This window comes from Vagococcus fluvialis, from assembly GCF_003337315.1.
GTDB classification, from domain to species: domain Bacteria; phylum Bacillota; class Bacilli; order Lactobacillales; family Vagococcaceae; genus Vagococcus; species Vagococcus fluvialis.
In genome coordinates, this window is record NZ_QPJV01000007.1 from 57,672 (window position 1) to 115,342 (window position 57,671).

A 57,671-nucleotide genomic window follows, 5' to 3' on the forward strand; every position below is an offset into this window, starting at 1 on the left:
ATCAGGAAGGTGTTATGCTGCCACTCAGTTTAACTGTCTATGAAAAATCTTTAACAACCGAAGAAACTAAAACAAGTGAATCTAAAGAGACAGAAGAAACAAATAGTACAAAAGAAAAAGAGAAAGAAACTGAAACAAGTACAAGCGATTCTTCACTAACTAAAAGAAATTCAGAGAATTTACCAAAAACTGGTGAAAAGAAAACTATTTTTGCTATAGTTGGCTTATTAACGCTTGCAAGTGGCTTTTTACTATTTAGAAAACGATTATAAAAATTAAATAAAATTTTAGTGAAACAAGAGTAATTTGATATTTGCTCTTGTTTTTTTTGTTGCTCTTTTTTCAATGATAATCATAGTGCTTAAGTCTGATTACATCATTTATAGAGAATGTTATTCTAAAGTAGTATAGTTAAGGAGGGCATTTAAAATGACTAAGTTAGTGTTGCTACATAGGTTAGGTCAAACTGGTGCAGATTGGTATGGTGTTACTAACAATTTAAAACAAAACTATATGATTATTGATTTTTTACTAATTTAGATACTGATTCAGAAGTCACACTAGAAAGTATTTATTTAGAAGTATCTAAAAAGCTTGATGAATTAACTGAGCCTTTTTATTTATGCGGCCTGTCCTTAGGTGGCTTATTGACATTAATGTATATAACTCGAAAAAGAAATGATAATCTTAAGGGAATTATAGTATCAGGTGCTATTTATAAATCAATTCCTAATTGGTTAAGTATTTTTCAGAGTTTTGTTTTTAAAATAATGCCAAAATCAAATTTTCAATCAATGGGATTAAGTAAAAAACAAGTTATAAATTTAATGAAATCAGTTGATATTAATTTAGAAACTGACTTAGCTAAAGTGGAACTACCTTCTTTAATTATTTGCGGTGAAAAAGATAGAATTAATATGAAATCATCAAAAGAAATAAACAAACTCATAAAAAATTCAAATTTACAAATAATTGATAACGCTGGTCATGAAATAAACAAAGAGCAACCTTTAAAGTTTGCTGAAGTACTTAATAATTTTATCAATTAAGGTAAAACAGTGTAAGGAGAGATGTTTATGAAAACAATTAATGACTACAAAAATAATTTTAAATCAACTGATTTAAAGGATCAGGTTAAGGAGTTTTTAATATATTATAAAAAAGAAGATATAATAATTCATTCTTTTGAAGTTGCCGAAGAAGCAAAAAAATTAGCTGAAAAGTTTAATGAGTCTTCTGAAAAAGCATTTATAGCAGGTTTATTACATGATATTAGTGTTGTGATACCAAATGAGGAAAGAGTAGAACTTCAAGAATATTTAAATGAAGAAGTATTAGAAGAAGAAAGAATACTACCTATGATTCTTCATCAAAAACAATCAGTTTTTATCGCAAAAGAGCTGTTTGGAATCAAGGATAAAGAAATTCTTTCGGCCATAGAGTGCCATACAACTCTAAGAAAAGATGCTAGCCATTTGGATAAAATTGTATTTATTGCGGATAAAGTTAAGTGGGATAGAGATGATAGTGCTCCTTACTTAGTTGAATTAAACAAAGCATTAAAAAGTTCACTTGATGATGGTTGTCGTGTTTATATCAATTGGGCTTTATCAGATATTATTGTTATGCATCCTTGGCTTAGTAGTGGAATGTCTGATTTAGGTATGATATGCAAGTAGTAATAATTTATATAGAAAGTAGGATCAAAAATGAGTAATTATACGTTAAGTGACTATGAAGCAGCTAAAAAATCTTTGAGTTCAACATTAAGAAAAATAGAAAAAGCAATTGTTTTACTGGAAGAAAAGCAAGCTGAAGGGAAAAATTTAAAAGCTCAAATAATTTTATCTAAGGAGAGAGTAAAAGCTCTTAGCATATCACTAGACTTAATTGAGAAAGAAATCATTAATTTAACTAAAATCTAAATGTTAAATTAACGCGAGTTATTGAAAACGTTCTCTTAAAATGGTATAGTGCTCATGTGAAATAAAAATAAAAGGAGTAGATTTATTAATGAAGAAAACAAAATGGATAATAAATCGGTTGTTGGTTTTAACTTTATTATCTGGAACAATTGGTTCGACACTTCCTGTTATCTCTTATGCAGAAGAAGTCCAGAATCAAGTTGTAGAAACTCAAGAAGTTCCTACAAAGGAAACAGACGAGCAACTGACTCATGTAACAGAGGTTGAATCTAAGGAAGTTGATACTCAAACGTCAACAGAAAATACTGATGATCAAATTATTACTCTTCCAAAAGAGATTCAATCAACAACTGAAACTAGTATTGATGAATCTAGTAAATCAGAAATAAAAAAAGAAGTTAAGGAAAGTAAAAAAATTCCAGTTCAAATTCTTGGGATTAACGATTTCCACGGTGCATTAAGTTCAACTGGTACAGCAAGCATAGAATCTCGCTTTAGTAAGGTAGGTAAATCATTTTACCTAGCAAGTGAATTTAATGCTGCAAAGGCAAAATTTATGGCTGACAATCCAGATGGAGAAAGTATTCGTGTGCAAGCTGGGGACTTAGTTGGAGCAAGCCCTTCTAATTCATCTCTTTTACAAGATGAACCAACTATTAAAGCAATGAATCGAATGAATATCGAATATGGTATTTTAGGAAATCATGAATTTGATGAAGGATTAGATGAATTTGACCGTATTATTAAAGGTGGCGCTGCAGTTGGTGATTACTTTAATAGTATTACTCAAAACTATCCGAAAGAACCTTCAACTATGCAAATTCTTTCAGCTAATATTTTTGAAAAGGATGGTTCAATACCAAAAGGATATCAACCATACGCTGTTAAAGAAATAGGTAGCGGGGATGATAAAGTAAAAATTGGTTTTATTGGAGTTGTAACTGAGGAAATCCCTAACTTAGTTTTAAGAAAACATGTTGAAAATTACACATTTGAAGATCCTGCAACAGCCATCGTTAATAATGCAAAAATTTTACGTGAAAAAGAAGGCGTAAATGCTATTGTAGTTATTGGTCATACTGGAGCAACTCAAAATGGCAGCTCAATCTCAGGAGAAACTGCTGGAATTATTGATAAAATGAATCAAATAGATCCTGAAAATAGTGTAGATGCTTATTTTGCGGGACATAGTCATTCTTATGCAAATGCAGAGTACAATGGTGTCCGTGTAATTCAAAGTACTGCACAAGGGAAAGCATTTGCAGATGTCGTTGGTGAAATCGATGTTGAAACAAAAGATTTTGTTAATGCACCAAGTGGTGTTGTTAAACCAGTTTTAAACGATGTATCTACACCAGTTTCTTCTTTAGTACCAGACGCAAGTGTTAAAGCATTAGTTGATGAAGCAGATACTTTAGTTGAAACAGTAACTGAAGAAATTATCGGTAAATCAGCAACTAAAGAGACAATTTCAAGAGCTGTGAATAATGGAAATGATCAAGAATCGGCAGTTGGAAATTTAATTACTGATGGTCAATTACAAGCTGCGAGAAAAGAAAACTTTGATGGCGGCGTTCACTTTGCCATGACAAACAATGGGGGCATTCGTGCTGATTTAGAAGTTGATCAAAATGGAGATATTACATGGGGAGCAGCTCAAGCTGTACAACCTTTTGGTAATATTATGCAAGTGGTATCAATAAAAGGTTCTGATATTGTTGAAGCTTTGAATCAACAATTCAAAGAGTTTTACTTCTTGCAAATAGCTGGTATGAGATACACATATACTGGTGAAAAAATTGAAGAAAAAGACGAATCCGGAAAAGTTATTAAAACAACAGATACAAGAAAAGTTAAAGATGTATTTGAAGTAACTGCTGATGGAAAAGAAATTCCATTAGATTTAGAGAAAAATTATAATATTGTAATAAATGATTTTCTTTTTGGTGGTGGTGACGGATTTACAGCCTTTACTAAAGGTTCTTTATTAGGAGCACTTGACCCAGATACAGATATTTTTGTTAAGTATATTAAAGAATTGAATGTGGTTTCAGCTAAAGTTGAAGGTCGTAAAAAAGTAGCAACTGAAAGTAAAGACAAACAATTAACCATTATTGGTACAACTGATGTTCACGGAAATCTATGGGACTTTTCTTATGAAGATAACCAACAAAAGGATTTAGGCTTAGCTAAAGTAAGTGGCTATGTGAATGAAGTTCGTAGTGAAAAAGGTCAAGATAATGTTGTATTAATTGATAGTGGTGACATGATTCAAGGAACTATCATGACAGATGAACTGTATAATGTTAAAGCAGATTTACAAAAAGATGTTCATCCAATGATTGCCGGCATGAACTACATGAAATATGACTCAATGACTTTAGGGAACCATGAGTTTAACTTTACAACTGATTTAATTAAAAAAGTTGAAAAAGACGCCAAATTCCCAATTCTTTCAGCTAATACTTATGTGAAAGAAACTGGTAAAAACTTTGTAGGTAGCTACACTATGGTTAAAAAAGATGGCTTAAACGTTGCTATTTTAGGCCTAACAATTCCAGATATTCCTCATTGGGAAGGTGGAAAAGTAGATGCTTTAGAGTTTGTTGGTTTACAAAAAGAAGCTGAAAAGCAAGTTAAATTAATCAAAGCTAATGAGAAAGCAGATGTTATTATTGCAAGTATTCATGCTGGATTAAATAATAGTAAACCAGAAAGTGCAGCAAAAAATGTAGTTGAAAATGTTCCAGAAATAGATGCTTATCTAATTGGACATGATCATGCAACAATTGCTACTCACTTAAAAGATAAGAATGGTGTTGACAAGCCTATTGGAGCTTCAAGAGATACAGGGGTTCAAGCCTCACGTATTGATCTAAATCTTGAGCAAGATGACAAAGGTAAATGGAATGTAAAATCAAGTGATGTTATTAATAAAGATATGAAGGGGATTCCAACAGATAATGGATTAAGAGAAGCTACTAAAAAGTATCATGAGACAACATTAGAATTTATTAATGCTGAGATTGGCCAAGCTAGTGCTGACTTCTTACCTCCACAACGTATTAAAGGAATTCCAGAAGCTCAAATGCAACCAACAGCTTTAATCTCTTTAATTAACAATGTTCAATTAAAAGCAATGGATGCAGATATTTCTGCAGCAGCTTTATTCCAAGCAAGTAGTGATTTACCACAAGGTCCAATAACATATTCAAATATTTTTAATATTTATAAATATGCGAATACGTTAGTTGGTGTTGAAATTACAGGTACTAAATTAAAACAATATATGGAAAAACAAGCCGAGTATTATAACCAATATCAAGAAGGCGACTTAACTATTAGTTTTGGTGGGCCTAAAGAAGGGAATAATAAAATTCGTGCTTATGACTATGATATGTTCGTAGGTGTTGATTACAAGATTGATGTGTCAAAACCTGTTGGAGAAAGAATTGTTGATTTAACATATCAAGGAAAAGCTATTAAGGATGACCAAACATTTAAATTAGCAGTTAATAATCACCGCTTTAGTGGTTTAGTGTCATCAGGTATTGTGAAAGAGTCTGATATTTACAAAGAATCAGATCCTGTGACCCTTAGAAATATGATTGTGGACTATATTAGAGAGCGTGGAACGATTAACCCTGAAGATGAAATTCATAGAAACTGGGAAATAATCGGTGCACCAGATTTAAATCATTATGTGAAACCTTTAGTAGTTGAAAAAATTAATAACGGAGAAATTGTGATTGAATCTAGTCCAAATGGTAGAACACCAAATATCAATACAATTCGCATTAGTGATTTATTGAAACAAGGTATTTTAACTGAATCAGATTTAAATAAAAAATCTTTCTCTGTGTTACATACTAATGATATGCATGGTCGTATGGCGCCAGAGTATAATGCAGATAAATCAGTTCAAAATACAATTGGTATGGCAAAATTAAAAACATTTAAAGATACTGAAATGCCAACATTGATGCTTGATGCTGGAGATGCTGTTCAAGGATTACCATTATCAAACTTCTCTAAAGGAGAAGACATGGTTAAAGCAATGAATGCTGTTGGATATGACGCAATGGCAGTAGGTAACCATGAGTTTGATTTTAGTTATGAGCAAGCAATGAAGTATAAAGATCAATTGAACTTCCCGATTTTAGCAGCAAATATTTATAAAGATGGTAAGCGTTCATTCCAACCATATACTCATATTAAAAAACAAGGAATGAATTTCTTAGTTATTGGATTAACAACACCTGAAACGTATACAAAAACACACCCAAATAATATTAAAGGTGTAGATTTTGAAGATCCAATTCCTGAAGCGAAAAAAGCCATTAAAGAAGCTAAAGCAGAGTATAAAGATGTTAAATTTGATCAAATTATTTTTGTCACTCATTTAGGTATTGATGGTTCAACACCTGAAAAATGGAGAAGTACAGGAGTTGCTAAAGCCTTAAATGATGATGTAGAGCTTAAAGATGAAAACATTATGTTTGTTGACGGACACTCTCATACACCAATGCAAAATGGCCAAGAAGAAGGTCGTGTTAGAGTTGTTCAAGCTGGAGATCACATGAAATATGTAGGTAAAGTTGATGTGAAACAAGATGAAGCACCATCTGTATACGATGCTAAATTAATTCCAGCAAAAGATTTCTTACATGTAGCAGAAGACCCAGAAGTTAAAGCTATAGTTGATAATGCTATTAAAAACTTTGATGATGTGAATAAAGAAGTTTTACTAAAAGATAATCCTTATTTATTAAATGGTGTCAATGCTAATGTTAGAACGAGAGAAACAAACTTAGGAAACTTGTTAGCAGATGGTATTTATAACTACGCTCAAACAGGATTCTCTAAACCTGCTGACTTCTCAATTATTAACGGTGGTGGAATTAGAGAAAGTCTAAAAGTTGGAGATATTCAAAGAGGAGACGTTGTAACAGTTCTTCCATTTGGTAATATCATTTCTCAAGTTGAAATTAAAGGTTCTGACATTTATAAAATGTTTGAAGTATCCGTTCGTTCTGATGTTGTAAAAGAAAATGGCCAAGTTGTTTTAGATGAAAACGGTTTACCTAAATTGGGTAGAAATGGTGGTTTCTTACAAATTTCAGACTCAATTAGATTCTACTATGATTCTAATAAACAAGGTGTTGTTCTTAATAAAGAAGGAACAGGAGCCGAAGTTGAGGGAGAACGTGTCTTTAAAGTAGAAATTAAAAATAGTAAAACAGGTAAATTTGAAGCAGTTGATAAAGATAAAACATATTATGTAGCAACAAATGATTTCTTAGCAGCAGGTGGAGATGGCTACTATATGCTTGGTGGAAATCGTGAAGAAGGCCCTTCTTTAGATGCTGTCTTTTCAGATTTCTTGAAAAACGATGTGGTAGTTGATGCTAAAGAAACTAATAAAGATAGAATTCCATTATCTAACTATAGTGAAGAGTTCCCTAACAGTGGAAAAGGAAGTCGTATTATTTCTAAATTAGATAAAGCGGAACCAATCGAATTAAATTTAGTAGAATTAGATAAAGCAATCCTGTCAGCGGAGAAAGAAAAAGAAGCGACTTATACAGCGAAAAGCTGGAAACCGTTTGCTGAAAGTTTAACAGCAGCTAAAAAAGTTCAGAAAGATGCTAAAGTAGAAGGTACAACAGTAACACAGGCACAGGTAGATAAAGTAACAACAGACCTAACAAAAGCTCAAAAAGATTTAGTAGCAAAAGAAAAACCAGAAGCGTTAAACTTAGTAGAACTAGACAAAGCAATCCTGTCAGCGGACAAAGAAAAAGAAGCAACGTATACAGCGAAAAGCTGGAAACCGTTTGCTGAAAGTTTAACAGTAGCTAAAAAAGTTCAGAAAGATGCTAAAGTAGAAGGTACAACAGTAACACAGGCACAGGTAGATAAAGCAACAACGGACTTAACAAAAGCTCAAAAAGATTTAGTAGCAAAAGAAAAACCAGAAGCGTTAAACTTAGTAGAACTAGACAAAGCAATCCTGTCAGCGGACAAAGAAAAAGAAGCAACTTATACAGCAAAAAGCTGGAAACCGTTTGCTGAAAGTTTAACAGTAGCTAAAAAAGTTCAGAAAGATGCTAAAGTAGAAGGTACAAAAGTAACACAGGCACAGGTAGATAAAGCAACAACAGACTTAACAAAAGCTCAAAATAACTTAGATAAGAAAAATTCTGGAAGTGGAAATAACAACAACTCAGGAAATACCAATAACAATGGTGGTTCTGGAAGTACTGGTAATGGTTCGGGAGGTAATGGAAAAACTACCTATCCAACAGAAAAATTACCACAAACAGGTGAAACAGAAAGTCATGCTAATGTGATTGGTTTCATTTTACTTGGCACAACAGTTGCATCAGCTTACCATGTCTTTAGAAAACGAGATGAAGAAGTAGCATAAAAAATAAAAGGTAGGAGAATTTTCTCCTACCTTTTTTTAATGAAATTATTGATTCTTAATGATGTTTGAAAGCTCTAATATAGTTTTATTTACTTTTTGAAGAAGTTGATTGTAGTCATATGATTCTGAATTTAGTGGCTCATAAATAAATTGATAAGAATATCGCCCTTCATTTAGTCCGCTGGTATAGAAAAGTAAATCTAAACTGTTTATTTCATTAATATCAATAAGTAAATGGTTGAAATTGAAATCATTTTTAATATCTTCTAAGGGTAACTCTATTTTTTTATTATTTAAAATGAGTTGAAAACTGAGAAGTTCACTGAATTCAAACAATTGAATTTGACCTTGAAATTTAAATAGTTGGTTAATTGAATCGACTTTTAAATCTCCTATTTCCTTTGTGGGAGAGAAGATAGTTGCTCTCGATTTGTTCTTTTCCTTAAGGGCTTGAAAGCTAATATTTAATTTTTTATTTTCATTATAAACACTATAAACTTTCCAGATGATGTATAAAACAAAAAAAGTTAGTAAAAGCGGGAAAATAATTTTTGGCATAATAAAACCTTCTTTTTAGAATTGATTATTCTTATTATAGCACTACTTTTACCAAGACTTAACTAGTTGCTTTTGATAAAATTTATTGTTAAACTGAATTATCAATTAAATAACCAAACTATGAAGAGTTGAGGTAGTGATACGACACAATGACCTCACAGCAACGTGCTTATTTGTAACGTGCTCCAGTCGTAAATCCATGGTGAGTCCTAGTTTAGCTCACTTCATAAGTGGCTATTTTTTTTGATAAAAATTAAAGGACGAGGTGTATTTATGTTTTTAAAGGTAGAGAATAAAATTATTAAGGCACAAATGTTATCAGAAACAGAGTTAATCCTGTATTTTCATGAGTTATGTCAACAAGCAAAAGGAAATCCGTGGCGCGGAGTAGAGTTTTACACGGCAAAAGAAGTTTTAGAGGAATTGTCAGGCTCTAAGTTTTGTTCAGAAATGAAGAAAGAATTAGAAAAAATTAAACGTTACAGAGAAAAAGAAGTAGCTGATCCTGCAAATGAGCCAATGGTGACTAATTGGGCTAGTGCGATGGCAAGACACTATAGAAAAAATCAAAACTAGCGATTAGTATTGTTTAATGATACATTTAATAAATAGAGAAAGATTAGGAGATGATAATATGAAGATTGGTGTCGTTGGATTAGGCGGTATCTTTAAGAAAGCCTATTTACCAGTAATTTCTGCAAATAGAAAAAATGTTGATTATTATTTTGCTAGTCAAAATGAAGCAACTAAAAACATGTTAAGAGATAAGTACGGTTTTACTCATTTTTGTGAAACTTTAGATGATTTAATTAAATTAGAAGTAGATGCTGTTTTCATACATGCAGCAACTGTCGCTCATTTTAAAACAGCCAAACAAGTGTTAGAAGCAGGTATTCATGTGTTTATGGATAAACCTTTAAGTGAAGAATTTGAAGAAACAAAAGAGTTACTTAACCTAGCAAAAGAGCATGGTGTTGAATTAATGGTTGGTTTCAACCGCCGATTTGTCCCAAGTGTAGAACATATTTTTTCTCAAGATAATAAACGTGTTATTTATCTGGAAAAAAATAGAGCTTTTGCAGAACAAGAAACAAAATTCGCGATTAATGATATGTTTTTACATCTAGTGGATACAGCTGTTTATTTATTGGATAGTCCAGATATTAAGATTGTGTCATCTAAACTAGTCGCAGAGAGCAGCTTAGACTATGTGACATTACAACTTGAAGCTGGAAACACAACTGCCATTGTTTCTATGGATATGAAGAGTGGAGCTCATACGGAAATTTTTAGAAGTACTTCTATAGATGGCATTATCCAAGTCACTAATTTAGGTGAAACAACAATTGAAACGCCAAAAGAAGTGAAAAAGCTAAACACATCTGATTGGACGCCAACTTTAGTTACACGTGGATTTGATTCCATGGTTAAAGCTTTTTTAAACTTTTTAGAAACAGGTGATACATCAAATTTACGTCAGGATAATGTTTTATTAAGCCATGAGATATGTAAAAAAGTGTTAGAAAAATAGAGTTGTATCACTATTTAAGAGGTAAGGGTAACTCCTTATCTCTTTTTGATTTATTATGAAGCTTAATGGAATAGGTGGTAAAATAGAGTTGAGATTCCCAAAGAAAAAGGAAGTGATAAAAGATGACGGAAAAAAGAGAGTTAACCGTTTTAGATTCATTTATAATAAATAATCCGAAAAATAAAAGACGACGACGAAATAAAATTATTGTTGAAAATGAAAGTTTTGAGCTTATTTACGACGTGAAACAACAAGAAATTCAGGTGGCTAAAAAGGATGATTTATACTTCTCTATTATTCCTTATGATACCTCTCGTAAATATATTGAAACAGCGGTATTAATGTTTATTGAAAAGCCAGAGTTTTTGGATGAGTATCTAAAAAAACACACAGATAATCTTAAAACTTATGTTAAACTCGCTCTTTTTCAAGTCACGGGTAAACGATTTGAAGATAATAGTCTAGAAGTACTAAATGAATTAAGCTACCTTGAAACAGATATTTATTTTAAAATCCAAGTAGTTGGTCGCTTGCTTCAACATGATGAAACAGGTCCCTTATCAGCAACACTTCCTTATAAATTTTTATATCACTTTAATTTAAAAACAGGGATTCATGGTTATATCAAAGAATGGCTCATTTTTTTAGGTGAAACGTCTAAACAAGTACCTTTTACTTTAGAGGGAAATCGCCCAATGTTACTCGAAGAAAAGAGTAAGGAAAAGATTAACCAAGAAGACTACGCTTTAGTATTAGCAGCTAATATGAAAGGTCTAACTTTGCGAAAAAGTGAATTATCAACTACTCAATTAAATGAACTAATGACTATTAGAAAAGACTACAAACCGCAAAGTAAACACCCTAGTGAAATTGCTCAGTATTTTGATATTGTTCATCCAAATAAAACAGACAATCTAATTAACGTAGTATCAGACATACATAGTACGATGACTAATATTCCTTTAGAGTCACCTAATTTTAATATTATTGCAGGTGATTTAGTAGATGGACTGTCAGAAGTTACAGTTCAAAATCAAGATTTAAAAGGGATTGCTGTGATAGGAAATCATGATATTGTTCGTTGTGCAAAAGCTATAGGTGATTCTTTTTCAGATGAGTTATTAAAAGCTCTAACAAGTACTACAGATATTGATTATTCTGTTATTAAAGTAGATGATAAAAAATTATATACAACTTGTAAAAAGTATTTAGAAAGTCAGTTTGAAAATCTAGTGTTCTTAAATAATGAGAGCTATGAATTTCAAGGTATTCGCTATATTGGTTTATCAATCCCTGTCAGCTATGTTAAAGAAAGATATTTAGTCCAAACCATATTAGCTAAAACATTAAAAAAATTATTAGGGAAAGATAAAGAAATGCCAACAGTCATAGTCAGTCACGCACCATTATTTAATGAATTAAATTTACTTTCTAAGACAAGTTCAAGTTATGTAAAAGAGTTTACTTGCGTTAATCAAGAACTTGAAACTTTATTTAGAGAGTATCATATATTAGGTGTGATTCATGGTCACCATCATATACCAGCTTCATCAGGAGTTCTTGATTTTAGAGAATTTGCTGGGAAAGAATTCTTTGTTTTATGTTCGATTTATTCAAGTATTAATATGGGATTTGACCTTGAGCCCGTTTTAGCTCAGTTAATTAAGAAAGGTAAGTGATAAATATGCTAGAAAATATTATTTTAGGTGCAGTTTTGTTACTTATTTTAGCAATTGCTATCCTTTGTTTTGTTGCTGGCTTTAAATTTAAGCAAGGAAAGTGGCTAATGCTAATAGCTGGCTACAATGAATTTGATAAAGAAACTCGAGATAAGATGGATAGTGAGAAAATCGGCAAAGAAACAGGAAATATTAGTATCGTTACAGGGATATTGATTATATTGTTTACTCTTATCGTATGGGCAAGTTCTTATATTCCTTTTTTTCAACAAACAGAAAATGCTTTATTACTGATTCTTTTGCCTACTGGTATTTTTATTTATTGGATTTTGAAACATGTTTAAAAATCTAGTGATTATTACAAGAAATTTAAGTAGAAAGTAAGCATGTATAAAAGTAAAAAACACTTGTATGTTAATATGGAAGTATAACTTTTATACTGAGGAGATGTCTCATTGAAATTGTAAAAACGTGTTTATTAACTAATTTTTCAATGAAACACTAGATTTTTACCAAACCAAGTTAGGTTTTACAATAAAAAATCAAACAGCAACAACTTTTGAAGTTAGAATTGGAGAAGACTTAATCGAATTTACTAAGTCACATTTAGAAGAAGCTCCTTTTTATCATTTTGCTTTTGATATTCCAGCAGGTAGTTTTGAGGAAGCCAAGCAATGGTTATAAAGAAAAGTAGATTTATCAACTGAAGGTGGCAATGACCAAATAACTTTTGATATTTTAGATTCTAGTTCAGTTTATTTCGAAGATTCTTCTGGAAATATTGTTGAGTTCATAGAAAGAAGAAAAACAAATCCAAAAAGTGATGTTGAGTTTTCAGCTAAAAGTATTCAAGGTATTTCTGAGATGAGTTTCATCGTTGATGAAAAACTTGAAGTAGCTAATTAGCTTTTAAATTATGACATTAAAGGAATGTTTAACAGTGAAGTCAAAATAGATGGCTTATCATTTATGACGGATCAAGAAAATAAAGTTTTTATCTTATTGGTTAACCCTGGAAGGAAATGGTTATTTTCTGAGAAAAAATCTAAAATCTTTGAACAGGAAATTATATTAGATTCAGGCTTAATCTTAAAAATTGATAATGAAAATAATGTGATATTAAAAAATAATCTTTAGGAGTAGATGGAATGAGATATAATATGCAAACAACTCATGCAAAGACTTTTAGTTAAAAGTTGGTGATACTTTGCATGGGGTAAAAAGTTACTAATCACCCAACTCAACTTTAAGCTTTGCAACCCTTATAAAAAAAGATATAAGGAGTGCTAAAAGCATGGAGTATAAAAAAGCAGAAGAGATTTTACCAAAAGAATTATTGAAGGAAATACAAAATTATATACAAGGAGCCACTCTTTATATTCCAAAAGAAACTTATCATGAGTGGGGAGAAAAAAGTGGTATAAAAGATAAATTACATAAAAGAAATCAATTAATAAAAGAAAAATTTCAACAAGGAAACCCAATCCAGAGTTTAGCAAATGATTTTTATTTATCAGAAGAGACGATTAAAAAAATTGTTTATAAAAAATAGGAATAGGCATAGTTTGATTATAGTCAAACTATTCCTATTTTTTTGAAAGAAAGTGATTTATGATAAGTTAAGTAAGGAGGTTTTTATGAAATGAAAAATAAACAGATTTACTTAAGAAAAATTAGAATAGAAGATGCTTTGGCTTATCAGGAAAGTACGACAAACGAAGAAATTCGTTATATGACAGGAACACCAAGAGAATATACGTTAGAAGAAATAAAAACTCATCTTAAAAGAATTATAGAAGACACATCAAGAGAAGACTATGCCATTTGTTTAAATGAAACTAAGCAGATGATTGGTGAGTTATCGATTTTAGATATTGATTCTCCTAATCACGCAGCTGTTTTTAGAATATCTATGAATCATACGAACCATACAGGAAAAGGTTTTGGAACAGAAGCGATGGAATTAATTATCAACTATGTATTTAATGACTTGAAATTAAATAGACTACAATTAGAAGTTTTTAGCCATAATGTAAGAGGCATTAGCGCGTATGAAAAAGTAGGATTTATCAAAGAAGGCATCTTAAGAGAAGCCCTATTTTATCAAGGAAACTATTCAGATGAAATAATTATGTCAATCTTAAAAAGTGACTTAGAAAAAGGTTAGTAGCCTGTTTTGATAGCAAACAATGAGCTACTTTCTTTTTAATATATGTGCTAAACTTTTAATGAAAGAAAAATAGCTAGTTAAAGTCTAGAGCTGAGAGGAAGAAGTTCAGTGATTCAAATTGAGAGACGTATTGTAAATGGTTTACCCTATTTGGAAATTGTAAAAAAAGAACTAAAAGATAAAGAATTACCAACTGTTTTTTTCTATCATGGTTGGACAAACTGTAAGGAATCAGTTTTAGTCAATGGTTACGAAGTTGCTCAAAAAGATATGCGGGGGATTATTCCTGATGCGATGTTTCACGGGGAGCGAAATGATGGTTTACCGATTAAGGAGCATTTTGAAGATTTTGCTAATATTGTTATGGGAAGTGTAGATGAATTTCCGATTATTCTAGCAGACTTAGTAAATAGAAAAGTAACTGATCCAAAACGAGTGGGTGTGACAGGTCTTTCAATGGGTGGTATTACAACTTGTGGGATTATGACGAAACATGAAAATGTTAAGGCAGCAGATTGTTTAATGGGAGCACCTAACTTTCATGATTTTGTTGAGATGGTAGCCAAACTTGCTTTTGAAGTTGATGAGTTACCTGAAGAAACTCAAAAAGATTTTTTAAAAATGAAAGTATATGATTTGTCACTTCAGCCAGAAAAAATTGCTAAAAGACCTATGCATTTTTGGCATGGTGAGAAAGATGACATGGTTCCTTATCAACCAACGTTTGATTTTTATCAAGATCATAAAAAGACAGAATACGGTAAAAATATGACTTTTACAACAACAGATGATGGACATAGAGTGCCTTATCATATCACACAAGAAATGGCTGAGTATTTTTCAAAAGTCTTATAAAACGGATTAGAAGGTAGCCTTGCTATGGAGACCTTCTTTTTAGTACAATGGTGTTAAGAATAAGTAACTAGTAAAAGGATGAAGAGATATGAAGAAAGTAATGCTCATTTTTGGTACTAGACCTGAGGCAATTAAAATGGGACCTCTTGTTAAAGAATTAGAAAAGCATCATGACATAGAAACTATTGTCTGCGTAACTGGTCAACACAGAGAAATGCTAGATCAAGTATTAAGTATTTTTGATATTGTTCCTCAATACGATTTAGAAATTATGAAACATAAACAAGATTTATTTGACGTAACAATTAATATTTTAGAGAAAATAAAACCTGTTTTGGAAAAAGAAAATCCTGATATGGTTTTAGTCCATGGAGATACAAGTACTACCTATGCTGCAGGATTAGCAAGTTTTTACCTAAGAATTCCAGTAGGACATGTTGAGGCAGGTTTAAGAACGCATAATATTTATTCTCCTTATCCAGAGGAATTTAACCGTCAATCAGTGGGCTTATTTTCAGCGTTAAATTTTGCACCAACAAAAAAAGCAGCTCAAAATTTATTAGATGAAGGTAAGACAGCCAGTTCAATTTATGTGACAGGAAATACAGCGATTGATGCCTTAAAAACCACAGTTAGAGAAGACTACACCAGCCCAATTATTGAGTGGGCAAATGATAGTAAGTTAATTGTTTTAACAGCTCATAGAAGAGAAAATTACGGTGAACCAATGAGACACATGTTTCAAGCAATTAAACGAATTGTTGATGAGCATGAAGATATTAAAGTAGTTTATCCGATTCATATGAATCCAATGATTAAGGAATTAGCAGATGAGATTTTTACAGAGACTAAACGTGTGAAAATTATTCCGCCAATGGAAGTCGTTGATTTCCATAACTTATTAGCCAAAAGTCATATTATTCTAACGGACAGTGGTGGTATTCAAGAGGAAGCTCCTTCTTTAGGAAAACCAGTTTTAGTCATGCGTGATACAACAGAGCGACCAGAAGGTATTGAAGCTGGCACTCTAAAACTTGTTGGAACAGAGGAAGAAGTCATTTATGAACATTTCAAGGAACTGTTAGAAAATAAAGTGTTATATAAAGAGATGTCTGAGGCAAGCAACCCGTACGGTGATGGTACTGCTTCTGAACAAATTGTAACTATTTTAAAAGAAAAATTATAAAAATGTCTAAAAACATTACTAGCTAAAAAAAGTTAGTAGTGTTTTTTTATTATTGTTTAATTTGTTACATAAAATCTTTAATTTGAACATTAATAGTTAAAAATGAAAGCGTTATACTTTATGGTGTATACTATTTGAAGTAATTTAGGAGGAGACAGATGAAACAATCATATTTAAAATGTACCTCAGCAATGGTACTTTTAACAGCAACAACTGTAGGTCTTGCAGCCTGTAGTCAAGGTGAAGACAAGTCAGGAGTTATTAAATATTCTGAAACAGAAAAGGCGACAATGGATAAAGGAATGGATAATCAGCCAGAGTCTTCTTACTGGTTCCCAGAAGATTTATTAGCTTGGAGTTTTGAAAAAGATCCAGATGCAAAATATAATGTTAGTCAAGTACCGCTTGCTAAAAGAGTTGATAAAAAAGAATTACCTAAAGCTAATGAAACTCAAAATGAAGAGATGAAAGTCGTTGCACTTTCGATTATGAATAGCAGTACTAGTGGAAATGCACCTCGTGGTTTAAATAATTTTGATGCAAATGTTTTCTCAAATTGGCAATATGTGGATCAATTAGTTTATTGGGGTGGCTCATCTGGTGAAGGTATTATAGTACCACCAAGTCCAGATGTCATTGATGCTGCTCATAAAAATGGTGTCCCTGTTTTAGGAACTATTTTCTTTCCTCAAACAGCACACGGCGGAAAAATCGACTGGCTAGATACTTTCTTAGAAAAAGATGCCAATGGAGAATTTCCGATTGTTGATAAAATGATTGAAGTAGCTAATGTATATGGTTTTGATGGGTGGTTTATTAATCAAGAAACAGATACAGAAGTGACAAGTTTTGATGACGCTAAAGAAGGTAAAAAAGAAGAAGCTCCTGCAGAAGGTGAATTAACTAAAGAACATGCTGATTTAATGCAAGAATTAATCGCTGAATTTAAGAAAAAAGCTGGCGATCAGCAAGATATTATGTGGTATGATTCGATGACTTCAGAAGGTAAGATGGATTGGCAAAATGCTTTAACTGATAAAAATAAAGCTTATATGGTTGATGCTGACATGAAACCTTTATCAGATAGTATGTTCTTAAACTTCTGGTGGAGTACTGACGAACTTGCTAAGGATGAGCTACTGAAAAAATCAAATGAAAAAGCAAAAGAAATGGATGTTAATCCATATGATTTATTTGCAGGAATTGATGTTCAAGAAAATGGTTATGCAACTGATGTCAAATGGGACTTATTTACAGATAAAGAAGGAAAACCACTGACATCTCTTGGACTTTATGTGCCGTCATGGACATACGCTTCATCAAGTTCACCAGATGAATTTCAAGAAAAAGAAAATATTTTTTGGGTTAACAATGAGCAAGATGCGACAAAAGGTAAATTACCAGAAGCAGAGGAATGGCCAGGAATCTCAACTTTTGCTGTTGAACAAACAGCTATTACCAGTTTACCATTCACAACAAATTTCAACTTAGGTAATGGATATAATTACTTTATTGATGGCCAAAAAGTTTCAAGTATGGAATGGAATAACCGCAGTATGCAAGATGTTATGCCAACTCATCGCTGGAATTTTGAACATGGGAAAGATAATAATCTAAATGTGACAATGGACTATACAGATGCTTATCAAGGTGGAAATTCATTAAAACTACGCGGAAATATGAATAAAAAAGAAGCTAGTAGTATGAAACTTTATGAAACACGCTTAGAGTTTGATAAAGAAACAACTTTTACAACCACTGCAAAAGCATCTGAAAAAACAGATTTAAACCTTACTTTAAGTTATGATGATGGAAAAACAGAGACGTTTAAAGGTGATAAGGCAGTTGAAGCCGATTGGACAACCATAACTTTTGATGTGAAAAAAGCTGCTGGAAAAACAGTAACAGCTATTGATTACGAATTAGTTTCCCAAGAGTCAAGTGATACTTATGAATTTAAATTTGGTCAACTCGCTGTTAAGCCCAAAATGAAAAACGAATTACTTTCAGTGAGTGGTTTAGAAATTGAAGATGCGATTTTTGATGAGGAAGAAAGTAATTATGCTGGAGTGAGATTAATCTGGGATGAGATTGAGTCTGATTTACTAGTTTCTTATGAAATTTACCGAGTGAATGACGATAAAACTCGATCATTCTTAGGAACAACGGTTTCAAATAACTTTTATATCAACGGACTTAGCAGACAAGAAAAAGTAACTAAAACGAATTTTGAAGTAGTGGCAGTTAACAAAAATGGCGAACGTGGTAAAGCTTCAAAAGCTGTAATAATGGAGTGGCCTGACAATACAGTTCCTAAAGCTTCATTTACTGCTTCACGTACGTTAATAGCCCCTGGTGAAAAAGTAACCTTTACAAACACATCTTCAACTAATACAGATAGTGTGGAGTGGGAATTCACTGGTGGAGATATTGAAACAAGTGATGAGAATGAAGTTACTGTAACATTTAGTAAGCCAGGAACTTATACAGTAAAAATGGTTGCTAAAAACGATTCAGGTGAAACGCCAATTGAAATGGAAAATCTAATCACAGTTGATGATAAAGCAAAAGGTGATTTAGTTATATTATCTCAAGGTGCTAAAGCTGAAGCATCATCATTTGTTAATGACGGAGAAGCTCCAGAATTTGCTCTTGATGGAAAACTTGATACTAAATGGTGTGCAACTGGAAACCCACCGCATAATATTACAATTGATTTAGGTGAAGTGAAAACAATTAGTGAAGTACATATTGCACATGCTGAAGCTGGTGGTGAAGCTCCAGATATGAATACAAGAGCTTACACGATTGAAGTCAGTGAAGATGGTAAAGAATTTACTCAAGTGACACGCATTATTAATAATGAAAAAGGTGAAACAGTAGATACGTTTGCAGCAACTAAAGCTCAATTTGTGAGATTTACTTCTGATAAACCAACCCAAGGAGCAGATTCTGCTGTCAGAATTTACGAAATTGGTGTTTACGGATTAAAATAATATCATGTGAAAAGAGACTGATAATTTGTAGTCTCTTTTTTTATTAATGAAAAATGGTATAGTTACTAGTGTTTGTTAACTAAACAATTTTAAAACGAACTGTAAAACGGTTACGCAAATTTAATGTAAAGTTTTTTTGTTATCTATACATTAAATAACAAATATTTTTTATTTTTACAATAACTATATAGTTACTTTACAATACTATGATATACTCTGCCTGTATCAAAAAAAAGGAGAGAAAAGAATGAAGCAAATTAAGTTACATCAAATGATACTAGCAGCTATTTCAGGTGCAGTATTATTCACAGTTCCAGTAGGAGCAGAAAATGCGTTAGATCCGGCTCCGGAGATAAAACCGGCCCAAGCGAATGGACAAAAGGTATTGTTTGATAATACTCATGCGCAGACGGCTGGAGCAGCTGATTGGGTAATTGATGGAGCGTTTTCAGACTTTGGAAATGGTTTGGCAGAGAAAGGATTTTACGTAAAAGAACTACGTAAAAAGACACCAATTACTTTAGAAGATTTAAAAGGTTATGATGTCTTTGTTTTGCCAGAAGCGAACGTTCCGTATAAAGTGTCTGAACAGAATGCAATTGAAGAATATGTAGCAAATGGTGGAGCTGTATTTTATATTAGTGACCACTATAATGCTGATAGAAATAAAAATAGAATTGATGCTAGTGAAGCATTCAATGGCTATCGTCGCGGCGCTTTTGAAAATATGACGAAAGATATGTCAACTGAAGAGAAAAACTCTGAAGCTATGCAAGGAGTTGAAAGTAGTGACTGGCTAAGTGAAACGTTTGGTGTAAGGTTTAGATATAATGGTCTAGATAATATTAACGATAGTAGTAAGTGGATTTTACATGATGCTTTTGGAATTTTAGAGGGCGTTCAATCAGTGGGACTTCATGCTGGTTCAACAGTAGCAATTACTGATCCAACTCGTGCTAAAGGTTTAATCTATCCACCTACTGGATTAACAAGCTCAGCTAATAAATGGGGACCAGCTGTAGACCAAGGTGTTTATAATGGCGGTGGTGTTGAAGAAGGTGCTTATGTAGCTATTAGTAAGAAAGAAAAAGGAAAAGCTGCTTTTATTGGAGATTCATCTCCTGTAGAAGATTCTACACCTAAATATTTACGTGATGAAAATGGAAAAGCTAAAAAAACTTATGATGGTTGGAAAGAAAAAGATGATGCAAGGTTATTAGTGAATCTTGTTGAATGGTTAAGCCAAAAAGAAGACTATGATACATTTGATAAAATGGGTATCCAACTATCATCAAAAACAGTCTTACATGATTTTGAAGAACCATCTAAAAGTACTGAGCCTCAAAAAGAACCATGGGCTGCACCAGCTGCTGGATACAAGTGGTATGATGAAAGTACTTTTGCACCAGGAAGCTACGGTTCAACGTCAAATGCAGAAATTCCTTCAACAGGGAAAGTCTCTCTTGTAGTAGATGCTAAACCAGAGGCTAAAAAAGAAAATAAAGCCATTGTAAAAGTAACAGGTTTAGCACCAAATGCAGTAGCTGATGGTTATCAATTAGGTTTGTATACTCCTACTGCTCAAAATGGATTCACTCAAGGTTCACAAGTGGCTAAGACAAAAGTTGGCGATGGTCAGTGGTTACCAATTGGTTATTCTGAGAAATTTAGCGTTAAAGCTGATAATCAAGGAAATGCTGAACAAGTCGTTTACTTTAGCACTGAATTTGAAGGGAATTATAATATTCGTGTGAAACAAAATAAAGATAATATTATAACAAACCCAATTACTATTTTACCACTCAGTGAAACGCCAGTAGATCCAGAAGTACCAACAGATGATGCTAACTATAATGTTAAAGGCGAAATTGTTTTTGAGAAAAATGATGAATCAGTTAAACCGATTGACCCTGAAAATCCAAAAGAAGATATGACGCCACTTAATCCAGATGGCTCAGAAGCAACTAGTTCGGCAGGTGGTTTATTATCTGTAGACTACGCATCAAGTTTTGCATTTGGTAAACAAAGTATTGAGAATAAAAATATGCTTTACGGGGCACAACCACAACAATTTAAAACTAGTGATACTTTAAGAGGTAACTATGTTCAAGTTAGTGATCGTCGTGGAACAAATGCTGGTTGGGTATTAAGTATTGTTCAAAACGACCAATTTAAAACAGCTAAAAATGATGTTTTAACAGGTGCAAAATTATACTTAGGGAACGGTGCTTTAAACTCGCCTAATATGACTGAAGAAGGGTTTAAACCTGAATTAGCTCCTGTGAATTTTGTTAAAGATTTATCTTTAGCGTCTGAAAAAGTAACTGGTGGCTTAGAGTTGATTCCAGGGCAAACAAGTATTATCATGTCTGCTGACAAAGGAAAAGGAACTGGGACTTGGACATTATCGTATGGACAAACTAAAGATAAAAACATTGGTGTAATGGGGGCAAATGAACCAGCTAAAGCATCAGTTCTATTATCGATTCCAAGTTCATCAAATCCTGTTTCATCAAGTTATGAATCTACATTAACTTACAGATTATCTATGGTTCCGACTCCTTAAGAGATTAAAAGTTTAAGAAGTTGTAACGCATTAGTTATCAATAAGGGGCTGTGGTATAAGTTTTTACTTATGTCACAGACTCTTTTTATAGTTATCTATTATATATTAGTGATTACAAAAATTTATGTGACGAGTTATGGAAGGGAAAACAAATGAACTTTTTAAAAAAAATAATACTCTTTGGAATTATTATGGTGACAAGCATTTTAGGATTTAGCCTGAGTGTAAATGCGAATGAGGTTGGGTTTTCTGTAGAACCTGTTTTGCCAAACAATCAGATAGATGCTCAAAGTGGCTATTTTCATCTTTTGATGAAACAAGGTGACTCTCAAAAACTCCAAGTTAAATTGAAAAACACAAAAGATCAAGAAGTGAAGTTAACTGCTTGGGTAGCAAGTGCTAAAACGAATGTGAATGGAGTTGTTGATTATAGCGACAATAAGAGTGAAGTAGATGACTCTTTGCAACATGATTTGTCCCAATTAGTAGAAATCGAAAAAGATATTGTTCTTCCTCCAAACTCAGAAAAAATAATTGATGTAATAGTTAAGATGCCAGAAGCTAGAGTCGAAGGTATTATTGCTGGTGGATTGACTTTTGAAGAAAAAAAAGCGAGTGAAACTGAAAATATCTCAAGTCAAACAGGGATTAAAAATAAATTTTCTTATGTGATTGCACTTTTGATTCAACAAGAAAAAGAAATTACTATTGAACCAGAATTGTCAATTGGGAAAGTAGAACCTACTCAGCTTAATACTAAAAGTGCCATTTCAGCAGAAATCCGAAATGTTACAAGTGTCTTTTTGAATAATATGTCTATAGCCGTTAAAATAACAGATAAAAATTCAAAGGAAGTTATCTTTGAAGAAGATAAAACAAATTTACAAATGGCACCAAATACAACAATGAATTTCCCATTATTTTTAAATGGTAAAAAACTAGAGCCAGGCAAATATCATTATGAAGCTTTTATTAGTGGGACAAATGGTAGTGATGAAGCAGACTCGAAAGAATGGGAATTATCATCAGATTTTACAATTGAAAAAGAAGTTGCGAAAGAATTAAATAAAACTGACACGCAACAAAAAGATGAGAAAACTTTAAGTTGGTGGGTATGGCTATTAATTATTTCTAATATCTTGTTAGTGGTTGCCTTAGTTACTTTTTTAGTATTAAAAAATAAAAAAAGTAAAAAAGCTCAAAAGAAAAAGAAACGTAAGAAGAAAAAGAAAAAATAAAAAGTGTGCTGTTGATATAAGTTGAGTGCTTATATCAACAGTTTTTTGTTTAATTACTTATTTTTTATTAAGAGAATATGAATTTTTTGTAAAACCCTACTTTTGTCTGATGAATTTCATTTCAGGGATTGGTACAATGAATAGTAGCTGATATAGCTAATGGAGGTTTTTATGAAAAAAATAAAATTATTAACTTTAGGAGCCCTACTATTTACATCTTTTGGACTTAGTACACAGGTTTTTGCTGATGAAAAAGCAAAAGATGAAGGTTGGGATGTACCTAATATTGCTTTAGGAAATGGTTTAAGCGAGGCTGAACAAGAAAAAACGAGAGAAATCTTGTTGAAAGATTTAGGAAGTGTTAAAGAATTAAAAGGTATTGATACAAAAAAACATAATGATTATATTGTAGATGGAAATGACCTAGTTAAATATGTAACAGATGTTCCAGAATTTACAAGTAGTTCAAAAGCTTATTCAAGTGCTTTGATTGCTAGAATAAAATCTGGTACTGGAGTTACAGTTGACATTGTGACACCTGAAAATATTACAGCACGTACAGAAGCGATGTATCGTTCAGCTGCTATTACGAGCGGTGTTTATGATGCTTATATTCGTATAGGTAGTGTCAGAACTATGGATGGAAGTGGAGCTTTGGCTGCTATTTACAAAATTTATGATGAAGTAGATCCGGCATCTGATGAAACAGACCAAAAAAGTCGTGATGAAAAACGGGAAGTAGCACAAGATCAAATGCAAGTTGTAGCAGGAATTGATGCGGCGAATCAGGATAACTCAGATTATTCATCTGAAAATATCTTAGTGATGTTAGCTGATGTTCAATTAGAATTACAAAAAATCAATGATAAGTTAAATAAATTATCAGAAGATGAGAGAGTAAAAGAAGTTCAAACCGTTGTTGTGCAACAAATCAATAATAGTGGCTTACAAGACGCGATTTCCCCTAGTCAACAAGAAGAAATTGTTAATAATATGGTAGCCTTTACTCATACGGATGGTCTTAATGATTCAGAGATGACAAAACAACTAACTGGCTTTAAAGATGATCTAGTAAAAAATGGTAAAGAATTTAAAGATAATTTATTATCTGATGAAAATGTAGAAAAAGCTAAAACAGGATTTGCTAAATTCTGGCAAGGAATCAAAGATTTCTTTGGTAATTTATTTAAATAAACTTTTGAAGAGGCTGATATACGTCAGTCTCTTTTATTTGTCTTAAACTATCTTTATTTTATCATCCCTTTTTTAATCCATAATAATTGAAACAATTAATTCATAAAGGTATGATGAATTTATCAAATAATGAGGAGAAACCTGATGAAAGAAATCGATGATTATTTAGCTAATGTTGATGAAAAAAGACAAGCTGCTTTTAGAAAACTATACGAAACAGTTAAGGATAATTTACCAGTTGGGTTTGAAGAGAATTTTCAATATAATATGATTAGTTTTGTTGTGCCTCTGAGCACTTACCCTAAAGGTTATCTCAATCGGGAAGATGAACCAGTTCCTTTTATTTCTCTTGCAGCTCAAAAAAATCATATCGCCCTTTATCATATGGGGATTATGGGAAATAAAACTCTCTTAGCTTGGTTTGAAGAGGAGTATCAAAAACAAGTTCCAACTAAATTAAATATGGGGAAAAGCTGTATTCGAATGACAAATGTCAAAAATATTCCATATGAACTTTTAGGTGAATTAGCTTCTAAAATGACTTTAGAAGAATGGCTTCAAAATTATAAAAAATACACCAACAAATAGGAGAGAATTTAAATGAAAACTTATGAATTTGAGAGCCAAATTTATGTATCTGAAGTTGGTAAAGGTGGGGCTTATGTCATTTTTCCGTATGATTTGAGAAAAGAGTTTGGTAAAGGTAGAGTTAAAGTTAAGGTTTCTTTTGAAGGGATTTTATATGAAGGTAGTATTGTTAATATGGGTGTAAAGCACTCTGATGGATCGATTTGTTACATTATTGGTATTAAGAAAGACATTAGAAAAGAATTGAATAAAGATGTCGGTGATACAGTGAAAGTAGAAGTTACACAAAAGGAGGTCTAGTAAATGGCGAATGATAGAATATTTAATATGACTTTTGCAAGTGTCTATCCTTTATACGTTAAAAAAGTTGAGAAAAAAGGGCGTACAAAAGAAGAATTAGACCAAGTGATTGAGTGGTTAACAGGTTATAAGAAAGAGTCTTTACAAGAAGTTGTTGATAATGAGTTAACTTTTACGGAGTTTTTTGAAAAAGCTCCTGTTTTTAATGAGAATGCCTCTTTGATCAAAGGTGTTATTTGTGGCTATAGAGTGGAAGAAATAGAAGATCCTTTAATGCAAAAAATTCGTTATTTAGATAAGGTAGTTGATGAATTAGCAAAGGGAAAATCTTTAGAGAAGATTTTTAGAAAATAAGGGGTTATTTGCAATTTTTGTTAATTGGTATTACTATAGATAAAAGAGGAAGTTTTCTTATTTTTTAATAAGGAAACTTTTTTCGTTGAAAATAAAATAGGAGTTGTGTTTTTTGAGAATTGGAATGAGAAATATAAAGACAGGTTTGAGTGTCTTTGTGTGTATTTTAATTAGTTTCATTTTTAACCGAGATACATATGTGGTCTCATCGATTACGGCTGTTTTTACATTAAGGGAAGACATGTATAATACTTTAAGGTTTGGTAGACACCGTGTTGTGGGAAATGTAACAGGAGCGCTATTTTCAATTGTAGCTATCTTTATTTTTAAAACTTTTGGAAATGGAAAAAACGTTCAATTGATTGCTATACCGTTACTAATTGTTGCGTTAATTTGGTTTTTATCAGCAACTAAAAATTATGAGGGGACAGTTGGAGGCTGTGCAACTTTGTTAACGATTCTTTTTATGATTCCTGAGACTCAGTCCTATTCGTATGCACTTGCTAGAGTAGTTGATAGTTTTATTGGTATGTTTGTAGCTTTTGGAATTAATCACTTATTACCACATCCTAAAAACAAAATAATGAAACAGGCAGTAGACAATTTTGAGAAAAAATAATTCTTAAAATTGTTTTTTTTTGTATAACAAAAAGGCATCCATCTCTAAATAATGAAATGAATACCTTCGTCAATAGCTGGAATCTTCCACAGTTGATTACTCCTTAACTAGTTGATTTAAATTGTTTTTTGCTTCTTCAATAGTATTGCCTTGAGCTGAGATGTTTTCATTGTTTGCATCAAAAACAATAAAGATGTTAGCCTCAGTGTCTAAAGTAATACGATATTGAATTGCTTGATTGTTAAATACCATAATAATTCTCCTTTCGAGTATCTCTTTTAATGAGAAAGGTTTAAACTTTCATGGTAACAAAATTCCTACATTTAATTTATCATATCTTTTTTTAGTAATCAAGTAATATCTATCATTATTTCATGGAAATTTCATAAATTTTTATTAAGATGTAAATAATCTTAGTGAAAATGTTTCTAATAATCATTATTTAAGATTAGCAGAAAACATAGTATAATAGATGTATTAAACAAGGTTGGTGTAGAAAATGATATTTTATTTTGTCGGCATGGTATTAACAGTAATTGGTTTTGTGTATCTTATTTTTCCTTCGAAACAAAGAAGTAATAAATATGGTTACAGAACTCAGCGAGCAAAAACAAGTGATAAAACATATGCATATGCTCAAAAAGAAGCGGCCAAAGCATTTTTAATGATTGGTTTAATCACATTTGCAATAGGCTTTTTATTAACAAGAACAGGAATGATCCAATTTTTCATCATTGAACTATTTGTGATTATTCTTCCAATAACAAGAGTGTTTTATATTATTGAAAGAAATCTAGAAAGATTTATAGATAATGAAGAAGGAGTGTCAGCTAAATGAAATTACTAATGATAGAAGATAATGAATCAGTATCAGAAATGATGAAAATGTTCTTTTTAAATGAAGAATGGGATGTAACGTTTGAATATGATGGAAAAGAAGGGTTAGATCAATTTTTAACAGATCCTGAATCATGGGATATGGTAACTCTTGATTTAAACTTACCAACTATGGATGGTGTAACTGTTTGCCGTGAAATCAGAAAAGTATCATCAACTGTTCCGATTATCATGTTAACAGCACGTGATTCTGAGAGTGATCAAGTTATTGGATTAGAAATGGGAGCAGATGATTATGTAACAAAACCATTTAGTCCGATTACTTTAATCGCTCGTATTAAAGCTCTACATCGCCGAGCGATTCTTGGAGATGAGTCACCAAAAGCAGCTAACGGAATTGATGAAGCGTTTGACGTGATTACAGATCATTTTAAAATGAATACCAAAACTCGTGAAGCTTATTTAGATGATAAATTAGTAGACGGATTAACACCTAAAGAATTTGATTTACTATTAACATTAGCTAAAAAACCAAGACAAGTATTCTCAAGAGAGAAATTATTAGAGCTTGTTTGGGATTATCAATACTTTGGAGATGAACGAACAGTAGATGCTCATATTAAAAAATTAAGACAAAAAATTGAAAAAGTAGGACCTCAAGTCATTCAAACAGTTTGGGGTGTTGGTTACAAATTTGATGATTCAGGAGTCGGTGCTTAATGCGCTATTTACTCCAGCAAATGATTGCTTTTTTTGCAATCATATTAACAGTATTATTGATTTTCGGTATGTTTTTTACTCAGTTTACTAAAACAACTGTTAAACAAACTAGCTATGATCAGTTGAGAGCTTATGCCAATACCATAACAGACAATATGAGAGAGCAAGGCTGGACATTAAAAGAATCTTTAGATACTACGAGTGCAGTTGCGAAAAATCAAAATGTATATTTCTATTACCTTTCTACAGACAGAACTGCAACTTATCCTAAAAATATTGAAGGATCAAATGCAAGCAATATTATATCTGATAGTGAGCTAAAAGACCTTGAAAAGGGAGAATACATTCAAAAGACAGTTATAGACTCAATTGGTGATAAAAAAACAACGATGGCAATGCATGTTCAACCTTTATTTGACGCATCTAATTGGAATTTTGAGGGTATTCTAATTGTATGGCAACCAAATAGTAATATTGAAGAAAGTGTAGGATTGCTAACGCAAAACCTTTTTAAAGGGTTTATTATCTCTACAGTGATTGCTCTAATTATTAGTTATATCTTAGCTAAGTTCCAAGTGAACCGAATTAATCGTATGCGTAAAGCTACTAAACAAATTGCAGATGGGAACTTTGATGTTCACTTAGATGTAAAAAACAATGATGAGTTGGATGATTTAGCTGAAGACTTTAACCAAATGGCTGTAGCTTTGAAAGATTCTCATATTGAAATTGATCGCCAAGAAGAAAGACGTCGTAATTTTATGGCTGATGTGGCTCATGAAATGCGGACGCCTTTAACTACAATCAATGGACTACTTGAAGGACTAGCCTTTAATGCTATTCCAGAAAATCAAAAAGATCGATGTATTAGCTTAATGCAAAATGAAACAAGACGCTTAATTCGATTAGTTAATGAGAATTTAGATTATGAAAAAATATTAACGAACCAGATTACTATTGCTATCCAAAAATTAAATGGAACAGAAATTTTAGAAAATGTTATTGAGCAATTAGATAAAAAAGCTCAAGAAAAAAATGATCAATTAATTTTGGAGACGATTGAACCTGTAGATGTTTATGCTGATTATGACCGATTTGTTCAAGTTATGGTAAACGTGATAACTAATGCTATTCAATTTACTGAGGATGGCCAAATTAGAATCGGAATTACTCGTGGCTATATGGAGACGATCGTAACAATTTCTGATACAGGAATCGGAATGAGTGAGGAACAAGTTAAGAATATTTGGGATAGATATTATAAAGCTGATCCATCAAGGAAAAATACTAAGTACGGCGAGTCTGGCTTAGGTCTATCGATTGTAGATCAATTAGTTAAGCTTCACGGTGGAACAATTAAAGTAGAAAGTAAACTAGATGAAGGAACAACGTTTACAATTACTTTTCCTGATCAACAACCAAATTAAAACTAAAAAAAGAGTGAGTAATTATTTTTAAATTGCTCACTCTTTCTTTGTCTGATACACTTGTTTTAACAATAAATAACAAAAGGTGAGAAAATGGCAGAAGATTATAATTATCCGCTTAATCCAGATTGGACAACTGAAGAATTAATTTCGGTAGTTGATATGTGGAGTAAGCTAGAAGAAGCGTACGAAAAAAAAGTTCAAGCAGAAGATTTTTTAACAACTTATGCAGATTTTAAAAAAGTTGTTAAAAGTATAGGTGAGGAACGCCAACTAGGTAGAGAGTTTGAGGAAGTATCAGGTTATTCTTTATATCATGTTGTTAAACAAGCGAAAGCACAAAAAACAGGTCTCTTAAACAGAAAGGATTTTGAAAAATGACTCAAAATGAATTAATGTTTGAAGTGAAATCATGGATTATGGAAGCTGCTGATCAGATTAAAGAAAAACTTAAAGGAACTATTTTAGTTGAAGAAAAAAGTAACCGTCATGACTTAGTAACTAATGTTGATAAGGAGACAGAAGAATTTTTAGTTAGTAAGATTAGAAGCCATTATCCAGACGACAAAATTATTGGTGAAGAAGGCTTAGGAGATAAAGTTGAAAGCACAGATGGTCGAATCTGGATTATTGACCCAATTGATGGCACATTGAATTTTGTGAAACAACAAGAGAATTTTTGTATTATGATTGGCATTTTTGAGGATGGTAAGCCAACTCTTGGTTTTATCTATGATGTGATAAAAGATGAGTTTGCATACGGTGGAAAAGAGACTGGTGTATTTTTAAATGGCGACAAGCTTTTACCTGTAGAAAATTTAGGGCTTCAAGAAGGTTTGATTGGAACAAATAGCATTATGTTTGCTAAAGATATTTTAAATACGCAAAAAGTTGGTTTTGAAGCAGTAGGTGTTAGAACTTTTGGCTGTGCTGGCCTAGATTTTCTAAGTGTGATTCGAGGTAAACAAGTTGCTTACCTATCTAATTTATCGCCTTGGGATTTTGCTGCAGGAGTTGCCCTAGGAGAACCTCTTGGCTTAGTTCATTCTAAACTAGACGGAGAGCCGTATGATATACTGGGAGAGCGTCAATATTTTGTTGTTGCGACACAAAAAACATATGATGATATTTTTAAATTTTAAGATTTTGCAAAAAAAATGAGCAAATGAAAACTTTTCACTTTTTTTCATGAGTTTTTTTTGTTATAATTACTAGTCGGTAAAATTAGATAAAATAGCTTATCTAATTGGTTTATAAGAGTGAGGAGAATCTACAACAGTGAAATTAAGAGAAGATATTCGTAATGTGGCAATTATTGCCCACGTTGACCACGGTAAAACAACCCTAGTTAACGAGTTATTAAAACAATCAAATACATTAGATGGTCATACACAGATTCAAGAGCGTGCTATGGACTCTGGTGAAATTGAACAAGAGCGTGGAATTACAATCTTGGCAAAAAATACAGCAATCAACTACAAAGATAAACACATCAACATCTTAGATACACCAGGACATGCGGACTTTGGTGGAGAAGTTGAACGTATTATGAAAATGGTAGACGGTGTTGTTTTAGTTGTTGATGCTTATGAAGGAACAATGCCTCAAACACGTTTTGTACTTAAAAAAGCTTTAGAGCAAAAATTAACGCCAATCGTGGTTGTAAATAAAATTGATAAACCAACAGCTCGTCCAGAAGAAGTTGTTGACGAAGTTTTAGAATTACTTATCGAATTAGGTGCAGATGACGATCAATTAGAATTCCCAGTGGTTTACGCTTCAGCTGTAAACGGAACATCTAGTTTATCAGATAATCCTGCTGATCAAGAAGAAACAATGGACTACATCTATGATGCTATTTTAGATCACATTCCAGCTCCTGTTGATAACAGTGACGAACCATTACAATTCCAAGTATCATTACTTGATTACAACGATTATGTTGGTCGTATTGGTATTGGTCGTGTGTTCCGTGGAACAATTAAAGTTGGGGACCAAGTTGCCTTAATGAAACTTGACGGAGAAGTTAAAAAATTCCGTGTTACTAAGTTATTAGGTTTCTTAGGATTAGAACGTGTTGAAATTCAAGAAGCAAAATCAGGTGATTTAATCGCCGTTTCTGGTATGGAAGATATCTTTGTTGGGGAAACTGTTACACCAGTTGACCATCAAGAAGCTCTACCAGTATTGTTTATTGATGAGCCAACTCTTCAAATGACTTTCTTAGTAAACAATTCACCATTTGCAGGTCGTGAAGGTAAATATGTAACAGCTAGAAAAATTGAAGAACGTTTACAAAATCAATTACAAACAGACGTGTCATTAAAAGTTGAAGAAACTGAATCTCCAGATAAATGGACTGTTTCAGGCCGTGGAGAACTTCATTTATCTATTTTAATTGAAAACATGCGTCGTGAAGGATTCGAGTTACAAGTATCTCGTCCAACAGTTATTTATCGTGAAATTGATGGTACTTTATGTGAACCATTCGAAAGAGTTCAAATTGATACACCAGAAGAATACATGGGTGGCGTTATTGAGTCATTAGGTACTCGTAAAGCAGAAATGCAAGATATGATTAATAACGGAAATGGTCAAGTACGTTTAATTTTCTTAGCTCCAGCTCGTGGATTAATTGGTTACTCAACTGAATTTATGTCATTAACTCGTGGATACGGAATTATGAACCATACATTCGATTCATACTTACCAGTTATTTCTGGTTTAGTAAGTGGACGTCGTAATGGTGCTTTAGTATCTATCGACCAAGGTAAAGCGACTACTTATAGTATTATGAGTATTGAAGAACGTGGAACTGTCTTTGTAGCTCCAGGTACAGAAGTATACGAAGGTATGATTGTAGGTCAAAACTCTCGTGAAAATGACTTAGGTGTTAATATTACAAAAGCTAAACAAATGACTAACGTTCGTTCTGCTAATAAAGACCAAACTTCAGTTATCAAAAAACCAAAAATCCTTTCATTAGAAGAATCATTGCAATTCTTAAATGATGATGAATTCTGTGAAGTAACACCAGAAAGCATCCGTTTAAGAAAACAAATCTTAAATAAATCTGAACGTGAAAAAGCAGCTAAAAAGAAAAAATCAGCTGAATAATCATTAGTTTGAAAAAAGCAACATCCTTAAATTTGGATGTTGCTTTTTTATATATTAACTTTTTTAAATAATGGTAATAAAACAGGATACAAAATTAAGAAAAAAATGAAATTTCCTACTGCATGAAAGGTATCAAATGAGATACCTTGTAAGTAATAAATCCAAAATTTTTGAATCCCGAAAAAAGGAGCTTGGACAACAGAGATAATAAAGCCAAACCAGTAGCCCATAATACCAGCGTAGAGGGCTAAAATAATTAATGGTAATTTATTTAAGAGTGGCTTGAGTAAAAAAGTAATCCCACAAATTGACAAAAAAGCTACAATTTGAGCGATAGTCCAAACACCCATTCCTAAGAATAAATTAGAAATCATTATTGAAAGGATAGCAACTGTGCTACCAAAATAAAAACCAAAAACTAAGGTACAAATAATAATTATCGTCGTTAGTGGTTGTACATTTGGAATTGACTGAAATAAAAGTCTTCCAGTGAAACTTGCTGCACTCATTAAAGCAGCTGTTGTTAACCATCTAACAGATTTATTTAAATTCATTCAAACGCCATTCGATTTTGTCTGAATCAGAAACAGTCATTTCAGAAGCACCTTTATCAGCTTCTTTATCATTAATGTAATACATCCAATATTTATTAGCTTTAGGATCTTGTTCTTTCCCATCAATAGATGTCACAAAACCGCCATCTTCTTTTACATCAAAATTTGCTTTTAATATTTCAAGAACAGTGTCAGAATCTTTTGCTGTTACTTCTTTTGTGGCAAATTCTTTTTCATCTTCTACAAGTGAGAGAGTAAGATGTAGTTCACCTTGTTTTTGCTCAGTTGAACTTTGAGAAGTCGTTTTTTCTGTATTAGTAGAACAAGCTGTTCCAACCATTAAAAATGATGATAGGACGAATCCTAGTATAAGTTTTTTCATGAATAATTCCTCCAAAATATTTTTTATTCTTCATTATCTTAACGAAAGAATTAACTTAATGCAAATCACGATTTTCTTCTCATTTTCAAAGATATTTCTGATGATTTTTGCTATAATAGAAAGGATGTAATAAGAAAGGGTGTTCGCACAAAATGAGTCATGTAAATAGTCTAATTAAAGGCCTAAATGAGAAACAAAAAGAAGCTGTTATGCATACAAATGGCCCACTTTTAATAATGGCAGGAGCAGGTAGTGGGAAAACAAGAGTTTTAACTCACCGCATCGCTTATATTATAAAAGAAAAAGACGTTAACCCATGGAACATTCTAGCTATAACCTTTACTAACAAAGCAGCACGAGAAATGAAAGACCGTGTTGTTAACATTTTAGGTAGTGAAGGAGAAGATGTTTGGGTATCAACTTTCCACTCTATGTGTGTTCGTATGTTAAGACGAGATGTTGATGTGATTGGTTATAACCGAAATTTTACAATTCTTGATAGTAGTGACCAGCTAACTTTGATGAAGAGAATTTTAAAAGAAGAAAACATTGATCCTAAAAAATATGATCCTCGTAGTATGATAAGTGCTATTAGTAATGCAAAAAATGAATTGTTAACGCCAGAACTTTATGAAGAACGCTATAATGGTTTTTTTGAAAAAATTGTAGCAACTTGTTATAAACGTTATCAAAAAGAATTACGTCAAAATCAGTCCATGGATTTTGATGATTTAATTATGTTAACAATTAGACTTCTTCAAACAAGTCCTGATGTCCTACGTTATTATCAAAATAAATTCCAATATATTCATGTAGATGAGTACCAAGATACAAACCATGCTCAGTACACATTGGTTAATATGTTAGCAAAACGTTTTAATAACTTATGTGTGGTAGGGGATGCTGACCAAAGTATTTATGGTTGGCGCGGGGCAGACATGCAAAATATTTTAGATTTTGAAAAAGATTATCCAGATGCAACAACTATTCTTTTAGAGCAAAATTATCGTTCAACAAAAAATATTTTACAGGCTGCTAATAGTGTCATTGAGAATAATGGCAATCGGAAGAAAAAAGACCTTTGGACAGATAATGATGAAGGTGAAAAAATAATTTATTACCGCGGAGAAACTGAAAGAGATGAAACACGTTTTATAGTTGGTAATATTCAAAAGTTAGTTGCAGAACAAGGCAAAAAATATGGTGATTTCTGTGTTCTTTATCGAACTAATGCAATGAGTCGTGTGGTAGAGGAAACCTTCTTAAAAGCTAATATTCCTTATAAAATGGTTGGAGGTCATAAATTCTACGACCGCAAAGAAATTCGTGATATTTTAGCTTACTTAAATGTTATTTCAAATGAAATGGATTCTTTAAGCTTTGAGAGAATCGTTAATGTACCTAAAAGAGGAATTGGACCTGGCACTGTTCAGAAATTAAGAGATTTTGCAGAAATTCATGAATGGTCCTTACTTCATGCAGCTATTGATGTGGATTTAGCTAATATTACTGGTAAGGCTCGTAACGAGTTAGCTGGTTTTGGAGCTATGATGCAAGACTTTAAAGAAATGATTCCTTTTCTAAGTGTCACAGAACTTGTAGAAGAAGTCCTTAAAAGAAGTGATTATAAAGATGATTTGAAACGTCAAAATACGCTAGAAGCTCATTCTAGACTTGAAAACTTAGACGAATTTTTAACAGTGACTCAAGAATTTGATAAACGTTTTGAAAATGGTGAATACGATGACACAGAAGAGTCTGATTCAGAAGAAGAAGCACCAAATAAATTAACACTTTTCTTAAATGATTTAGCACTTGTTTCTGATATTGATTCTTTAGAAGAAGGTCAAAGTCAAGTGACCTTTATGACGCTTCATGCTGCAAAAGGATTAGAGTTTCCTTATGTCTTCTTAATGGGGATGGAAGAAGGGATTTTCCCATTAAACCGGGCTATGGAATCAGAAGATGAACTAGAAGAGGAAAGACGCTTAGCTTATGTTGGTATTACAAGGGCGGAAGAACAATTATACGTAACCAATGCCTTTAGTCGTACTTTATATGGTCGAACTCAATATAACAGGGCTTCACGTTTCTTAGGTGAAATTGATGAAGATGTTATGACACAGTTTGGTCAAGAAAATAAAGTAACTAGACAAAGTCCAATTGGTGAGAGACGAGTTCGCTCTACTTATGTACAACCTGATGTTAAAGTGGTATCAAACAAAGTACAGACAGGTGGCGAAGGAGCGGCTTGGAAACCAGGAGATAAAGCTGAACATAAAAAATGGGGCGTTGGAACAGTTGTTAAAGTAAGTGGTTCAAGTAAAGATTTAGAACTTGATATTGCCTTCCCGCAACAGGGAATCAAACGTTTATTAGCAGCTTTTGCCCCAATAACAAAAGTTGATTAATCTTAAAGGAGTGAATACTATTGGATAAAAAAGACATTCAATTAAAAATGACAGAGCTAAATCAGCAATTAGCTGAATGGGCCCACGCCTATTATGTTAAAGACGCTCCTAAAGTAGAAGATTCAGAATATGATAAAGTGTACCATGAGCTAGTTTCTTTAGAACAAGAACATCCAGAACTTATTTCTAATGATTCAATTACTCAAAGAGTCGGTGGAGATATTTTATCTGGTTTTTCAAAAGTAACACATAAGGTACCTATGATGAGTTTAAATAATGCCTTTAATAAAAATGATTTAATCGATTTTGAGAATCGTATTAAAAAATTAACAAGTATGCCAATAAACTACATGGTTGAACTTAAGATAGATGGATTAGCCATTAACTTACGATATGAGAATGGAAAATTTATTCAAGGGGCAACTCGTGGTGATGGTGTTGTCGGAGAAGATATTACTCATAACTTAAAAACCGTGAAATCAATTCCTTTAAGTTTAGCTAAACCTTTAACAATTGAAGTTCGCGGCGAGTGTTATATGCCTAAAAAATCATTTATTGAGTTGAACGAGGCGCGTGAAGCAGAAGGGGACAATGTTTTTGCTAACCCTCGAAACGCAGCAGCGGGAAGTTTAAGACAACTAGACCCAAAAGTTGCAGCTAAAAGAAATTTAAGCACCTTTATTTACACAGTTGCTGATACAACAGGTTTTGATTTTAATAGTCAAAATGATTCACTAATTGAACTTGAAGAATTAGGACTTAAAATAAATAATGAACGCAAACTATGTCATTCTATTGATGAGGTTTGGGATTATATTGAAAACTTTAGAGATAAACGTCATGAGCTAGATTATGAAATTGACGGCATTGTTATTAAGGTCAATGATTTTACAGCCCAAGAAGAAATTGGTTACACTGTAAAAGCACCGCGTTGGGCAATTGCTTATAAATTCCCAGCTGAAGAAGCTGAAACAGTTATTCGTGATATTGAATGGACTGTTGGTAGAACTGGTGTTGTAACACCAACCGCTGTAATGGATCCTGTGCAATTAGCAGGAACTACCGTTGCCAGAGCTAGTCTTCATAATGTGGACTTAATAACTGAGAAAGATATTCGTTTATTAGATCACGTAATGATTCATAAAGCAGGAGATATTATTCCTGAAGTGACTCGTGTTTTAACAGATAAGAGAGATGAGACAAGTGTTCCTTATGAGTTTCCAACTCATTGTCCGACTTGTGATTCTGAGTTAGAAAGAATTGAGTCAGAAGTAGCATTAAGATGTATGAACCCAATGTGTCCTGCTCAAATCAAGGAAGGGTTAAATCATTTTGTTTCACGTAATGCCATGAATATTGATGGCTTAGGTCCACGTGTTTTAGAGCAGATGTATGACAAAGATATTATCAAAAATGTGGCAGACTTATATTTTGTTACAGAAGAAGAGTTGCTTACTTTAGACAAAATTAAAGAAAAATCAGCTAACAATATTTTGACAGCAATTAGTCAAAGTAAAAATAATTCTTTAGAAAAATTATTATTTGGTTTAGGTATCCAGCATGTTGGAGCAAAAGCAGCTAAACTTATCGCTGAAGAATTTGGAACAATCGAACAGATTATGGTAGCTGAAAAAGAAACTATAAATGCTATTGATACGATTGGTCCGGTGATTGCTGATAGTATTGAAAAATACTTTTCTAATGAGGAAGTCAAAGAGTTAGTAGCTGAATTAAAAAGAGCTGGTGTTAATACAGATTATCTTGGGCAAACAGCAGCAGACTTAGCCTCTGTTGAATCACCTTTTAAAGATAAGGTTATTGTATTAACAGGTAAACTGACTCACTTTAACCGTAATGAGGCAAAGGAAAAAATTGAAGCCTTAGGTGGAAAAGTGACTGGCAGTGTCTCTAAAAAAACAGATATTATTGTAGCTGGTGAAGATGCTGGTAGCAAACTAGAAAAAGCTGAAAAATTAGAAATTACAGTTTGGAATGAAACTCAAATGGTGGAAGCCATTGAAAATAGTACAAAAGTTGACTAAAATAGGATAGGCATATCTTAAAAAGATAAATGAAGGAGCGAGATTAATAATGGCAATTTCAAAAGAAGAAGTTAAGAAAGTAGCAGCGTTATCAAAGCTTTCATTCAAAGAAGAAGAATTAGAATTATTTACTTCTCAAATGGGAAAAATTATTGATATGGTAGAAGAACTAGGGGAAGTAGATACAGAAGGTATTCCTTTTACATCTAACGTGGTATCGGAAATTAACGTTTTACGTGAAGATGTTGTCGTAAAAGGTGAATCACGTGAAGAATTATTAAAAAATGTACCTGAAACCAAAGATGGTTTTATTAAAGTACCTGCAATTATGGACAATGGGGAGGCTGGCGCATAATGACTGCAATGCATGAATTAACATTAAAAGAACTATCATCTAAAATTCAAGGAAAAGAAGTGTCAGTTCAAGAGGTAGTAGAAACTACTTTTGCTCGTATCAATGAAACGGATGAAAAAATTGGCTCATTCATTACTTTAAACGAAGAAAAATCTATAGAATTAGCTAAAGAATTGGACAAAGAAGGTCCTTCTGCTTCAAAACCATTAGCTGGTATTCCAATTGGGATTAAAGATAATATTGTCACTAAAGATTTATTAACAACAGCAGCAAGTAAAATGTTATATAATTTTGAACCTCCATATGATGCAACTGTTATGACAAAAATTTACGAAAATAGGATGATTCCTGTTGGTAAATTAAACATGGATGAGTTTGCTATGGGATCAGGAACTGAAACATCTTACTTTAAGAAAACAATTAATCCTTGGAATGAAGATAAAGTGCCTGGTGGGTCTTCTGGTGGTTCAGCAGCTACTGTAGCAGCTAGCCAAGTAGTTGCTTCCCTAGGTTCAGATACTGGTGGAAGTATTAGACAACCAGCATCATACACAGGAATTGTAGGAATGAAACCAACTTACGGACGTATTTCTCGTTACGGTTTAATTGCCTTTTCTTCAAGTTTAGATCAAATTGGACCAATGACTCGTACTGTAGAAGATAATGCCTTAGTCTTAAATGCTATTTCAGGTCATGACGTAAAAGATGGAACAAGCTCTAAGCAAGCTGTTCCGGACTTCTCTAGCCTAATTGGACAAGATATTAAAGGGATGAAAATTGGTGTACCTAAGGAATTTATGACAGATGGTGTAAATCCAGAGGTCAGAAAATCTATTGAAGATGCTATTGAAATACTACGTCATTTAGGTGCTACTGTAGAAGAAGTGAGCTTACCTCATTCTAAATACGGAGTTCAAGTTTATTATATTATCGCCTCATCTGAAGCTTCATCTAACTTACAACGTTTTGATGGTATTCGTTATGGTTACCGTTCAGAAAATATTACTAACTTAGATGATGTTTATGTAAACTCTCGCTCAGAAGGTTTTGGTGAAGAAGTTAAACGTCGTATTATGTTAGGTTCATTCTCATTAAGTGCTGGTTTCTATGATGCTTACTTCAAAAAAGCAGGTCAAGTGAGAACTTTAATTGTTGAAGACTTCAAAAAAGTATTTGCTGATTACGATTTAATTTTAGGACCAGTTTCACCAACTATTGCTCATGATTTTGGCTCAGATAAAGATGATCCTGTTACAGCATATATGAGAGATATTTTAACTATTCCAGTTAACTTAGCAGGTCTTCCTGGTATGAGTATTCCATGTGGATTCTCAGAAGGAATGCCAATTGGTTTACAATTAATTGGAAATTACTTTGAAGAAGAAAAAATGTATCAAGTTGCGGATGCTTTTGAAAAGGCAACTGAATTCCATAAACAAAAACCTGTGATTTTAGGAGGGAAAGCATAATGAATTTTGAAACAGTTATTGGGCTAGAAGTCCATGTAGAATTAAAAACAGATTCTAAAATCTTCTCACCTTCAGCAGCGCACTTTGGAGCAGAACCAAATACAAATACAAACGTAATTGACTTTAGTATGCCAGGTGTTTTACCTGTTATGAATAAAGGTGCTTTAGAATTCGGAATGAGAGCAGCCTTGGCTTTAAATTGTACAATTTCTCAAAGTACTCACTTTGACCGTAAAAACTATTTCTATCCAGATAACCCAAAAGCTTACCAAATCTCCCAAGCAGATGAGCCAATTGGACATGATGGTTGGATTGAAATTGAAGTTGAAGGTAAAAAGAAAAAAATCCGTATTGAGCGTGTTCACTTAGAAGAAGATGCTGGTAAAAATATTCACGGAACAGATGGTTACTCTTACGTTGACTTAAACCGTCAAGGAACACCTTTAATTGAAATTGTTTCAGAAGCAGATATGAGATCTCCAGAAGAAGCGTATGCTTACCTTGAAGCCATTCGCTCAATTATTCAATTTTCTGGTGTCAGTGATGTGAAAATGGAAGAAGGTTCTATGAGATGTGATGCCAACATTTCATTACGTCCATATGGCCAAGAAGAGTTTGGAACTAAAGCTGAGCTTAAAAACTTAAACTCCTTAAATAACGTAAAAATGGGCTTAATTCACGAAGAAAAACGCCAAGCAAAAGTATTACTTTCCGGTGGTATTATTCAACAAGAGACAAGAAAATACGATGAAGCAACAAAATCAACTATTTTAATGCGTGTTAAAGAAGGAGCAAGTGATTACCGTTACTTCCCAGAGCCAGATGTGCCACGTATTGAAATTTCTGATGAGTGGATTGAAGAAATTCGTCAAAGTATTCCAGAACTTCCAGCAGCAAGAAGAACTCGTTATGTTAAAGAGCTAGGTTTACCTGAGTATGATGCAATGGTCTTAACTTTATCTCGTGATATGTCAGACTTCTTTGATGCGACCCTTAATGAAGGTGCAGATGCTAAACAAGCATCTAACTGGTTAATGGGGGAAGTATCAGCTTACTTAAACAGTGAAAAATTAGAATTATTAGAAACAAAATTAACTCCAAATAACTTAGCAGGTATGATTAACTTAATCGCTGATGGCACAATTAGTTCTAAAATTGCTAAAAAAGTCTTTAAAGAATTAATTGAAAATGGTGGAGATGCTAAGGAAGTTGTTGAAGCTAAAGGATTAGTTCAATTATCAGACCCAGCTCAATTATTACCAATTATTAATGAAATCTTAGATAACAATGCTCAATCAATCGAAGACTTTAAAAATGGTAAGGGACGCGCTCATGGTTTCTTAGTAGGACAAATTATGAAAGCAACAAAAGGTAAAGGAAACCCTGGTGTAGTTAACAAATTATTATCTGAGGAATTAGGGAAACGTTAGGCGTTTTAAGAAGGAGTAAACAAGATGAAAGCAAGATTAATTTATAATCCGACATCAGGAAAAGAAATCTTAAAGAAAAATCTAGCAGACATTTTAAATGTGATGGAACAAGCTGGATATGAGTCAAGTGCCTATGCGACGACACCTGAACCTTTCTCTGCCAAAAATGAAGCCACTCGTTGTGCTTTAGCAGGATTTGATTTAATAGTCGCAGCAGGTGGAGATGGTACCATTAATGAAGTTATTAATGGTATCGCGCCACTTGAAAATCGCCCGAAAATGGGAATAATTCCCGGTGGAACAACTAACGACTTTGCCCGTGCCCTTCACATTCCAAGAGATAATGTGGTTAAAGCAGCTGAGGTTATGCTGAAAAATCAAACTATCAAATCAGATATTGGTAAAGCAGGAGATACTTACTTTATGAATATTGGAGCAGGTGGTTATTTAACAGAGCTAACCTATGAAGTACCTTCTCAACTGAAAAGTGTGTTTGGCTACCTTGCTTATCTAGTTAAGGGAGCTGAAATGTTACCTCGTGTTAAACCAATCAATATGAAATTAGTTTACGACGAAGGAGAATATATTGGAAAAGCTTCAATGTTCTTCTTAGGTTTAACTAACTCAATTGGTGGTTTTGAACAAATTGCACCTGATGCTCAACTTGACGATGGGAATTTCTCTTTAATCATCGTAAAAACAGCTAACATCATTGAAATCATGCATTTAATTGGTTTGATGATGAATGGTGGTAAACACGTTAATGACGACCGCCTCATTTATACCAAAACATCAAAACTATATGCTGAATCATTAGATGAAGATTTTAGAATGATGATTAACTTAGATGGTGAGTACGGTGGAGATGCGCCAATGACATTTGAGAATTTAAAACAACATATTGAAATTTATGCAAACTTAGATGAAATTCCAGATTCAGCAGTTTCTGGAGATGTTGAAATGGAAGAAGCATCTGAACATTTTATTAAAGAATTAGAAGAATTAACAAATGAAGACATTGATGGAGATGGCAAGATTTCTGGGAATGAGTAAAGAAAAAGGAAGAAAATAATGATAAAAACTAAAAAAGAATTACCTGTAAATAAAAACGACAAATATTGGTTAACGATTGAAGACATGACACATGATGGACGTGGTGTTGGTAAAGTTGATTTTTACCCAATTTTTATTGAAAATGCCATTATCGGTGAAGAAGTAGAAGTTAAAATTTTAAAAACAACGAAAAAATTTGCCTATGGTAAAGTTTTACAATGGAAAAAGAAAAGTCCTAATCGTGTAGAAGATATTGATTCAAACTTAATTAGAACAGGGATTGCCCCACTTGCTCACATGACTTATGAGGCTCAATTGTTATTTAAACAACAACAAGTTGAAAAAGCTGTGACACGTATTGGTGGTTTTGAAAGTATTGAAATTAAAGCTACTAAGGGAATGGAAACACCGTTCAAATACCGTAACAAAGCACAAATCCCAGTTCGTAAAATCAATGAGCGTTTAGAGTTAGGCTTTTTTAGAAGAAATAGTCATGATTTAATTCCGATTGAAGATTTCTATATTCAAGAAGAAGCGATTGATGAAGCTTTAATTGCCATTAAACCTATTTTAGAACAGTTTAATGTGAAACCATATGATGAAGAAAAACAAACTGGTCATCTAAGAAATATTGTTATTCGTAAAGGACATTATACAAATGAATTAATGATTGTTTTAGTGACTAAGAAGAAAAAACTTTTCAAAATTGGTGAAATTTGTAAAGCGATTGTTGAAGCTGTTCCAAATGTGACTTCAATTATGCAAAGTATTCACACTGAGAATAACAATGTCATCTTAGGTAAAGAATTTGTTAGATTATATGGTAAAGAGTATATTGAAGACCAATTACTTGGTAACACATATCAAATTTCAGCAAGTTCATTCTACCAAATTAATACAACTCAGGCAGAAGTTCTTTACAAAGAAGCGATTTCTCGTGCTGAGCTGACTAAAGATGATGTTGTGATTGATGCTTATTGTGGTATCGGAACTATTGGCCTATCTTTAGCTAAAGATGTAAAAAAAGTTTACGGTGTTGAAATTGTTGAAGAAGCCATTGAGGATGCTAGAAAAAATGCTGAAATCAATGATATTGATAATGTTGAATTTGAAGTTGGTAAAGCAGAAGTTATCTTTGATAAATGGTTAAAAGAAGAGGTTCAACCAACTGTTATTGTAGTTGACCCACCAAGAAAAGGATTAACAGAAAGCTTTATTAAAGCAAGTGTTGAAATAAATCCTGAAAAAATCGTTTATGTATCATGTGATCCAGCAACATTTGCACGTGATTTAAAACTATACAATGAATTAGGCTATACACCTGATTACGTTCAACCAGTAGACATGTTCCCACAAACATCACACGTTGAGACGGTAGTATTGATGTCAAGGGTTGATAAGTAAGAGTATAATAAGATAAGTAAATAAAGGCTTTCCGTGGTTTGAGATCTGGCTTTAAGCTGGAGGAGAATCACGGATTTTTGCTTTGTGGGAAGATATCCAAGAGTGGTGGATTACTCACAGGATTTACGAATTTGAATATAGGTCTTGTCCGCACTTATCTTGGTAAGTTGCTGCCCGATGATTGGCATGAGATGTCCTTATATGAGCGAAGAAATTATCTTAACGGTAGTGAATTTGGTGGGGAATCCCGTGTCGGTACGGTAGAACGCACCCTTGTTTGTAACATGGAAATTTGGTGTGAATGCTTTGGAAGGGATGCCTCCGCCATGAAACCTGCGGACTATTATGCCATTGCAGGCATTATGAAAAAGATAAGTGGGTGGAACAAGTACCAAGGGAACAAAAATGGAACAAGTAATTTTTCCATCTATGGTAAGCAACGTTGTTACGAAAAAAGCATCTAACGGTAGTTCCTCGTTCCATACTTGTTCACGATGCCTGTTCTTTAAAAAAGCCAGTCTTTACTGAGGTTTTGGCTTTGATGGAATGACTGGAACAAGAGTTTTACTTCTTAGTAATAAATAAAGAAATAGTAGTAGTAAAGCATCGTGAGCGTATGTATGCGCGCGTATAGGAAAAAACGTTAAAAGTTGTGCTTGTTGTTCCTGATAAATTGATGGAGGTCATTTATGCAAGAAAAATATATAGAGAAAAAACTGGTAGCGGCAGTAAAAAGCATGGGGGGGTTGCACCGAAATTTGTAAGCCCTGGAATTGATGGAATGCCTGATCGGATTGTGTTACTTCCCATGGTAAGAATCGCCTTTGTCGAATGTAAGGCAACTGGGAAAAAGATGAGGCCTTTACAAATAAAAAGAAAGAAGCAATTAGAGGCTTTAGGATATTTAGTCTATTGCCTAGATGATGTAGAACAGATTGGAGGGATACTTATTGAAATACAAGCCACATGAATACCAAAGCTATGCCACTGAATTTATTTTATCCCATCCCATATCTGCTGTATTTCTTGAGATGGGTTTAGGGAAAAGTGTGATCACGTTATCCGCCATATTTGATTTGTGCTTAGATTACTTTCTGGTTTACAGGGTTTTAGTGATTGCACCTTTAAGAGTAGCAAGAGATACATGCCCTGCTGAAATTAAAAAGTGGGATCATCTAAAGGATCTGACCTACTCTGTGGCAGTTGGAACGGAAAAAGAAAGAATTGATGCATTCAATAAACAGGTGACTATCTATATCATCAATCGTGAGAATGTGGATTGGTTTGTTAGTAAAAGTGGCATCCCCTTTGATTTTGATATGGTGATCATTGATGAGTTGTCATCCTTTAAATTCTATGGTGCAAAGCGGTTTAAAAGTCTACTAAGGGTAAGACCCAGTGTAAAAAGAATTGTAGGTCTTACAGGTACTCCTTCAACTAACGGCATGATGGATTTATGGGCAGAGTTTCGTATTCTCGATTTAGGTCAAAGGTTAGGCAGGTACATCACTCACTACCGTAATACTTACTTTACTCCAGATAAAAGAAATGGACAGATTATATTTTCCTATAAACCACTTCCTGGTGCAGAGGATGAAATCTATCAGCGGATATCAGATGTTACCATTAGACTGCCTTCAATACATTAGACAGCTCAAGGATAAAAACATATCCGTCTATTTTGAAAAAGAGAATATCAACACCATGGATGCCAAGGGCGAGGTTTTGCTGACTATTATGGCATCTTTGGCACAACAGGAAAGCCAGAGCCTTTCACAAAACGTTAAGCTTGGGCTACAGTACCGATACCAACAAGGAAAGGTGCAGGTCAACCATAAACGATTTATGGGCTACACGAAAGATGAAGAAGGCAACTTGATTATTGTTCCAGAAGAGGCTGAAATCATTAAACGTATTTACAGAGAGTACCTTGAGGGCAAGAGCCTAGTGGGCATCGGTAGGGATCTAGAGAAAGACGGCATTTTAACAGCAGCGGGAAAACCAAGATGGCGACCAGAATCAGTTAAGAAGATACTTCAAAACGAAAAATACATCGGAGATGCCCTTCTGCAAAAGACTGTTACTGTAGATTTTCTAACCAAGAAACGAGTTAAGAATGAAGGTCATCTTCCCCAGTATTATGTTGAAAATAGCCATGAGGCGATTATTCCTAAAGAGTTATTTTTGCAGGTGCAGGAAGAGGTTCATCGAAGAAGCAATATCTACACAGGAGAAGGCAAGAACAAACGAATTTATAGTAGCAAGTACGCTTTAAGTACCATTACCTTCTGTGGAGATTGTGGCGATATTTATAGGAGAACATATTGGAATATTCATGGTAGAAAAGAATTTGTCTGGCGATGCGTGACTAGAATCGAGCAAGGTCCTGAAGTTTGTAAGAACCGAACCGTAAAAGAAGATGAACTCTATGGTGCTTGTAATGACCGCAATTAATAAGCTGCTTGCAGGTGGCAATAACATGATAAAAACCTTGGAAGAAAATATTCATGCGGTGATTGGCGAACCGACAGAGTACCAAATTTCAGAGATTAACAACTCACTAGAGGAAAAACAAAAAGAACTCATCAAGCTGGCTAATAAGGGTCAAGATTATGAATATCTAGCAGATGAGATTGATGAACTGCGAGATAAGCGACAGACCCTTTTAGTAGAAGATACCTCCCTCAGTGGCGAGAACGAGCGAATCAATGAGCTGATTGAATTTATCCGCAAGAACAAATTCCGTACCTTAGAATATGATGATAAGCTTGTGAGAAAGTTAATTCAGAGCGTTACAGTCTATGAAGACCACTTCGTTATAGCCTTCAAATCAGGTATCGAAATGGAAATATGAAAAGTAGCAGGAAATAGCCCATGGCTCTACAGTAGAGTTGTGGGTTTTCTTTTGCTTGTTGACTACAATAACATTTAATAACTATTGTCTTTATCAACCATATGGTTTATAATATTTTTAGCGTAAACTTGGAGGTGCTGTATGACTACGGCAGAAATGATTAAAGAACTGTGCGAGCAAATGAATATAAGTGTTTCTGAACTAGCTAGACGTATTGGACAGACTCCGCAGAATTTCAATAAGAAATTGAAACGTGAAACGGTGTCCTTGGATGAGTTAAAAACCATCGCTGATGTGTTAGGAGTCAAGTTTGTGCAGGTATTTATTTTACCCGATGGAGATGAAATAAAAATATCTAACAAATAAAGGAGGCGGTCTAAAATGATGATTAGTCCGGAAAGTTACTATGAAGAGTATCTCAAAGGAAAAACAAAAGAAGAAATAATGACGGCCATCCGAGGACTTAAGCAAGAAATAGGTCGTCTAAAAAATTCTATGGAAAGTCTAGGCTATGGCAATAACCCAATTACAATTCCGTATGAATCTACTTGCATTTACTGGATTCATGAATATTTTGAAAAGATAAACAAGTTCACAAGAAGTTATGAAAGGGGTATCTAAATGCCAAAAAAGGATTCTATACAAGACAAAAGAAAGAATGGGTGTAATACTTCCTCTCACACTCATCATCGCAGAGATAACTCAGATTCACAGACTTCATGTATCAGTGTTGTTCCAATCTTTAATCATTTAGAAGAAGAACAGATGGATGAAATTATGAAAGTAATGAGGTCAATTTCATATAAAAAGGGCGAAGTGGTTTATCGGGAGGGAGATACATCCAATGCCTTATATGTTGTAAGTAAGGGTAAAATTAGAATCTACCGTTTATCTGAGTCTGGAAAAGAACAATTATTGAGAATTTTAAATCCAGGAGATTTTACTGGAGAACTGGCTTTGTTTCGTGAATCAATCCATGAAGCGTATGCAGAAGCAATGAGTAATACTGATGTGTGTATGATTAGTAAAAATGATTTACAAGAATTTTTATTAAAGTACCCTACGATATCCTTGAAGTTCTTATCAGAATTTTCTAACCGATTGGAAACATCAGAAAAACAAACAACCAGATTTGCCACAGAGAAGGTGGATTCTAGAATAGCGTTGTTTCTTGCAGAATGCTTGGATGGTGATGAGGGTTCAATGGAAATTGAATTGCCAATGAATAGAAAGGATTTAGCCTCTTACTTAGGAACTACACCTGAAACGATAAGTAGAAAGTTTGCTGATTTTGAGGATGAAGGCTATATAAAGCAAAAAACAAGCAGAAAGATTGAGATTTTGGATTTAGATGGTTTGTTGTTAGTATAAGTAATAGTCGGAAAATGAAATACAAAACAGTTGGAGTGGCTTCAAGACTTCAACTGTTTTGTATTTTTAGGCAAAAAAACTCAAATATTTACGCAAAAATGCATAAACTTGATTTAGGTCAATTTAATTTCCTTTAATCGCTTGTATGATGTAATCAAGACAAAGATAAAGAGAAAGAAGGAAAAAACATGTCAAAACAATTAAATTTTAATCAAGTAAAGGAAACTCATTTAAAAACATTAGCACAATATGTACCAGTTGTAGCACGGGTTCATGGTGGTAATCACCCGGAATTTCACCAAGTGCATAAAGTATATGATAGGCTTGCAAAAAAAGTGAAAGATGTAAGAGCGGGAAAACCTGACTTAGTAGATGAATTTGTAAAGTTACGTGAAATTACAGATAATTATACAGTTCCAGGTGATGTTTGTGAAAGCTATGAAGCAGTATATAACATGTTGGCAGAATTAGATAGAGCCTATGAATCATAAAAGAAATAAATACTAGATTACTAAAAAATTATAAGAGGAAGGAGCATGAATATGCAAAAATTCATTTTAGGAAGAAAGAATCATATTACAATAGTAAGTGCAATTTTAATAATCATTGCATATGTTAGTAAATTAGGATTTCAAAACGAACCTATAGCTATATGGTCACTAATCATTGCCTCCGTTTTAGGCGTTATACCGATTGCTATCCAAGCGTATCAAGCATTGAAGGTCAAAGTTGTCAGTATCGATGTTTTAGTTACTATTGCAGTTATCGGAGCGTTTATAATTAAAAACTTTGAGGAATCGGCAATTGTTACGTTCTTATTTCTGTTTGGAGCTTATTTAGAACAAAGGACACTTAATAAAACACGTTCTGCAATAAAAGAATTAACTGAAATGGCGCCAGAAGTTGCTCTAAAGAAACTGAAAAATGGTGAATTTGAAGAAGTCGAAATAGAAGAGGTTGATGTAGGTGATATTTTACTTGTTAAAACGGGTGCAAAAATTCCAGTTGATGGTACAGTGTTAACAGGAGAAGGGCACATTAATGAAGCAAGTATTACAGGTGAAGCAGTTCCAGTAAGCAAAAAGAAAGATTCAGGAGTATATGCCGGAACAATTTTAGAAAATGGAACACTGCAAATCACTGCTGACCGTGTAGGTGAAGACTCTACTTTTGGTAAAATCATTGAGTTAGTGGAAGAAGCACAGGATTCAAAATCAGAGGCAGAACGCTTTATTGATAGATTCTCTAAATACTATACACCGGCTGTTTTAGTTCTCTCTTTTATTGTATGGCTCATTTCAAGGGATATTGAGCTTGCAATTACGATATTAGTTTTAGGATGCCCAGGGGCACTTGTTATTGGTGTTCCAGTTTCAAATGTTGCAGGTATTGGTAATGGAGCACGTCATGGTGTTCTTCTAAAAGGTAGCGAGGTAATTAGTGATTTTAGCAGACTAGATACCATGGTATTTGACAAAACTGGAACATTAACAATAGGAAATCCTAAAGTAGCTGATAAAGAAATTTATGCAGATAATGGAGAGGAAGTGTTAGCTTATCTGTCAAGTGTTGAAAAGGAATCCGATCATCCATTAGCAAAAGCAGTTGTGGAATATATTGGAGATATAAAATCATATATAGTTGAAAAAACGGAGGTTGTAAAAGGCGGAGGAATTGTAGCTCATATAGAAGGTCATAGAGTTGCCGTCGGGAATGTAGCCTTGATGGAGCAAGAAAATGTTACTTTAAGTGAAAAAGCTCGTGGAGATATTACTAGATTTGAGAAGAATGGAAATTCACTTGTTTTAACATCCGTTGATGGTGAATTAAAAGCATTGATGGGTATTCGTGACCAAATCCGTTCAGGTGTAAAAGAAGATCTTCAAAAGCTAAAAAAACTTGGTGTTAATAATCTAGTTGTTCTTTCAGGTGATAACCAAGGAACAGTTGATTTAGTGGCACATGAACTAGGACTTACAGAGGCCCACGGGCATATGTTGCCGGAAGATAAATCAGCATATATTAAAACACTGCAAGAAAAAGGTCAAATTGTTGCATTTGTCGGGGACGGCGTAAATGATAGTCCTTCACTAGCTCTAGCACAAATAGGAATTGCTATGGGAAGTGGAACAGATGTAGCCATTGAAACTTCAGATGTTGTCTTAATGAACTCGGATTTCAGCCGCTTGCCACATGCACTAGGTTTAACAAAAGCAACAGCTAATAACATGCTTCAAAATATAATTATTGCAGTAGGAGTTGTACTAGTCCTGCTTGCCAGCGTATTCTTTAGTGAGTGGATGAACATGTCAATCGGTATGTTAGTACATGAAGCGAGTATATTAGTAGTAATTCTAAATGCTATGAGACTTCTTCGCTATAAATTATGAAAATAAAATTCTTAATCTAAATCAATTTAAAATAGATAAATATATCAAAGGAGAAATGAAATATGCAAAAAGCAACGATTCAATTAGAAACATTAACTTGTCCGTCTTGTATGCAAAAAATAGAAAACGGTGTTAAATCCTTGGAAGGGGTAAATAAAGAGAGTTTAAAGGTACTATTTAATTCAAGCAAGGTAAGAGTAGAATTTGACGATGAAAAAGTATCTATAGAGGATATTGAAAATGTTATTGATAAATTAGGGTATGAAGTACTAAAATCCCAAGTAAAAAAAATTTAAAGTGGCGAATCAGTTAATTATGAAAACCAGAAATAAATAGCCCATGACTCTACAGTAGAGTTGTGGGTTTTCTTTTGCTTGCTGATTATAATAATATTTTAATAACTATTGTTTCTATCAACCAAATGGTTTATAATATTCTTAGCGTTAACTTGGAGGTGCTGTATGACTACGGCAGAAATGATTAAAGAACTGTGTGAGCAAATGAATATAAGCGTTTCTGAACTTGCTAGACGTATTGGCCAGACTCCACAGAATTTCAATAAAAAATTACAACGAGAAACAGTAACCTTGGATGAGTTGAAAGCCATCGCTGATGTGCTAGGTGTCAAGTTTGTGCAGGCTTTTATTTTACCCGAAGGAGATGAAATAAAGACCAGTAATGAGGAGGTGTAGGCTACATTGAAAATTATTATAATAAATGATGTTGAGTACGCTGTATTTGCTGCTAATGAGGGTACTGTTAAATCGCAACCTCATATGATAGAAACTCTTTCGGGCTCTGTTCCAGAAGGAAAGCAACTTAGTTTATTGAAAGAGTATCTTAAGCAAAATGATATTGTGCCGATAAAAGGAGCAACTACACATTGGTGCATAGATAAGGTCCTTAAGCTTGGTTCAACAAAAGAAAAAACTATAAGGAAAACAATTCATAAACAGAAATATCTACCTTTGACTGAAGAAAATATGGAGAAACAGCATATGTTTGTAGGTGCAAGCTCTAATTATGGCAAAGAAGGTCTAATAATTCATGATGTTTTGAATGCATTTCCTCTTCATAATGATTTAAATACTATTGCGATGAAGATTGCGGTTATTGATGTAACAAATTCAACACATCTTTCTCAGTATAAGAGCAGGTTGTCCTTGTATGATTTGGCTAAAGTAATTCTGGAGATTCCTAATTTTGATGATCGGTTGGCAGAAGGAGATCCTGAACTGGTAAATATTATCGCAAGGAACATTGGTGCAGTTAATATGTTTTTTTTTGCCTCCAAGTACTGTACATATCATAACGTGGAAATTTACGGCAGAGATGATTACTCTATCTTCGACGGTATCGTTAAAAATACTCTTCCATATTATATCCCTGGCTTAACAGTTAATAGGATTGATACATGGCGAAGAAACTTTGATTATGAAACATTTAACGAGTGTGTTGGAAATCTGCTTGATGAAAATAATATACATATTCCTTTTAGAAGAAGAAAGTTAGATCACTTCTTGTGGTATGCGAATAGGTAGAATATAAGAAAAAGGCATCGTAAAAGTGATTCTGGATAAAATTAATGGGGGAGGAAATAATAGTGGGATTATTTGATTTTCTAAAGAAAAAACAAGGAAAGGTTAGTAAACACGTTGATTATCAACTGTCTTCTAGTCCATTTCGTACTGGTAAAGTTTTTGCTGAAAAATTGGAAGTGGACATATCAAATGTAGATGAGTTTCGTAAAACTTTTATCGCTTTTGATGTGGAAACAACTGGCCTAAATTCTTCTTCAGATAGAATTGTAGAGATTGGTGCGGTGCTATTTAAAGAAGGAGTTCCAATTCAATCATTCGGAACTCTTGTCAATCCAAAAGTTAGAATTGCAGCCTCAGCTTCGGCAATAAATAATATAACTAATGAAATGCTAAACTCTGCTCCAAATGAGCAGGAAGTTTACCCCCAGTTGGTAGAATTTTTGGGAGATGCACTAGATGGAAAAATCACTATGTGTGCACACAATGCAAGTTTCGATTTTGGATTTTTAAGTAACACATTTTCTAGACTTGGGTATGATGCTAAAATTAAGTATGTTGATACGCTGAGTCTCTCTAGAAAACATATAAAAGGCATTGTAAATCATAAGCAAGAGACTGTAGCGGAATATTTCGGATTAATAAATGACACTGCCCATAGAGCGGAATCAGATGCAGATATATGCGGAAAGATTTTTTGGGGTGTTTTAGATATTATTGAGGAGTCGTTGGAAGAACAAAAAAAGCAAATAGAAAAGATGAGTCCAGACATAAAAGAACTTGAAGTTTGTGCTTTTATTCAAGATATTATTGAGAAAAAAGGATGCGACACCAGTTGGATCAGGTATCGAAAAAACAGTAATAATTATGTCGATGTAACTTGTCTATATACATTCTTAAAGTTTAAGTTTGCTAAGAAGGGAAATTACATCATTATTAGAAAAGATGCTACAAATGGAATTGATTTACCTATAGAACCTTGTACTGTAAGTGAAGGCGGTACAACAAATGTGCGAGTCTATTTTCGTAGCCCCTTTGATTTAACGCCTCTTTCAAATTATATTTTCCGTGCTTATAGCGATTGTTATAATTCTATGAATGAATATATGAGTGTTAGTAATTATACTAAAAAAGAAGCAGAGCAAAGCCTTAGTATGCTGAAATCTATTTCAAAATCAGCGATGAAAGAGTTATTATTCGATGCAAAAAATCGTGGATATGATGAGACTGAAGTTAACCTAAATATTGAAAAAGTGATATCTAGAGAAGATGTAATTATTAACGGGTTGCATAATCGAGTTTCATTAAACAAGATACGAAATATAGGGAATTGGGAGAAAGGATTTGATGCAGGTTATCCATATTGGGAACGTGGAGAAACTGCTAGGAAAAATGGCAAAGTAGATGAAGCTATTGCACTTTTTGATAAAGCTCGATATAACGGCTATGATGCTCCTGCGCTATATGATTCTTATGCTAAAGCTTATCGAAAGATTAAGGATTACGATAATGAAATTCTCATTCTTGATGAAGGAATTATGCGTAAAACACGGCACGATGTTGGTACTTTAGAGGCTCGTAGGGATAAGGCAATTAAGCTATTATTTGCTAAACAAGAGGCAGAGCGGATAGCTAAGGAAAAATCTGATTTTCTAAAAGCGAACAAAAAAGAGGATGCGATTAGTGAGCCTAGCAAAAGGCGTGGAAGACAGATTATTCAAATGACTGATGATGGAACAATAATAAAAGAATTCGATACTATAGCTTCTGCTGTAAAAGAAGTTGGCGTTAACTCAAAAAGTATTAGGGATGCTGCAAATGGAGTTCAAAAACATGCTGGAGGATACTGCTGGAAATACAAAGATTAGCAGATAATCTAAGATAACCTAGGATCTTCTTAATAGATATTCATCGCTAATTGCTTTAGCAATACAATATCTTGTTTAAGGATAATGCTTGTATCATCGAGCTTTGAACTTCACCAGATGGTGATGAGATAAAGAGCGGTAATGAGGTCGAGTAACGTTATAAATTAAAATTTGTAGTGATGATCATCTGAAGATGCATTACGAAATTGATCAAAAGAATTGGAGTGTCAGTATGGATTTAAAAGATTTTTACTTCCAAAACATACAAAAGGATGAATATCATTATCGTTTTTATGATTCGATTGAGAACGTAAATAATGTATACAATATATTTAGTGGTTATACGGAAGTAGAGGATTATGAATTTGAGGTGTATGATGCAGAGGAAGCAATAACAAAGTTTAGGGATTTATGCCAACCGGATGTAGATTTTTCTGGTAATGAAAATAAATGTTGGTTTTATCTTATATCGTATTATTTATACAAAGTAGGATATGTTATAAAAGAATTTCCTAGATTGTTGGCACGACCACCTGTTGCACCTAGTGACTTTACTTATGGAGAAATTAGGAACAGAATTATTGCAAAGGGAGATGATGATAACGGGACTGTTCGATATGCTGTTAGAAGAACATTTGTCGCAAGGTTGACATTTGAACAGAAATCAACCTATGTTGATATAGATGATTCAATCAATCAAAAGTTTATTGAGATATCAAACCGACAAGCATCGTTCAATAATATGAGCACAGATGAAAAACTTGCAGAGATAGCAAATTTAATAGAAAGTTTATTAAAGAAGAACGGTAAGTTCCTTACACCAGATTACTCTACGATTTGTTTTGATTATATTTCTAACGATGTAGTAACAAGCTATAGAAAGAAAATGCATTGTTTTAGGCATGCCACAGATGATGCAATATCGGAAAGAAAAAACTATTCGGAAGAACAAAAAAGCTTCTTTGTTGATTACGGCTTGACCATTGTTAAAGTGATACATTCTTTGCTGGAATAGAAACTGAGTAGACAATTTTTTGGAACAAACATGATTCCAACTTGTCGGAGGTTTTTTTTAATCGGATAAAGGAACTGATATCTTCCCGCATACGCAAGTCCACAGTGGATATGTTCCCTTAAAGAGAATTCAGTAAAAAAGGAAAATGGAAATTGTCCTTTGACAGCTATGAATTCATCTCAAAACATGTGGAGTGTGTGACAGTGCTTAAGAAATAAAATAAAAAATGACTATCTTTCAAAAAGATAGTCATTTTTATTTATCTAAATGTCATTAAATTAGCTGTCATGATTTCACAAATTTCATTGTTTTGGTCAATTGCTTTTGATTCAATTACCATATAAACACGTTCTGGGCGAGATTTTGAAGGCTTGATTTCTTTAATTGTACTTTCGACATGTAAGACGTCTCCAGGTCTAACTGGTTTTTTCCATTCTAAGTTGACGCCAAGTCCAACGGCACCTTTTTCAAAAGGAATACTGTCAATCCACAATCTCATTGTGACACTAGCAGTGTGCCAACCACTAGCTACAAGTTCTTTAAAGAAAGAATCTTTGGCTTTTTCTTCGTCCAAATGAAATGGCTGTGGGTCGTATTTACTAGCGAATTCTTTTATTTCATCAGCAGTAATTGTTAAAGTATGACTTTTAAATGTTTGTCCAACTTTAAACTCATCTGCACTCATTTTTTTTATTTTCAAAATAAATCCTCCTAATTTTTACATCTGATATAAGTATAATATGAAAGATATAAAAAACAAATTATGAGGTTTTATTTTCTTGTCACAATATAGGTAGAAAAAAAGAATGACTTATCTAGTCATTCTTTTTTGATAAATAGTTAAATAAAAAGCATTGATCGTAATATAGAGAATTGGCTAAATTTTTATTTCTAGAAGAAACAATTAGTGCAGCTTCTCTTTTTTGTACAATACGTTTTAAGATAGGCATTAAATGAATTAAAAACTCATTGCTATCGTCTGTTGTTGATTCAGAATCAAAAATAATGATTGTTTGTTTTAGAATTAACGCACGAATCATTTGTAAAACAAGTTGTTCATTTTTTGAAAGAGATTTAGCAGCTTCATTTAAATCAAGGGAAGCTAATTTAAATTGATCAAGCAAATCACTTAGTTCATTTAAAAAAATATTTTTTTGTTTTTTAGAAATACCTAGTAAAAGATTATCTAAAATGGAAAGGAAAGGAATCATGTTATTCTCACGACCGACCATTCCGTAGTATTTATTATTTTCTAAAGAAGTAATAAAATTCATGACACTTTCACGAGTCACATTTTCTTCATCTTCTAAAATTAAAGTTACTTTTTTTGAGAAAAAATCACTTGTTAAATAAGTATCTTTCATGTCAATTTCAATCATACAACGAGTTTCCTCCTTCGAAGGCCAAATGTAGTGTAACAATAAAAACCAGCTGTATAAGCTATTATTAAATCGCTACAAAGTAAAATAAAGTTAGTCAATAAAGTAGTAAAAACATGGCTATTTGAGTTGTTAGTTATATTAACATCTAAAATGGATGTTTGATTATAAGGGAGTAATTTTTTCTCAGACTCATTTGTATTAGTAACAGGTACATTTTCTCTTTTTTTAGGAACCATTTGCTCTGATTCAAAGTAGTGCCTCATTACTTTTTGGTTAGTCTGTATGCTTTCATTTAGAAAATGACTATGGAAAACTAAAAGGATACAAAAAATAACTGGTAAACTTAATATAATAGGGAAGAAAAGCTCTAATAATAAACGTGGGAGCATTTCTCTACGTTTAATTCCAATATAGTTTAATGAATAGATTTCTTCTTTTCTAGAATGAGTAAAGTATAAGCTAATAAAAAAGAAAGCAATAAAAGAGCAGACTAAAATAAGTAATCTTAAATGCTCATAAAAAGCCATAATTAAATCATTGCTATTTCCTAAACGATTATTTAGTTCAGTATCAAACTGTGGCAAGATATGTTTTAATTGATCCCATTTACCAAGCAAATAGCTTAAGGTAAATTTTTGAGTATCAATAAGTTGTGATATGTAAGAAAGTAATAAAAGAAACAGAGAGAAGACGATAAACAAACTAATTGTCATTCGTTTATGGTATCTTGCTGCTTTAAATGATTGTCTTAAATTTGTCATCAACTAAACCTCCATATTAAAATTATACCGAGTAGTTGTGAAAAAAATATGAATAAAAAAGACTTTAGCGTGAAAACTAAAGTCTTTTTTTGTTTATTTATTTGTCAGATGATGATGTCGTAGTTGTTTCTTTTTCTTTTGGACCATAATAGTCTTGATATGTTTTTGTTTCATACATATCTTGAGTTGATTTATTACCATGTTTTGAGAAGACACTTGTTGATTTATCGCCTTTTTCTTCTTCAATAGATAATAATTTTTCAAGTCCATTTTTATAATCATAATCTTCTGGATTAACTGGCTCTAAACCACTTTCAGTATAGAATCGAAGTAAGTCACCATTTGTTAAAGCGTCAGACATAGTTAATTGAGTGCTTGCTTTTTCTCTTGCAAATTCAACTTCATTTGTTTGTTCTTCAGTTAACTCAGTTAATAACTCACCTGTTTCATTTAGGTAAACAGATTGACCAATAACAGTATATTTAGGCGTTACGAAGGTACCATTTCTAAAGGCTACGATTTGATCTCTATCTTCAGCGAATAAATCTTGACCTAATTGGATGTAGTTTGATGTATCAATTCCAAGTAAGTGTAGAAGAGAAGGTAAGATATCAACTTGTCCGCCGTAGCTTTCTGAAATTTTACCATTTTGTTGACCAGGTACGTGGAACATAACAGGAACACGTTGCATTTGAGCGTCATTCCATTCGTTCCAATTGTCTTTAGATTCACCAACTAGTTCAGCTAAATATTTGTTTCTTGAGTTTGAAATACCATAATGGTCACCATACATAACGATAACTGAGTTCTCATAAAGTCCGCTTTTCTTCAAGTAGTTAAAGAATTCTTCAACTGCTTTATCTAAATAATTAGCTGTTGCAAAGTAGCCATTAATAGTGGTATCTGGTGTATTTGCAATTGGGAAACCAGCTTCGTCACCTTTAAATTGAGAGTAAGGGTAGTGGTTAGTTACAGCAATAAATTTAGAGTAGAAAGGCTGTTGCAAGTGTTCTAAGTATTGAACTGATTGATCCATAAATGGTTTATCATGTAAGCCATATTGGAAAGAGTTATCAGATGTTACATCGTAGTAACTTGAATC

At 33.1% G+C, this 57,671-nt stretch carries 57 protein-coding genes and 1 pseudogene (2 of these 58 cut by a window edge); 50 read left to right on the top strand and 8 right to left on the bottom strand.

The window, feature by feature from the left end:
* From pulA to DFR54_RS08250, 5 genes are all read left to right on the top strand, one after another.
* Positions 1-272 carry the final stretch of a type I pullulanase gene (gene pulA, locus DFR54_RS08230; protein WP_114289808.1) on the top strand. 2,821 nt of this gene lie to the left of the window's left edge, so 272 of the gene's 3,093 nt are visible here — the last part of the coding sequence; the start codon falls outside the window, past its left edge; it ends in the stop codon at positions 270-272.
* Positions 273-569: 297 nt separating this feature from the next.
* Positions 570-1,049 (top strand): serine aminopeptidase domain-containing protein, encoded by a 480-nt coding sequence (locus DFR54_RS08235; RefSeq protein ID WP_227259483.1) that lies wholly within the window; start codon positions 570-572, stop codon positions 1,047-1,049.
* Between the two features lie 27 nt (positions 1,050-1,076).
* Positions 1,077-1,679, top strand: a complete 603-nt coding sequence (gene yqeK, locus DFR54_RS08240) for a bis(5'-nucleosyl)-tetraphosphatase (symmetrical) YqeK (protein ID WP_114289810.1) — start codon at positions 1,077-1,079, stop codon at positions 1,677-1,679.
* Between the two features lie 30 nt (positions 1,680-1,709).
* The gene (locus DFR54_RS08245) at positions 1,710-1,925 is read left to right on the top strand and encodes a hypothetical protein (protein WP_114289811.1); all 216 of its coding nucleotides are present in this window, start codon (positions 1,710-1,712) and stop codon (positions 1,923-1,925) included.
* Between the two features lie 88 nt (positions 1,926-2,013).
* Positions 2,014-8,355, top strand: coding sequence for a 5'-nucleotidase C-terminal domain-containing protein (locus DFR54_RS08250; protein WP_114289812.1), 6,342 nt, complete (start codon positions 2,014-2,016; stop codon positions 8,353-8,355).
* A gap of 45 nt (positions 8,356-8,400) precedes the next feature.
* Here the strand turns inward: DFR54_RS08250 and DFR54_RS08255 are convergent, their stop codons facing one another.
* A complete protein-coding gene (locus DFR54_RS08255; RefSeq protein ID WP_114289813.1) occupies positions 8,401-8,913 on the bottom strand; it encodes a hypothetical protein in 513 nt (170 codons plus the stop codon).
* A 273-nt stretch (positions 8,914-9,186) separates the two neighbouring features.
* On the opposite strand from DFR54_RS08255, the gene DFR54_RS08260 reads away from it, so the two are divergent.
* The 17 genes from DFR54_RS08260 to DFR54_RS08335 all read left to right on the top strand — a co-directional run bounded on the left by DFR54_RS08260 (position 9,187) and on the right by DFR54_RS08335 (position 26,189).
* On the top strand, positions 9,187-9,489 hold the full coding sequence (locus DFR54_RS08260; protein WP_114289814.1) for a hypothetical protein: 303 nt from the start codon (positions 9,187-9,189) through the stop codon (positions 9,487-9,489).
* A gap of 58 nt (positions 9,490-9,547) precedes the next feature.
* Complete coding sequence (locus DFR54_RS08265) at positions 9,548-10,444, top strand: Gfo/Idh/MocA family protein (RefSeq protein ID WP_170126943.1); 897 nt, start codon at positions 9,548-9,550, stop codon at positions 10,442-10,444.
* A 122-nt stretch (positions 10,445-10,566) separates the two neighbouring features.
* Positions 10,567-12,123, top strand: a complete 1,557-nt coding sequence (locus DFR54_RS08270) for a metallophosphoesterase family protein (protein ID WP_114289816.1) — start codon at positions 10,567-10,569, stop codon at positions 12,121-12,123.
* Positions 12,124-12,128: 5 nt separating this feature from the next.
* On the top strand, positions 12,129-12,467 hold the full coding sequence (locus tag DFR54_RS08275; protein ID WP_114289817.1) for a DUF3784 domain-containing protein: 339 nt from the start codon (positions 12,129-12,131) through the stop codon (positions 12,465-12,467).
* Between the two features lie 625 nt (positions 12,468-13,092).
* Positions 13,093-13,260 carry a hypothetical protein gene (locus DFR54_RS13230; RefSeq protein ID WP_170126944.1) on the top strand — a complete coding sequence of 56 codons (168 nt, stop codon included), beginning with the start codon at positions 13,093-13,095 and terminating at the stop codon, positions 13,258-13,260.
* Between the two features lie 139 nt (positions 13,261-13,399).
* Entirely contained in the window at positions 13,400-13,675 is a 276-nt protein-coding gene (locus tag DFR54_RS08280) for a CD3324 family protein (RefSeq protein WP_346243194.1), read from the top strand.
* A 90-nt stretch (positions 13,676-13,765) separates the two neighbouring features.
* A complete protein-coding gene (locus DFR54_RS08285) occupies positions 13,766-14,290 on the top strand; it encodes a GNAT family N-acetyltransferase (RefSeq protein WP_114289819.1) in 525 nt (174 codons plus the stop codon).
* Positions 14,291-14,401: 111 nt separating this feature from the next.
* Positions 14,402-15,148, top strand: coding sequence for a prolyl oligopeptidase family serine peptidase (locus DFR54_RS08290; RefSeq protein ID WP_114289820.1), 747 nt, complete (start codon positions 14,402-14,404; stop codon positions 15,146-15,148).
* A gap of 88 nt (positions 15,149-15,236) precedes the next feature.
* A complete protein-coding gene (wecB, locus tag DFR54_RS08295; RefSeq protein WP_114289821.1) occupies positions 15,237-16,334 on the top strand; it encodes a non-hydrolyzing UDP-N-acetylglucosamine 2-epimerase in 1,098 nt (365 codons plus the stop codon).
* A gap of 158 nt (positions 16,335-16,492) precedes the next feature.
* A complete protein-coding gene (locus DFR54_RS08300; RefSeq protein ID WP_114289822.1) occupies positions 16,493-19,330 on the top strand; it encodes an endo-beta-N-acetylglucosaminidase in 2,838 nt (945 codons plus the stop codon).
* Between the two features lie 247 nt (positions 19,331-19,577).
* Positions 19,578-21,896: a WxL domain-containing protein gene (locus DFR54_RS08305; RefSeq protein ID WP_114289823.1), complete on the top strand. Its 2,319-nt coding sequence runs from the start codon at positions 19,578-19,580 to the stop codon at positions 21,894-21,896.
* A gap of 152 nt (positions 21,897-22,048) precedes the next feature.
* Positions 22,049-23,134 (top strand): WxLIP family cell surface protein, encoded by a 1,086-nt coding sequence (locus DFR54_RS08310; protein WP_114289824.1) that lies wholly within the window; start codon positions 22,049-22,051, stop codon positions 23,132-23,134.
* A 171-nt stretch (positions 23,135-23,305) separates the two neighbouring features.
* Positions 23,306-24,328 carry a DUF1002 domain-containing protein gene (locus DFR54_RS08315; protein ID WP_170126945.1) on the top strand — a complete coding sequence of 341 codons (1,023 nt, stop codon included), beginning with the start codon at positions 23,306-23,308 and terminating at the stop codon, positions 24,326-24,328.
* Positions 24,329-24,472: 144 nt separating this feature from the next.
* On the top strand, positions 24,473-24,916 hold the full coding sequence (locus DFR54_RS08320) for a DUF1801 domain-containing protein (RefSeq protein WP_114289826.1): 444 nt from the start codon (positions 24,473-24,475) through the stop codon (positions 24,914-24,916).
* 12 nt (positions 24,917-24,928) lie between these two features.
* The gene (locus DFR54_RS08325; RefSeq protein ID WP_114289827.1) at positions 24,929-25,216 is read left to right on the top strand and encodes a DUF1905 domain-containing protein; all 288 of its coding nucleotides are present in this window, start codon (positions 24,929-24,931) and stop codon (positions 25,214-25,216) included.
* Between the two features lie 3 nt (positions 25,217-25,219).
* Positions 25,220-25,570: a DUF2200 domain-containing protein gene (locus DFR54_RS08330; RefSeq protein WP_114289828.1), complete on the top strand. Its 351-nt coding sequence runs from the start codon at positions 25,220-25,222 to the stop codon at positions 25,568-25,570.
* 124 nt (positions 25,571-25,694) lie between these two features.
* Complete coding sequence (locus tag DFR54_RS08335; protein WP_207028175.1) at positions 25,695-26,189, top strand: FUSC family protein; 495 nt, start codon at positions 25,695-25,697, stop codon at positions 26,187-26,189.
* Between the two features lie 96 nt (positions 26,190-26,285).
* On the opposite strand, the gene DFR54_RS13235 is transcribed toward DFR54_RS08335, so the two are convergent.
* The gene (locus DFR54_RS13235; RefSeq protein ID WP_086342702.1) at positions 26,286-26,441 is read right to left on the bottom strand and encodes a hypothetical protein; all 156 of its coding nucleotides are present in this window, start codon (positions 26,439-26,441) and stop codon (positions 26,286-26,288) included.
* A gap of 247 nt (positions 26,442-26,688) precedes the next feature.
* Between DFR54_RS13235 and DFR54_RS08340 the strand changes: the two genes are divergently transcribed.
* From DFR54_RS08340 to typA, 6 genes are all read left to right on the top strand, one after another.
* Positions 26,689-27,027, top strand: a complete 339-nt coding sequence (locus DFR54_RS08340; protein WP_086342703.1) for an SdpI family protein — start codon at positions 26,689-26,691, stop codon at positions 27,025-27,027.
* Positions 27,024-27,746, top strand: a complete 723-nt coding sequence (locus tag DFR54_RS08345) for a response regulator transcription factor (RefSeq protein ID WP_114289830.1) — start codon at positions 27,024-27,026, stop codon at positions 27,744-27,746. The genes DFR54_RS08340 and DFR54_RS08345 overlap by 4 nt, the downstream gene beginning before the upstream one ends.
* Positions 27,746-29,173, top strand: coding sequence for a sensor histidine kinase (locus DFR54_RS08350; RefSeq protein WP_114289831.1), 1,428 nt, complete (start codon positions 27,746-27,748; stop codon positions 29,171-29,173). Before DFR54_RS08345 ends, DFR54_RS08350 begins: the two co-directional genes overlap by 1 nt.
* Positions 29,174-29,266: 93 nt before the next feature.
* The gene (locus DFR54_RS08355) at positions 29,267-29,554 is read left to right on the top strand and encodes a UPF0223 family protein (RefSeq protein ID WP_086342706.1); all 288 of its coding nucleotides are present in this window, start codon (positions 29,267-29,269) and stop codon (positions 29,552-29,554) included.
* Entirely contained in the window at positions 29,551-30,315 is a 765-nt protein-coding gene (locus DFR54_RS08360) for an inositol monophosphatase family protein (RefSeq protein ID WP_114289832.1), read from the top strand. The genes DFR54_RS08355 and DFR54_RS08360 overlap by 4 nt, the downstream gene beginning before the upstream one ends.
* A 136-nt stretch (positions 30,316-30,451) precedes the next feature.
* A complete protein-coding gene (gene typA, locus DFR54_RS08365; RefSeq protein WP_114289833.1) occupies positions 30,452-32,290 on the top strand; it encodes a translational GTPase TypA in 1,839 nt (612 codons plus the stop codon).
* Between the two features lie 47 nt (positions 32,291-32,337).
* Here the strand turns inward: typA and DFR54_RS08370 are convergent, their stop codons facing one another.
* Both DFR54_RS08370 and DFR54_RS08375 read right to left on the bottom strand, forming a co-directional pair.
* The gene (locus DFR54_RS08370; RefSeq protein ID WP_227258481.1) at positions 32,338-32,844 is read right to left on the bottom strand and encodes an ECF transporter S component; all 507 of its coding nucleotides are present in this window, start codon (positions 32,842-32,844) and stop codon (positions 32,338-32,340) included.
* Complete coding sequence (locus DFR54_RS08375) at positions 32,831-33,226, bottom strand: DUF4430 domain-containing protein (RefSeq protein ID WP_114289834.1); 396 nt, start codon at positions 33,224-33,226, stop codon at positions 32,831-32,833. Before DFR54_RS08375 ends, DFR54_RS08370 begins: the two co-directional genes overlap by 14 nt.
* A 152-nt stretch (positions 33,227-33,378) precedes the next feature.
* Here DFR54_RS08375 and pcrA point away from each other — a divergent pair, with 152 nt between their 5' ends.
* The 22 genes and pseudogenes from pcrA to DFR54_RS08480 all read left to right on the top strand — a co-directional run bounded on the left by pcrA (position 33,379) and on the right by DFR54_RS08480 (position 54,426).
* Positions 33,379-35,637, top strand: a complete 2,259-nt coding sequence (pcrA, locus tag DFR54_RS08380) for a DNA helicase PcrA (protein ID WP_114289835.1) — start codon at positions 33,379-33,381, stop codon at positions 35,635-35,637.
* Positions 35,638-35,684: 47 nt separating this feature from the next.
* Positions 35,685-37,679, top strand: coding sequence for an NAD-dependent DNA ligase LigA (ligA, locus tag DFR54_RS08385; protein WP_114289871.1), 1,995 nt, complete (start codon positions 35,685-35,687; stop codon positions 37,677-37,679).
* A 49-nt stretch (positions 37,680-37,728) separates the two neighbouring features.
* The gene (gene gatC / locus DFR54_RS08390) at positions 37,729-38,034 is read left to right on the top strand and encodes an Asp-tRNA(Asn)/Glu-tRNA(Gln) amidotransferase subunit GatC (RefSeq protein ID WP_114289836.1); all 306 of its coding nucleotides are present in this window, start codon (positions 37,729-37,731) and stop codon (positions 38,032-38,034) included.
* The gene (gatA, locus tag DFR54_RS08395; RefSeq protein ID WP_114289837.1) at positions 38,034-39,503 is read left to right on the top strand and encodes an Asp-tRNA(Asn)/Glu-tRNA(Gln) amidotransferase subunit GatA; all 1,470 of its coding nucleotides are present in this window, start codon (positions 38,034-38,036) and stop codon (positions 39,501-39,503) included. Before gatC ends, gatA begins: the two co-directional genes overlap by 1 nt.
* On the top strand, positions 39,503-40,933 hold the full coding sequence (gene gatB / locus DFR54_RS08400) for an Asp-tRNA(Asn)/Glu-tRNA(Gln) amidotransferase subunit GatB (RefSeq protein WP_114289838.1): 1,431 nt from the start codon (positions 39,503-39,505) through the stop codon (positions 40,931-40,933). Before gatA ends, gatB begins: the two co-directional genes overlap by 1 nt.
* A 24-nt stretch (positions 40,934-40,957) precedes the next feature.
* Entirely contained in the window at positions 40,958-41,986 is a 1,029-nt protein-coding gene (locus tag DFR54_RS08405; protein WP_086342714.1) for a diacylglycerol kinase, read from the top strand.
* A gap of 18 nt (positions 41,987-42,004) precedes the next feature.
* Positions 42,005-43,390: a 23S rRNA (uracil(1939)-C(5))-methyltransferase RlmD gene (rlmD, locus tag DFR54_RS08410; protein ID WP_114289839.1), complete on the top strand. Its 1,386-nt coding sequence runs from the start codon at positions 42,005-42,007 to the stop codon at positions 43,388-43,390.
* A gap of 326 nt (positions 43,391-43,716) precedes the next feature.
* Positions 43,717-43,854, top strand: coding sequence for a hypothetical protein (locus DFR54_RS13290; RefSeq protein WP_211315049.1), 138 nt, complete (start codon positions 43,717-43,719; stop codon positions 43,852-43,854).
* A 188-nt stretch (positions 43,855-44,042) separates the two neighbouring features.
* A complete protein-coding gene (locus tag DFR54_RS08420; RefSeq protein WP_227334641.1) occupies positions 44,043-44,360 on the top strand; it encodes a VRR-NUC domain-containing protein in 318 nt (105 codons plus the stop codon).
* Positions 44,341-45,030 (top strand): annotated as a pseudogene (locus tag DFR54_RS08425) (SNF2-related protein); the annotation flags it as partial. The gene DFR54_RS08420 and the pseudogene DFR54_RS08425, both read left to right, overlap by 20 nt.
* Positions 45,008-45,844, top strand: a complete 837-nt coding sequence (locus tag DFR54_RS08430) for a recombinase family protein (RefSeq protein WP_455685336.1) — start codon at positions 45,008-45,010, stop codon at positions 45,842-45,844. The pseudogene DFR54_RS08425 and the gene DFR54_RS08430, both read left to right, overlap by 23 nt.
* Positions 45,831-46,244 carry a site-specific recombinase gene (locus DFR54_RS13560; RefSeq protein ID WP_455350580.1) on the top strand — a complete coding sequence of 138 codons (414 nt, stop codon included), beginning with the start codon at positions 45,831-45,833 and terminating at the stop codon, positions 46,242-46,244. Before DFR54_RS08430 ends, DFR54_RS13560 begins: the two co-directional genes overlap by 14 nt.
* Before the next feature lie 141 nt (positions 46,245-46,385).
* Positions 46,386-46,610 (top strand): helix-turn-helix domain-containing protein, encoded by a 225-nt coding sequence (locus DFR54_RS08435; protein ID WP_114289840.1) that lies wholly within the window; start codon positions 46,386-46,388, stop codon positions 46,608-46,610.
* A gap of 15 nt (positions 46,611-46,625) precedes the next feature.
* A complete protein-coding gene (locus DFR54_RS08440; RefSeq protein ID WP_114289841.1) occupies positions 46,626-46,865 on the top strand; it encodes a hypothetical protein in 240 nt (79 codons plus the stop codon).
* Positions 46,866-47,615 (top strand): Crp/Fnr family transcriptional regulator, encoded by a 750-nt coding sequence (locus DFR54_RS08445; RefSeq protein WP_114289842.1) that lies wholly within the window; start codon positions 46,866-46,868, stop codon positions 47,613-47,615.
* 188 nt (positions 47,616-47,803) lie between these two features.
* Positions 47,804-48,106 carry an iron-sulfur cluster repair di-iron protein, ric gene (locus tag DFR54_RS08450; protein WP_114289843.1) on the top strand — a complete coding sequence of 101 codons (303 nt, stop codon included), beginning with the start codon at positions 47,804-47,806 and terminating at the stop codon, positions 48,104-48,106.
* Between the two features lie 51 nt (positions 48,107-48,157).
* The gene (locus tag DFR54_RS08455; protein ID WP_114289873.1) at positions 48,158-50,005 is read left to right on the top strand and encodes a heavy metal translocating P-type ATPase; all 1,848 of its coding nucleotides are present in this window, start codon (positions 48,158-48,160) and stop codon (positions 50,003-50,005) included.
* A gap of 62 nt (positions 50,006-50,067) precedes the next feature.
* The gene (locus tag DFR54_RS08460; RefSeq protein ID WP_114289844.1) at positions 50,068-50,301 is read left to right on the top strand and encodes a heavy-metal-associated domain-containing protein; all 234 of its coding nucleotides are present in this window, start codon (positions 50,068-50,070) and stop codon (positions 50,299-50,301) included.
* A 165-nt stretch (positions 50,302-50,466) separates the two neighbouring features.
* The gene (locus DFR54_RS08465; protein WP_114289845.1) at positions 50,467-50,697 is read left to right on the top strand and encodes a helix-turn-helix domain-containing protein; all 231 of its coding nucleotides are present in this window, start codon (positions 50,467-50,469) and stop codon (positions 50,695-50,697) included.
* Positions 50,698-50,703: 6 nt separating this feature from the next.
* Entirely contained in the window at positions 50,704-51,546 is an 843-nt protein-coding gene (locus tag DFR54_RS08470) for a hypothetical protein (protein WP_114289846.1), read from the top strand.
* A 62-nt stretch (positions 51,547-51,608) separates the two neighbouring features.
* Positions 51,609-53,411 carry an exonuclease domain-containing protein gene (locus DFR54_RS08475; RefSeq protein WP_114289847.1) on the top strand — a complete coding sequence of 601 codons (1,803 nt, stop codon included), beginning with the start codon at positions 51,609-51,611 and terminating at the stop codon, positions 53,409-53,411.
* A 232-nt stretch (positions 53,412-53,643) separates the two neighbouring features.
* On the top strand, positions 53,644-54,426 hold the full coding sequence (locus DFR54_RS08480; protein WP_114289848.1) for a hypothetical protein: 783 nt from the start codon (positions 53,644-53,646) through the stop codon (positions 54,424-54,426).
* A gap of 259 nt (positions 54,427-54,685) precedes the next feature.
* Here DFR54_RS08480 and DFR54_RS08485 read toward each other — a convergent pair whose 3' ends face one another.
* The 4 genes from DFR54_RS08485 to DFR54_RS08500 form a co-directional block, all read right to left on the bottom strand.
* Complete coding sequence (locus DFR54_RS08485) at positions 54,686-55,126, bottom strand: MaoC family dehydratase (RefSeq protein ID WP_227258504.1); 441 nt, start codon at positions 55,124-55,126, stop codon at positions 54,686-54,688.
* Positions 55,127-55,241: 115 nt separating this feature from the next.
* Complete coding sequence (locus DFR54_RS08490) at positions 55,242-55,805, bottom strand: hypothetical protein (RefSeq protein WP_114289849.1); 564 nt, start codon at positions 55,803-55,805, stop codon at positions 55,242-55,244.
* Entirely contained in the window at positions 55,802-56,569 is a 768-nt protein-coding gene (locus tag DFR54_RS08495) for an FtsX-like permease family protein (protein WP_114289850.1), read from the bottom strand. The genes DFR54_RS08490 and DFR54_RS08495 overlap by 4 nt, the downstream gene beginning before the upstream one ends.
* A gap of 97 nt (positions 56,570-56,666) precedes the next feature.
* A protein-coding gene (locus tag DFR54_RS08500; protein WP_249033380.1) for an LTA synthase family protein crosses the window boundary here: on the bottom strand, positions 56,667-57,671 show its final stretch. 1,137 nt of this gene lie beyond the right edge of the window; the window shows 1,005 of its 2,142 coding nt (coding positions 1,138-2,142); its start codon lies off the right edge, out of view; the stop codon is at positions 56,667-56,669.

Coding starts and splice junctions, on each gene's coding strand:
- DFR54_RS08440 (WP_114289841.1), top strand. CDS start 46,626: ATGATGATTAGTCCGGAAAGTTACTATGAAGAGTATCTCAAAGGAAAA.
- ligA (WP_114289871.1), top strand. CDS start 35,685: ATGACAGAGCTAAATCAGCAATTAGCTGAATGGGCCCACGCCTATTAT.
- DFR54_RS08490 (WP_114289849.1), bottom strand. CDS start 55,805: ATGATTGAAATTGACATGAAAGATACTTATTTAACAAGTGATTTTTTC.
- DFR54_RS08305 (WP_114289823.1), top strand. CDS start 19,578: ATGAAGCAAATTAAGTTACATCAAATGATACTAGCAGCTATTTCAGGT.
- DFR54_RS08455 (WP_114289873.1), top strand. CDS start 48,158: ATGCAAAAATTCATTTTAGGAAGAAAGAATCATATTACAATAGTAAGT.
- gatA (WP_114289837.1), top strand. CDS start 38,034: ATGACTGCAATGCATGAATTAACATTAAAAGAACTATCATCTAAAATT.
- rlmD (WP_114289839.1), top strand. CDS start 42,005: ATGATAAAAACTAAAAAAGAATTACCTGTAAATAAAAACGACAAATAT.
- DFR54_RS08255 (WP_114289813.1), bottom strand. CDS start 8,913: ATGCCAAAAATTATTTTCCCGCTTTTACTAACTTTTTTTGTTTTATAC.
- DFR54_RS08405 (WP_086342714.1), top strand. CDS start 40,958: ATGAAAGCAAGATTAATTTATAATCCGACATCAGGAAAAGAAATCTTA.
- DFR54_RS08435 (WP_114289840.1), top strand. CDS start 46,386: ATGACTACGGCAGAAATGATTAAAGAACTGTGCGAGCAAATGAATATA.
- DFR54_RS08375 (WP_114289834.1), bottom strand. CDS start 33,226: ATGAAAAAACTTATACTAGGATTCGTCCTATCATCATTTTTAATGGTT.
- DFR54_RS08430 (WP_455685336.1), top strand. CDS start 45,008: ATGTTACCATTAGACTGCCTTCAATACATTAGACAGCTCAAGGATAAA.
- DFR54_RS08270 (WP_114289816.1), top strand. CDS start 10,567: ATGACGGAAAAAAGAGAGTTAACCGTTTTAGATTCATTTATAATAAAT.
- DFR54_RS08335 (WP_207028175.1), top strand. CDS start 25,695: ATGAGAAATATAAAGACAGGTTTGAGTGTCTTTGTGTGTATTTTAATT.
- DFR54_RS13560 (WP_455350580.1), top strand. CDS start 45,831: ATGACCGCAATTAATAAGCTGCTTGCAGGTGGCAATAACATGATAAAA.
- DFR54_RS08330 (WP_114289828.1), top strand. CDS start 25,220: ATGGCGAATGATAGAATATTTAATATGACTTTTGCAAGTGTCTATCCT.
- DFR54_RS08250 (WP_114289812.1), top strand. CDS start 2,014: ATGAAGAAAACAAAATGGATAATAAATCGGTTGTTGGTTTTAACTTTA.
- DFR54_RS08260 (WP_114289814.1), top strand. CDS start 9,187: ATGTTTTTAAAGGTAGAGAATAAAATTATTAAGGCACAAATGTTATCA.
- DFR54_RS08265 (WP_170126943.1), top strand. CDS start 9,548: ATGAAGATTGGTGTCGTTGGATTAGGCGGTATCTTTAAGAAAGCCTAT.
- DFR54_RS08360 (WP_114289832.1), top strand. CDS start 29,551: ATGACTCAAAATGAATTAATGTTTGAAGTGAAATCATGGATTATGGAA.
- DFR54_RS08310 (WP_114289824.1), top strand. CDS start 22,049: ATGAACTTTTTAAAAAAAATAATACTCTTTGGAATTATTATGGTGACA.
- DFR54_RS08445 (WP_114289842.1), top strand. CDS start 46,866: ATGCCAAAAAAGGATTCTATACAAGACAAAAGAAAGAATGGGTGTAAT.
- DFR54_RS08325 (WP_114289827.1), top strand. CDS start 24,929: ATGAAAACTTATGAATTTGAGAGCCAAATTTATGTATCTGAAGTTGGT.
- gatC (WP_114289836.1), top strand. CDS start 37,729: ATGGCAATTTCAAAAGAAGAAGTTAAGAAAGTAGCAGCGTTATCAAAG.
- DFR54_RS08340 (WP_086342703.1), top strand. CDS start 26,689: ATGATATTTTATTTTGTCGGCATGGTATTAACAGTAATTGGTTTTGTG.
- pcrA (WP_114289835.1), top strand. CDS start 33,379: ATGAGTCATGTAAATAGTCTAATTAAAGGCCTAAATGAGAAACAAAAA.
- DFR54_RS08315 (WP_170126945.1), top strand. CDS start 23,306: ATGAAAAAAATAAAATTATTAACTTTAGGAGCCCTACTATTTACATCT.
- DFR54_RS08245 (WP_114289811.1), top strand. CDS start 1,710: ATGAGTAATTATACGTTAAGTGACTATGAAGCAGCTAAAAAATCTTTG.
- gatB (WP_114289838.1), top strand. CDS start 39,503: ATGAATTTTGAAACAGTTATTGGGCTAGAAGTCCATGTAGAATTAAAA.
- DFR54_RS08320 (WP_114289826.1), top strand. CDS start 24,473: ATGAAAGAAATCGATGATTATTTAGCTAATGTTGATGAAAAAAGACAA.
- yqeK (WP_114289810.1), top strand. CDS start 1,077: ATGAAAACAATTAATGACTACAAAAATAATTTTAAATCAACTGATTTA.
- DFR54_RS08450 (WP_114289843.1), top strand. CDS start 47,804: ATGTCAAAACAATTAAATTTTAATCAAGTAAAGGAAACTCATTTAAAA.
- wecB (WP_114289821.1), top strand. CDS start 15,237: ATGAAGAAAGTAATGCTCATTTTTGGTACTAGACCTGAGGCAATTAAA.
- DFR54_RS13235 (WP_086342702.1), bottom strand. CDS start 26,441: ATGGTATTTAACAATCAAGCAATTCAATATCGTATTACTTTAGACACT.
- DFR54_RS13290 (WP_211315049.1), top strand. CDS start 43,717: ATGAAACCTGCGGACTATTATGCCATTGCAGGCATTATGAAAAAGATA.
- DFR54_RS08495 (WP_114289850.1), bottom strand. CDS start 56,569: ATGACAAATTTAAGACAATCATTTAAAGCAGCAAGATACCATAAACGA.
- DFR54_RS08350 (WP_114289831.1), top strand. CDS start 27,746: ATGCGCTATTTACTCCAGCAAATGATTGCTTTTTTTGCAATCATATTA.
- DFR54_RS08300 (WP_114289822.1), top strand. CDS start 16,493: ATGAAACAATCATATTTAAAATGTACCTCAGCAATGGTACTTTTAACA.
- DFR54_RS08275 (WP_114289817.1), top strand. CDS start 12,129: ATGCTAGAAAATATTATTTTAGGTGCAGTTTTGTTACTTATTTTAGCA.
- DFR54_RS08355 (WP_086342706.1), top strand. CDS start 29,267: ATGGCAGAAGATTATAATTATCCGCTTAATCCAGATTGGACAACTGAA.
- DFR54_RS08285 (WP_114289819.1), top strand. CDS start 13,766: ATGAAAAATAAACAGATTTACTTAAGAAAAATTAGAATAGAAGATGCT.
- DFR54_RS08460 (WP_114289844.1), top strand. CDS start 50,068: ATGCAAAAAGCAACGATTCAATTAGAAACATTAACTTGTCCGTCTTGT.
- DFR54_RS08345 (WP_114289830.1), top strand. CDS start 27,024: ATGAAATTACTAATGATAGAAGATAATGAATCAGTATCAGAAATGATG.
- DFR54_RS08465 (WP_114289845.1), top strand. CDS start 50,467: ATGACTACGGCAGAAATGATTAAAGAACTGTGTGAGCAAATGAATATA.
- DFR54_RS13230 (WP_170126944.1), top strand. CDS start 13,093: ATGACGGATCAAGAAAATAAAGTTTTTATCTTATTGGTTAACCCTGGA.
- DFR54_RS08480 (WP_114289848.1), top strand. CDS start 53,644: ATGGATTTAAAAGATTTTTACTTCCAAAACATACAAAAGGATGAATAT.
- DFR54_RS08370 (WP_227258481.1), bottom strand. CDS start 32,844: ATGAATTTAAATAAATCTGTTAGATGGTTAACAACAGCTGCTTTAATG.